We start from the raw sequence: 55,217 nt of genomic DNA, 5'->3' as shown, positions 1-55,217 counted from the left end.
CGGCGAGACGGTGGTGGTCATCGGCACCGGCGGCATCGGGCTCAACGTGCTCCAGGGCGCGCGGATCGCGGGCGCCACCACCATCGTGGCGATCGACGCGAACCCGGCGAAGGAGGCGGTGGCCCTTCAGTTCGGCGCCACGCACTTCATCGACGCCTCGGCGGTGGCGGACTCCTCGGCGGCCGTGAAGGAGATCCTGCCCACGGGCGCGGACCACGCCTTCGAGTGCGTGGGCAACGTGAAGCTGATCCGGCAGGCGATCGACCTGCTGGACCGGCACGGACAGGCGGTCCTGCTGGGCGTGCCCGGCTTCACGGAGGAGGCGGCCTTCCAGGTCTCGTCCATGTACCTGGACAAGACGATCATGGGCTGCCGGTACGGGTCCTCGCGCCCGCAGCGGGACATCGCGCTCTACGCGGAGCTCTACCGGCAGGGCAAGCTGCTGCTCGACGAGCTGGTCACGGAGGTCTACCCGGTCGAGGACTTCGCCAAGGCCGTGGACGACGCCCACCACGGGCGGGTGGCGCGGGGGGTCCTCACGTTCTGACCCCGCCGGTTCCGCTGGAACCGCTGGACCCGTGACCGGCACCCGCTCCCCGGAGCAGTGCCGGCCACGGCGCGTCCTCAGCTCCGCTTGACCACCCAGGTCAGGGCCAGCACCGGGGTCAGGCTCGCGAGGAAGGCGGGCAGCCGGTTGTAGCCGTGGACCTGGAATTCGAGGGCGACGGGCAGCAGCAGGATGAGTCCGCACAGCAGGATCGCGAGGGCCGGCAGGTGGGTGCCGGGCCGGAAGCGGCGCAGCTTCTCCATGTCCGACGGGTCCATGTACGACTTGGTGATGGCGGCCGCGACGCCGAAGAGGAGCAAGCCGAAGAACGCGGCGATGGGGTCGCCGAGCCAGGCACGGGTCATGAAGGGGTGTTCGGCCACGCCCTCCTCGGGGTGGGCCGGGGCGAAGTGGGCGTCGACCCGCATGCCCGGCTCGGGGAAGCGGCTGGTGGTGTACCCCTCCAGGGCGACTTCACGGGGCCCGCTGTCGAAGGGGACGCGGACGACGAGGTCCGTGTCGTACGAGCCGTGGCTGTCCTCGGTGGGGGGCGTGTGTACCGGTTCGCCGGCCAGCCGGACGATCTCGACTTTGTGTGCGGCGTACCCGATCCGCTCCAGCCGCTCGATCTCCTTGCCGTTCGCGCTGGAGCCGGTGCACAGCACCACGAGGGCCGCGGCGACGGCGAACTGGACGCCGATGGCGAAGACGTAGGACAGCCGCTCGTCCCCCGAGCGGTAGGGGGGAGGCGTCCACGGCTTGTCCAGTGGCCCGATACGGGCCCGGTACGAGGCTGCGACCCAGCAGCAGGCGAAGACGGCGGAGGCGGCGGCGAAGGCCAGCTCGGCCGTCAGCGGCGGGTACGGGGACACCGGGGTCAGCGCGCAGACGATCGCGCCGGCAGCGGTCCCCACCATCAGCCAGCCCGTGACGCCGGTCCACCGGCTCTGACCTGGCTCGTACGTGTGTCTCATGGCCCCCGCCTGTTCGAGATCCGCAGGATAGCGGCGGGGGCGTGCGCTGGGGTGTGGGGGCCGTCAGCCGGTGAAGCGGCCGAAGCGGCCCTTGTGGAAGAGGAGGGGCTCGCCCTCGCCGGCCGCGCCCATCGCCTCGACCCTGCCCACCACGATGAGGTGGTCCCCGCCGGTGTGCACGGCGTGGATCCGGCAGTCGATCCAGGCGGGCACCGCGTCGAGCTGCGGCGAGCCCGTGGCGGGGGCCGGGGTGTGGGCGACTCCGGCGAACTTGTCGGCGCCGCTGACCGCGAAGGCCCGGCACAGCTCGCCCTGTTCGGCGCCGAGGATGTTCACGCAGAACACCCCGGTGCGTGCGATGCGGGGCCAGGTGGTCGACGTACGGGCCACCATGAAGGTGACCAGCGGCGGGTCGAGGGAGAGCGAGGCGAAGGACTGGCAGGCGAAGCCGGCCGGGCCTTCCTCGTCCTCGCCGGGCGGGGAGGTGATGATCGTGACCCCGCTGGCGAAGTTCCCCAGTACGGCACGGAATTCCGCGGGGCTGACCGGCGCGCGCTCGTTTTCGCCGACGGCCCGCAGATCGGGGCGGGGTAGTGCTTCGACGGGCTCGGCCCCGGGCTCCGCGGCGGCGGAGGGGAGGGAGCCGACTGATCTGAGGTATCGGACGACGGTGGCCGCCATCCCTGCGTGTCCCATCACGTTTCCGATTGAAGCTGACGGTGCGTCAGATGGGAAGGGGGGTGTAAGGTCCGCCATGGATTGAACGTGTTCAAATTAGGTTGAGTGAGGTCGAGGGGGCTTGCCGTGCTGAGTGGTGGTGTGGGCACTGGTGCGGATGGCGGCGTGTGGGACGGCGGGGCCGAAACCCGTGCGCCCGGTGGTGGCGGTGGTGGTGGCGGTGGGGATGGCAGTGGAGAGGGTGGCGGAGAGGGCGGTGGCCAGGGCAACGCCCAGGGCGCCGGTCGCCGCGGAATCGCGCCGGGCGCCGCCACCGTCGCCGCGGGCCAGTTCATGGTCGTCGCGCTGCTCTGGCAGCTCACCTCCCTCCTGTCCTCCCCGGCGGCGCAGGACCCCTACGGCCGGGGGCACGGCGGCGGCCTCGGCGCGCTCTTCGCGCTGTGCTTCATGTGCTTCGTCCAGCCGCTGATCGCGTTCGCGGCGGGCTGGGTGCACAGCACGCTCGTCACCGTCCCGGTGGTGGAGCTCTCGAACGCCGCCGGACTGCGCACCCGGATCCCCGCGCCCTGGTGGGCCCTGCCGGCGCTCGCCGCGCTCAGCGCCGCGTACGCCACCCCGGTGGCCCTGCTGACCGGCGCCCCGTACGCCGCCACCTGCGGCTGGTTCGCGGCCGCCGGGGCGCTCCCCGTCGCCGTGGCCGTGTGCGCGCGGATGCGGCGGTGGACGCAGTCCTCGGTACGGCGGTGGGCGCTGGGGTCGGCCGCGGTCGCGGTGCTGGCCGCGCTGGTCGTCGCGTTCAACTCGCCCACGCAGGTGGTGCCGTACGAGCCGCCGGCCCTGGCGCGCGCCGACTACGTCGGCGTGTGGAGCGGCGACGGCGTCCGCCTGGAACTGGACGAGCAGGGCGCGGTGGTGGCGGAGAAACTGTTCGTGGACGACGGGTTCGAGGTGGTGGACCGCTGCTCGGGCCGCGGCACGTGGGAGCTCCGGGAGGCGGACCGCTCCTACCGGGCGGCCGTGGAACTGGCCGTCGCGGACTGCGGGACGGCCTCGCTGACGTGGGAGCTGGCGGGAACGGCCGCGGAGCCGGAGCTGTTCGTGCTGATCGGAGACCCGGACGCCGGAGACGTACGGGTACTGCGGAAGCGGGCGCGGTAGGCGGTCGGAGCGAGGTCCAGGGTGTGCTGGAAGACGCGGCGCATCGTCTCGGCGGAGCCGAACCCCGACTGCTCGGCCACCGCGTCCACCGGATCGTCGCCCGCTTCGAGGAGCGCCTGCGCCGCTTCGAGCCGTACGGACTCCACGTACCGGCCCGGCGTCATCCCGGTCTCCGCGCGGAAGAGCCGGGCGAGGTGGCGGCCGCTGACCCCGGCCTGCCGGGTGACCTCGTCGAGCGTGAGCCGGGGGTCGGCCCCGATGGCGTCCATGACCGTGCGCAGGACCGGGTGCTTGGCCTCGCGCGGGGTCAGGCGGGCGCTGTACTGGGACTGGCCGCCGGGCCTGGCCATGAAGACGACCAGCTCCCGCGCGACCTCCCGGGCGACGGCCGGCCCGTGGTCCTCCTCGACCAGGGACAGCGCGAGGTCGATGCCCGAGGTCACCCCGGCCGAGGTGACCACGTGCCCGTCCTGGACGAACACCGGATCCGCCTCCACCCGCACCCGCGGGTACGCCGCCGCGAGCTGCGCCGCGAGCCGCCAGTGCGTGACCGCCCGCCGCCCGTCGAGCACCCCGGTCTCCGCCAGCACGAAGGCCCCGGCGCACACCGAGGTGACCCGGCGCGAGCGGCGCACGAGCTCGGCGACCAGGCCCGTCAGGGCCGGATCGGCCACGGCCCGCCGCCAGTCGCTCCGGCCGGGGACGACGAGGGTCCCGGGGCGGGCCGGCAGGCCGTCGGGATCGCCGTCCGCGCCGATGCGTACGCCCGAGGAGGTGCGGACATCGGCCCCGTCCGGGGAGACGATCCGGACCTCGTAGCGGGCGCCGTGGACATTGGCGGTACTGAACACCTCGGCGGGACCCGTGACATCGAGCAGCTGCACGCCGTCGAAGGCGACGATGACGACGGGGTGCGCGGCTGCCCGGCACAGGGGGCGCGCGGCTGCTCGGCCCAGGGGACCCGCGGCTACTCGGCCCACGGGGAGTCCAGGATCAGGCGTACGAAGTCTCCGCGCTCGAAACCGGGCACGTGGTGCGCGAGGACGTCGGCCTTGACGTTGCCGAAGGCCGTGCCGGGCTTGGGTGCCACGCCGTCGGCGAAGGCGCGCAGGATGCGCTCCTTGAACCGGGGCCGCGGGTGCAGGGCGACGACCGCCGCGCGGTCCGCCTCGGCGAGGTCGTGGTAGCCGATGCCGAGCACGTCGTATTCCACGCCGGCCGTCACCAGGGCCACCTCGGGCTCCATGTGTTCCGGGATGCCCGGGGTGGTGTGCAGGGCGATCGCCGTCCACACCCGGCGCACCGCGTCCTCGGGGACCTGGTGGCTCCGCAGGAACCGGCGGGCCTCGTCGGCGCCGTCCACCTCGAAGCGGCGGCCGCTGGTGTGGAAGGGCTCGGTGAGGCCGAGGTCGTGGAACATCGCGGCCACGTAGAGCAGTTCCGGATCGGCCTCGATGCCGAGGCGGCGGCCCTGGAGGCTGCCGAAGAAGTACACGCGGCGGGAGTGGTCGTAGAGCAGCTCGCCCACGCTGTCCCGGACGAGCTCGGTCGCCTCCTTCGCCAGTCGTGAGTCCGGTACCCGGATCGGCGCGCGTGCGTGTGCGTCGCTCGTTGTCATGGTTTGGCCCCTTCTCTTGGCTCCCCTGCGGGTCCCACCAGTCTTTGGGGCCGTGCGTCCTCTCGCTATGGCCATCACGCCACACATCCCACAGATACGGACACGGCAGGGCCGTACGGGTGATTCCCCCGCCGTACGGAGCGCTCTGGAGGGCGGGTTTTGGATGGGCTCGGCATCGTGGCGGGGGGACCGGAGGCAGGGCCCCGACCCGGTAGCAGCGGCGCACGCACAGGAGGACCTTCATGCTCGGCACCGATTTCCGTAAGGGATCGCCCAACTGGCTCGACCTCGGGAGCCCCGACACCGACGGGGCCGTCTCGTTCTACACCGGAGTCTTCGGCTGGGAGTTCCTCGCCCTCGGCCCCGAGGCGGGCGGCTACGGCTTCTTCCAGGTCGACGGCAAGACCGTCGCCGCGCTGGGGCCGCTCACCGAGGAAGGCGCCACCTCGGCGTGGATGCTGCACTTCAACACCCCCGACATCCAGGAGACGGCGGCGGCCGTCAAGGCGGGCGGCGGAGTCGTGCGCATGGAGCCCGGGGACGTCATGGGTGAGGGCTGGCTGGCGCAGTTCACCGACCCGCAGGGCGCGGAGTTCGCGTGCTGGCAGCCGGGCAAGACCGCCGGGCTGGGGCTGACCTCCGAGGTGAACACCCTGGTCTGGGCGGAGCTGCACGTTCCCGACCCGGTCGCGGCCGTCGAGTTCTACGCCGGCCTCTTCGGGTGGCGCTCGGCGGAGATGGAAGCACCCGGGATGACCTACCGGGTACTGAGCATCGCCGACGGGGACCAGGAGGACGGCTCCTTCGGCGGGGTCGCACCGCAGGGTGATGGCGCGGGTGAAGTCGCGCGCTGGGTGCCGTACTTCAACGTCGCCGACGTGGACGCGACCGTGGCCGCGGTGCGGGGCGGCGGGGGCTCGGTGCTGATGCCCGCCGCCGATGTCCCGGAGGTCGGGCGGATGGCGTGGACGGCGGACCCGGCGGGAGCGGTGTTCGCTCTGCTCACGCCGGACCCGCAGATGTAGGTCCCCGTCCTCCAGGCTTAGCGGCCGCGGTACTTCGGGGTGCGGCGCTCCACGAAGCTGGCGACCCCCTCGTTCGCGTCGGCCGTGGTCATGTTGAGCTCCTGGGCGGTGGCCTCGGCGGCGAGCGCCGTCGCCCGGTCACCGTCCAGAGAAGCGTTGACCAGCTGCTTCGTCAGGGCCAGGGCGCGGGTGGGGCCCTGCGCGAGGCGCTCCGCCCACTCCCGGGCGGTCACCTCCAGCGCATCGGCGGGAACCACCTTGTTCACCAGGCCGAGCCGCTCGGCCTCGGCCGCCGGGACGGCGTCCCCGAAGAACATCAGCTCCTTCGCCTTCTGCGGGCCGACCAGGCGGGGGAGGAGGTACGCGCCACCGCCGTCCGGGACCAGGCCGCGGCGGACGAACACCTCGATGAAACGGGCCGGTTCGGCGGCGATGACCAGGTCGCAGGCGAGCGCGAGGTGTGCGCCGATGCCGGCCGCGGTGCCGTTGACGGCGGCGATGACCGGCTTCTCGCAGTCGAGCACGGCCGTGATCAGGCGCTGCGCGCCGAGCCGGATCATGCGGGCCACGTCCCCGGCGACCCGCTCCGCGGGGGCGGCGGGAGATCCGCGGAGGTCGGCGCCCGCGCAGAAGCCCTTGCCGGTGGCGGTGATGACGACGGCGCGTACGTCGGGGTCGGCGGAGGCTTCGGCGAGCAGGGCGATGACGCGCTCGCGCTGGTCCCAGGTGACGGCGTTCATGGCCTCCGGCCGGTTGAGGGTGATCCAGGAGACGCCGCTCTCGAAGCGGTGGAGGACTTCGTCCTCCGGGGTGCCGGTCATGGTGGAACTCCTGTTCGTGGGTGGGCCGGTGCGGCGCCGTTGCCGGGGACCGGTCCCCGGACCCCTGCGCCTCAAACGCCGGCGGGGCTGGATTTTGGCTGGCGTCGGCCTGTACGTGGCGGTGTGTGGGCCGGGGCTGCGGGGGTGGGCCGGTGCCGGGGTCGGGGTGGGGTGTCGGCCTGGACTGCATGATTTAGGCGCCCTGTGCTTTACGTTCGACAGGGCGCGGGGTGTACCTGCGCCACAAATCACGCTTTACGTCCAGGCCAACACCCCACCCCGCCCCCGTCCCCGTCCCGGGCCGCCTCTCCGGCCCCGCCGATGGGCCGCCTCTCCTGCCCAGCCGGCGGGTGGGTCTTTCAGTCGTCCGGCGGGGTCCCTTTCGCCGTCCGGCGTTGAGGGCCGGGTTTGGCTTTTCAGCCGTCCGGCGTTTGAGGACCGGGGTCTGGGGCGGAGCCCGGTGGCATCCCTCAGCCTCGCCGGCGTTTGAGGCGCGGGTCCGGGCTGGCCCGGCTGGGGGTCCCCCCGGACGGAGTCTGGGGGATGGTGGAAGGGTGGGTTGGGGACTTTGCCCCGCAGGGCTGCCCCACCCGCCCGCGGCGGGGCGGCGCCGAGCGAAGGGTGGTCAGCGGCAGATGGCGAGGGCGTCCAGGGCCACCGCGCCCTGGCCTCGGGGGAGGACCATCAGGGGGTTGATGTCGAGCTCGGAGAGTTCGTCGCCCAGTTCCATCGCCATCCGCTGGACCCGGAGGATGACCTCCACCAGCGCGTCGACGTCCGCGGGGGGCGCCCCGCGGACGCCCTCCAGCAGCGCGTGCCCGCGGAGTTCCCCGAGCATGGCCCGGGCCTGGTCCTCTCCGAAGGGCGGGACCCGGACGGCCACGTCGTGCAGGACCTCCACCAGGACTCCGCCCAGTCCGACGGTGACGGTCGGGCCGAAGAGGTCGTCCTGGGTGACCCCGACGACCATTTCGACGCCGCGTTCCACCATCTGGCAGACGAGGATCCCGTCCAGCGGGACGTTCTCGTAGCGGGCGATGTCCGTCAGTTCGCGGTAGGCGTCCCGGATCTGGCTCGCCGAGGTCAGGCCGATCTTGACCAGGCCCAGGTCCGTTTTGTGCGCCAGCTGGGGGCCCGAGGCCTTCATGACGACCGGGTAGCCGACCAGTCCGGCCGCCCGTACGGCCGCTGCGGCGCTGGTCACCAGTTGCTCGCGGGGTACCCGTATCCCGTAGGCGCGCAGGAGCTGCTTCGCCGCGTGTTCGCTGAGCTGCTGGCCCGGACGCATGAGGGCCTGGGCCTTGCGGAAGGAGGGCGAGGTGGTGCGCGGGGCGTCCTCGAAGGGGGAGCGGTAGGCGGCGGTGAAGCGGTGGTGGCCGAGGTACGCGCGGACGGCGGTGATGCAGTTGCCGAAGGTGCGGAAGGTCGCGACCCGGGAGGAGCCGAGGAGGGTGGTGCGGTAGGCCTCCTCCGTGCCGACCGGGGAGCCCCAGATCACGCAGATTAGTTTGTCTGTTTGTTCGGCCGCGTCCACCAGGTCCTGTGCCAGTTTGTCGCTCATGGGGGGGAAGGGTCCCGTGATCGGGCAGATCAGGACGCCTACGGAGGGGTCCGCGAGGATGGCGTCGATGATTTTGCGGCCTCGCCAGTCGCCTACCGGGTGGCCGCCGTTGTCCACGGGGTTGGAGACGCCCAGGTACCCCGGGATCCACTGGTGCAGCTCGTCCTGTTTGGCCTGGGAGAGGGTGGGGATGCTGAGGCCCGCCTCGGTGGCCAGGTCGGAGAAGTGGGCTCCGGTGCCGCCGGAGATGGAGTAGACGACCACTCCGTCGGCGAGGGGCTTTCGGGCGCGGGCCAGGAGGGCCGCGGTGTCCTGGAGTTCGTCGAGGCCGTCGACCCGGATGACGCCGAACTGCCGCATGGCGGCGTCCACGACGGTGTCCGCGCCGGTCAGCTTGCCGGTGTGCGAGGCGGCCATGCGGGCGCCGGTCTCGGTGCGGCCGACCTTGACGGCGACGACGGGGACGCCGTTGCGGGCGGCCCGGTCGGCGGCCAGGAGGAACTGACGGCCGTCCTTGAGGCCTTCCACGTAGCAGGCGATGGCCCCGACCTCGGGCTGCTCGGCGAAGTAGGAGATGAAGTCGGAGGTTTCGAGGTCGGCCTCGTTGCCGGTGGGCGCCCAGTGGGAGAGGCGGATGCCCAGCTCCTGGAGGGTGTAGACCGGCCGGCCCTGGTGGCCGGACTGGGTGATGAGCGCGATGGCCGGGCCGTCGAGGTCGTCGCGGAACTTCTCGAAGGCGTTGAGGTTCGTGTTGGGGCCGAGCAGGCGCAGGCCGGAGCGCCGTACGGCGGCGCCCAGGCGGGCCTGTGCGGCGGCGCCCTCGTCGCCGGTCTCGGCGAAGCCGGAGGCGAAGGCGACCGCGAACTTCACCTTGGCTTCCGCGAGTTGCTCGACGATGGGGAGCGGATCGGCTACGAGGAGGACCGCGAGGTCCACCTGTTCGGGCAGGTCGGCCACGGAGGCGTGGCACGGCAGCCCGAAGACCGTGGCCCGGGTGGGGTGCACGGGGTGCAGCCGGGCACCGACGCGTTCCGCCCAGGCGATGAGCTGGCGGGTGATGCCGGTGTTCGGTCTGCCGTCGGCGTCCGAGGCGCCGATGACCGCCACGGACTCGGGCCGGAAGAACCGGTCCAGGTCCGGGGCGTCGGCGTGCAGGGGCCGACCGCTGACGTCCAGCGCGACCGTGTCCTCGGCGGACGGAGCCGCTGTGGAGTGGACGGCCGTCCTGGGGGTCTCCCCGCAGGCCTCGACACGTGCGCGGAAGTCGGTGGTGAGGGTGCCGTGAGTAGATCCAAGCATCGTTCCGCCCGCTCCTGCTCGATGAACCTCGACGAATCTCAATAACTGACGCGTAGTCAGATTACTGAACTGACGTGCCGTCAGGAACAGGGATGCACAGGAAAGCTGGTGGAGGTGATGTGTGGACCGCTCGCGGACCGGTTCCCGGGCGCACCTCAGGGTCGTCCCGGGGTGGGTTTTGGTGTCACTTCCAGGGCCGTCCAGGGAACGGTCTCAGATCGCCGGGGGCCGGTCCAGACCATTATTCGGCCGAGGTCAGGGGGTCGTGATGGCCCTGCGGGGGCGGCCGCCCCCGCAGGGCCGGCCTCGCCGCTCCCGGAGCTCCTCACCACTCCCGGGGGGCGATGAGCTCCTCGACGTCCGCGTCCGCGAATCCGTACGCCGCGGCCACGAACGCGAAGTCCTCGGCTATCTCCTCGCGCGCCACGGTCTCGATTTCGCTCCCCGCCGCCTCGAACTCCGCCTCCAGCAGGTTGAACTCCTCGGTCGCCGCCCCCGTCAGCACGTACAGCGCGGCCAGGTCCGGGGGCTGTTCGGCCTCGATGCGCGCGCACAGCCGGAGCAGGATGGCCCGGCCCTTGTCGAGGACGTGATCCGGGTAGTACGCGTCCTCGTAGAGCGGCTTCAGGAAGGAGCGGGCTGTTGTTCGGTGGTTCGTGATCGACATGGTGATCCCCCGTGGTTGCGTCGCCGTCGGCTGGCCGGCGTACCGATGCTGCATCAGGCCACTGACAACGGGGGGAGGGGGAGGGGGCCGGCTTATGGGCGGAGCGTGCGGGCGATGCGCTTGGCGATCTTCTCGGCGTCCAGGGCCAGTTCTCTGAGCATTCCGCTAATGGGATTGGTGAACCCGAGGAAGTAGAGGCCCGGGGCGTCGGGCGGGGTGTTCGCGCCGTGCGTGCGGGGGCGGCCCCGGTCGTCCAGTACGTCGAGGTCGCCGACCAGTCCCTCCAGGGCGCGGCGGTAGCCGGTGGCCGCGATCACGGCGTCGGGGGTGATCCGTGAGCCGTCCGCGAGGACCACCTCGGCTCCGTCGAAGGATTCGACGGCGGCCACGGGCTCCACCCGGCCCGTGCGGACCGCGTCGATCAGGCCGACGTCCTGGAGCGGGATCGACCCCTGCTTGACCCTGCTGTACAGGCCGGTGGTGGGGCGCGGGAGTCCGTACGCGGACAGGTCCGGGACCGAGGCCTTGCCGACGATCGCACCGAGCCGGTCGACGAGCCGGACGGGCAGGTGCCGGACCAGGATCCCGGTCCGCTGCGAGGGCCAGCCGGCGGTGGAGCGGCGCAGGATGTGCGGGGCCGTGCGCACCGCGAGCCGGACCCGGGCGGCGCCGCCTTCGGCGAGGTCGACGGCTATCTCGGCGCCGGTGTTGCCGACGCCGACGACGAGGACGTCCTGGCCGGCGTACGGGGCGGGGTTGCGGTACTCGGCGGCGTGGGCGAGGGGGCCCGGGTAGGTGTCCCGGCCGGGCCAGTCGGGGATGAGGGGGGTGTGGTTGTACCCGGTCGCGACCACGACCGCCCGGGCCGCCATGATGCGGCCGCCGGTGGCGTGCAGGGTCCAGCCGGGGGCGTCGGGGAGGGAGCCCGTGGATTCCGCGGAGTCCGTGGGGGTTGTGGAGTCCGTGGGGTCCTGGGGGTTCTTGGAGGGCTCTATGCGGGTCACCTCGATGCCGGTGGCGATCTCCAGCTCGTGGAACTCGGCGTACTTCTCCAGGTAGCGCACCACGTTCTCGCGGGCCACCCAGCGCCCGAAGCGGCGCGGCATGGCCAGCCCCGGGAGGGCGGAGAGCCGGCGCGTGGTGTGCAGGTGGAGGCGGTCGTAGTGCCGCCGCCAGGAAGCGCCGACCGACTCCGACTTCTCCACGACCACCGCGCGGACCCCGCGGGCGCGCAGCGCGGCGGCGACGGCGAGGCCGCCGGGGCCGGCGCCGATCACGTAGACCGGGCGGGGCTGGGTGGACAGGTCGGGTGCTGTGGGGACTCCGGGCATGAGGTGTGAGCGTATCGCCGTACGGGGGCGGTGGGTCTCGGACGAGGAGGGAATCGGTTGCGGATCGATTACGGGGAGTGGCGGGCGGGGCCGGGGGCCGTGGGCGGGGACTTGTGGGATGGGATGGGATCCGGTGAACTGACGGTATGTCAGGTGAGTGCTGCCCCGGAGGAGTGGTGTCGTGAGTACTGGAGCCGGTACGGCTGCGCGGTTCGACCTGCCGGAGATCGACGACTTCACGCGGCCCTACTGGGACGCGGCGGCGGAGGGGCGGCTGTTGCTGCGCCGCTGTGGGGAGTGCGGGAAGGCGCACCACTATCCGCGGGAGTTCTGCCCGGCCTGCTGGGCGGGGGAGGACCGGGTGACGTGGGAGACGGCGAGCGGGCGGGCCACGCTCTACACCTGGTCGGTGATCCACCGGAACGATCTGCCGCCCTTCGGGGAGCGGGTGCCGTACGTGGCGGCGGTGGTGGATCTCGAGGAGGGGCCGCGGATGATGACCGAGGTCGTCGGCGCGGAGGGGGCGGAGCTGCGGGTGGGCATGGACCTGGTGGTGACCTTCCGGGAGGCGGCGGAGGGGATCTGGGTGGCGGTCTTCAGCCCGGGCGCGGGCTGATCGAGCGGGGCGGCCGGTGGGCGGCCGCGTGGTGTGGTGCGGTGCCGTGCCGGTGCCGTGCCCGTGTGTTGCCGCGTGTGGTGCCCGCGGGGCGGGGAGTGGCTGCGGCGCGGCTTGGCCCTGCGGGGTGGAGTCCCCTCCCCGCCCTTCGCCCGTTCCCCGGGCGCTGCCCGGACCCCGGTCCTCAAACGCCGGACGGGCTGGGAGGGGGTACCGGGCTGCGCCCGGACCCCCTGGGGCTGCGCCCCGGACCCCGGTCCTCAAGCGCCGGACGGCTGGTGGGTTCGCCGGGCGGATCGGGTTGGTCAGGGCCACAGGAGGTGGTGGGTCCAGGGGGTGGTGGGGGTGCGGGTGTACTGGAGGCGGGTGTGGAGGCGGGCTGCGTCTCCCTGGAAGAACTCGATCTGCGTGGGGGAGAGCACGTACCGGGTCCACGTCGGCGCCGGGGCGTCCGGCTCCGCGCCGGCCCGTTCCCAGGACTTCGCCGCCACGGCGGCCAGCTCCTCCCGGGAGGCCAGCACCTCGCTCTGCCGGCCCGTCAGTGCCGCCGCCAGCGCCCCGCGCGTGCGGGCCGCCAGGTCGGCGCGGCTCTCCGTCGCGTCGCAGGCGGTGACCCGTCCCCGGATGCGGATCTGGCGGGCCACCGCCGGCCAGTAGAAGCCCAGCGCCGCGGCCGGCTGCCCGGCCAGCTGCCGGCCCTTCGTGCTGGTGGAGTGCGAGGCGAAGTGCAGGCCGCGCTCGTCGGCGTCGTGCAGCATGAGCGTCCGTACGTCGGGCCGCCCGTCCGCGTCCACCGTCGCCAGGCTCATCGTGTGCGGCTCGGGCTGCCCCGCCTTGGCGGCGTGCGTGAACCACTCCCGGAACAGCTCGAGCGGGTCGGCCGGTGCGGTGGCCGTGTCGAAGGACGGCAGCGGGCCGTCCCAGACGCGCAGGGAGTGCAGGGTGGTGTGGAAGTCGGCGTTCACGTCGCTCGCGTTGCTGCTCATGTCTCGATCGAACACCACGCGGCCGTGGCGGCACCACGGGAAAACCGAACGGGGGCGCCCCGGCCGACCTGTTCGGTCGGGCGGAGCGCCCCCGTGGACGTCTGCGTGTTTCAGCAGGCCGTCAGGGCGTCACGACATCAGTCGAGGACGTCCGGGATGGGCTCGGTGGTGCTGCGCTGGAGCGTCGCGCCGGCGGCCGGGCCGACGGCCCAGTCGGTGAGCTTGATCGCGTCCGGGTAGCGGTCCGTGGCCTTCAGTAGGACGCCGACGATCGACTTGCCGTTGCGGGTCACGGCGAAGACGAGGCACTGGCCCGCGGCCGTGCCGGTACCCGTCTTGACGCCGATGGCGCCAGGGGTCTGGTAGCCGTTGCCGGGCTTGATCAGCAGGTTCGTGTTCGTCCACGTGGCGACGGCGGACGTTCCGCCGCTGCTGTACGAGGGGGTCTTCACGATCGCCTTGAAGGTGGTGTAGCGCATCGCGGTGCGGGTGAGCTTCGCGAGGTCGCGCGCGGTGATGTAGGTGGTGCCGCGCGAGATGCCGTCGAAGGTGTCGTAGTGGGTGTTGGTCATGCCAAGGTCGCTCGCCTTGGTGTTCATCTTCGAGATGAAGCTCTGGACGCGTGCCGCCCTGGTCGTGCCCTGTCCGAAGGTGTCGGCGAGCGCGTAGGCGGCGTCGCAGCCCGAGGGCAGCATCATCGCGTACAGCAGCTGGCGCACGGTGGGGGTGGCGCCGGCCTTCAGGTAGGCCGAGCTCGCGCCCTCCCGGGCGACGTAGTCCAGGTGCTCCTGGCGGATCGTCACCTTCCTGTCGAGGTCGAGGCTCGACCTGGTGAGGACGACCAGCGCCGTCATGATCTTCGTGGTGCTGGCCCCCTCACGCTTGGTGTCGCCCAACTTGCTGGTGAGCGTGGCGCCCGTGGAGGCGTCCATCAGGAAGGCGGAGGTGGCGGTGACCGGCGGGGCGGTGACCGCCTGGGCCGGGGCGGCGACCGTCAGCAGGGCGCCCGTGGCGACCGTGACGGCGAGAGCGGCGCGAGAACGCCGCAGCAGGTTCGATATCAAGTCAGTTCCCGTGATGGCTGGAGGTTCCCCGAGGGGGCCGTGGATGCCAGGGCAGTCCGTTGTGGAACCTGCCTGGCGCGCCGACCCCTCCGGGAGCTTACGCAGCCGCACCGACAGGGCGTCAGTCCCGTCCGAGAATGATGGTGCCCGACGAGCAGAACCAGCCGCCCGTGCCCGAGGCGATGGCTACTTGTGGGAGGGTTCCGCCCCGTTTGCGCACCTGACCCTCGGCCGCCTCGCCGCGGAGTTGGCGTACCGCCTCGACGAGCAGGAACAGGCCGCGCATGCCGGGGTGGCAGGCGGAGAGTCCGCCGCCGTCCGTGTTGACCGGGAATTCGCCGTCCCGCAGGAGGCGCCCTTTCTCCACGAATGCGCCGCCCTCGCCCTTTGCGCAGAAGCCGAGGTCCTCCAGAGTGACCAGGGTCATATAGGTGAAGGCGTCGTAGATTTCGGCCAGGTCCACATCCGCCGGGGTGAGCCCGGCGCGGGCGAAGGCCTGGCGGCCCGAGACGGCCGCGGGGGAGACGGTGAAGTCCTCCCATTCCGACATCGTGGTGTGCGAGACGGCGGTGCCGGAGCCGAGGATCCACACGGGCTCCTTGGCCGTGTCCGGTACGTAGTCCTCCGCGGCCAGCAGGACCGCGCAGCCGCCGTCCGAGCGGATGCAGCAGTTCAGCTTCGTGAAGGGGTCCGCGATCATCCCGGAGGACAGGACGTCGTCGACCGTGATGGGGTCGCGGAACATCGCGTCCGGGTTGGTGGCGGCGTTCGCCCGCGCCTGCACCGCCACCTCGGCGAGCTGCTCCAGCGTCGTGCCGTACTCGTGCATGTGGCGGCGCGCGGCCATCGCGTACTTGGAGACCAGCGTGTGCCCGTACGGGACCTCGAACTGCAGCGGTCCCCGCGCCCCGAAGGAGAGGTTCGAGGTCCGGCGGCGGGCCTTGATGTCCGCGCGCGCGGTGGATCCGTAGACGAGGAGGACCGCGTTGGCGTGCCCGGCCGCGATGGCGTCGGCGGCGTGGGCGGCCATGACCTCCCACGTGGAGCCGCCGACCGAGGTGGAGTCGACCCAGGTGGGGCGCAGGCCCAGGTACTCGGCGACCTCCACGGGTGCCAGGATGCCGAGGCCGGCCGAGGCGAAGCCGTCGATCACCGACCGGTCCAGGCCGGAGTCGGCCAGGGCCCGGCGGGCGGCCTGCGCGTGCAGGGCGTACGGGGTGGGGCCGTCCACCCGGCCGCAGTCCGAGAGGGCGACGCCGACGACGGCGACCCGGCGGGGCCGGGCCCCGGGGCCGGCGGGGGCGGGGGCGGAGAGGGGTCCAGGCATGCCCTGACGGTACAACTGACGAACCGTCAGATACTAGAGGGTCGCCGGGAGTCCGCCGGGAGCCCGCCGGGCGGCCCCGAGGCCGCCGCGCCCTACGCCCCCGGGTCCCAGGCGCTGAGCCGTTCGAAGATGCGCTGGTCGCCCTCGACCTTCAGGGAGTTGATCGGGATGCGGTCGTACAGGGCGAGGACCAGCTCGCCGGCCGTGCCCCGGAGGGAGACGGCGGCGGCGTCCGGTTCGTGGTCGGTCGCGGTCGTGGTGGTGGTCGGCAGGGTGCCGGGCGCGGGGAGGCGGACGGTGCGGGCGCCGTCGGCGGAGAGCGTGAGGCGCCAGGAGTGGCCCTCGGAGGCGTGGAAGTCGACAGTGGCGGGCTCGTGCGGCCAGGCACTCGTCGTTGCGACGCAGGTGGACAGGAACTCGTCGACACCGTCGAGCGCCACCTCGGCCGACAGCGGCTGCGGGGCACCCACGGTGATCTGGGCGTCGTAGGTGTGCACCGCCATCTGCTGGAGCTGGTGCCGGGCTACGGCGCCGGAGGTCGGCGGCGACTCCAGCGTCTCCCACCACGTCCAGCAACCGCGATCCGGGCCGGCCTGCCGCAGTGCGTCCACCAGTTGCTCCGTGGACTCCGCCAGCCAGGTCAGCAGGGCCTCGCGCTCCCGAGGTGCAGCGGGGGCGCCCGCCGCTGAGGACTTGGCCGGAGCAGGCCCTGCGGCGACGGTGGCGGCCCAGTCGCGGCGCCCCTCGCCGATGTGCTGCGCCAGATCGAACAGCGTCCACTCGGGGCAGGTCGGCACCTGTACGTCGAGGCTGGGCGCGGAGGCGACCGCGGCGCGGAAGGCGGTCGACCGTTCGTCGATCAGTCGCAGCAGAGCGGGGAACTCAAGTGTCGTTGTCACCCGGACTCTCTATCACCGCCTTCCAGTAAGGGGACAGCGATTTTTGCGGCCGCCGCGGCCCGGGGCGGGCTTGCAAGGAGCCTCAGGGGGCGGCCCGTTCGGGGTCGAAGCCCTGCGGGAGGTGTGGCCGGCCCCGTGGTCGTCGTAGGCCGCGCCGCGTGATGGGCCCGGCCCCCGCCGCTCCCGGGCGATCGGCTTCGGAACGGTCCGCCCCCTGTGCTTATGGCGCCGTCCGCCCTAACATGACGGCCCGTCAGATACGGGGAGGAGCCCGACGATGGATGCCGCCTTCACCGCGGAGCAGGACGAGATACGGCGTACCCTGCGCGAGATCCTGGGCAAACGCTGCGGCCCGGACGAGGTCAAGGCCGCCGTCCGCACCGACGCCGGATACGACCACGAGCTGTGGCAGCAGCTCGCCCGGCAGCTCGGGCTGCCGGGCATCGCCGTGGCCGAGGAGTACGGAGGCGTCGGCTGCGCCCCCGCCGACCTGGCCCTGGCCTGCGAGGAGACCGGACGGGTGCTGCTGCCCTCGCCGCTGCTGGCCACCGCCGTGCTCGCCGTGCCGCTGGTCACCGCCCTGGGGACCGGCGCCCAGCGCTCCGCCCTGCTCCCGCCGCTCGCGGCGGGCGGGCTCACCGCCGCGCTCGCCGTACCCGGCCCCGCCCTGGCCACCGCCCTCGCGCTGACCGGGGACAACGCCCCGGGCGACTGGGCCGGCGGCGGCCGGGCAGGCGGAGTGCAGGCCCGCGCCGTGGACGGCGGCTGGCGGCTGTACGGGGAGGTCGCCCAGGTGCTCGACGGGCACAGCGCCTCGCTGCTGCTGGTCGCCGCGCACACGGGAGGCTTCGCCCGCAGCCGCACCCTGCTGTTCCTCGTACGGGAGGACGCGCCAGGCCTCGTACGGGCGCGGCAGACCACCCTGGACGAGACCCGCCCGCAGGGGCGGATCCAACTCCGCGACGTAGAGGCAGAATTGCTCGGCGGCGACGACGCCGACGTGGCCGGAGCCCTCGCCGCCACCGGACGCGGCGCCGCCGCCGTCCTGGCCGCCGAGGCCGTGGGCGCGGCCGGGCAGGCGCTCGCCCGCACCGTGGAGTACGTCCAGCAGCGCGAGCAGTTCGGCCGGGCCATCGGCTCGTTCCAGGCGGTCAAGCACCGCCTCGCCGACCTCTACGTACAGGTCCAGGCGGCCCGCTCGGCCGCCTACTACGCGGCCTGGGACCCGGAACAGGGCGGACTCGCCCTGGCCCAGGCCCTGGAAGCGCTGCGGATCACCGCCGGCGAGGCCATCCAGCTGCACGGCGGCATCGGCTTCACCTGGGAGCACGACGCGCACCTCTACTTCAAGCGGGCGGCCGCCGACGAACTGCTCTTCGGCCCCGTCCACCGGCTGCGCGCCCACGCCGCGGACGCGGCAGGGCTGTTCGCCCCCCTCGCACCCGCGGCCGTACCCGCGTCCGCCCCCGCCCCACGGAACGAGAAGGTGGCCGTCTGATGGCGCCCGGAGTCAAGCTGATGCAGAAGGTCTCCTCGACCATGCTGTTCGCCAAGATCGCACCGCACTTCATCCCCGCCATGGACAAGGCGGTGCACAAGCTGACCCGCGGCAAGGTCATCCTCAGCGCCCAGATGCTCCCCGGCGTGATCCTCACCGCCAAGGGCGCCAAGACCGGCGAACCGCGCACCACCCCGCTCGCGTGCATGCCGGAGCAGGACGGGGCGAGCTGGGTGCTGATCGGCTCGAACTTCGGCCGCCCCGGACACCCGGCGTGGACCGGGAACCTTCTCAAGAACCCTGACGCGGACGTGAGTTGGAAGGGTCAGGACATCGCCGTACGCGCCCGCCTGCTGGCGGGTGAGGAGCGCGCGGCGGCGTGGCAGGCGGTGCTGAAGTTCTGGCCGCCGTACGCGGCGTACCAGGCGCGCATCGAGCGCGAGATCCGGTTGTTCCGCCTGGAGCGTCGCTGATCACGGCGGAAGTCCCGTAAGGGAGGCGCGGCGGACCCGGTGGGGTCCGCCGCTTACTTCGTCGGCTTCTTGCCCGTGATGCCCAGGTGGACCAGGAGCGCCAGGTTCGGCTTCAGTTCCGCCTGCTTGACGCCCCAGGTCTGGAAGCCCTTCTGGTGCGAGGCGACCGCCGCGAGCATGGCGACCAGTGAACCGGCCATCGCCGCCGGGCTCACGTCCTTGTCGACCTTGCCCTTGGCCTGGAGCTCCTTCACCGACTCCGTCAGGGAGTTGGTGACGGAGTTGAGGATCTTCATGCGGATCTTGTAGAACCGCTTGTCGCCCTCGGCCGCGCCGAGGTCGACGACCCGCAGGATCGCGTCGTTGCGCCGCCAGAACTCCAGGAAGCCGTCGACGAGTTCCTCCGCCGCCGCCCATCCCGCCTTGCCGACCCACGCGCGCCCCTCGACCAGCGAGGTCAGCTGCGCGCCCTCGTTGGCCATGCGCTCCGCGATCTCCAGGACGGCACCTTCGACGTCCGGGAAGTACTGGTAGAAGGTCGCGGGGGAGGTACCGGCCTTGCGGGCGACGTCGATCACTTTGACGTCGCGGTACGGCGAGGAGCTGAGCATCTCGCTGAGGCAGTCGAGCAGCTTCTGCCTCGTCGCCTGACCGCGCCGGCCGGCAACGCGGCCGTCGACGGTGCGTACTTGTCCTGTCATGCCGTCAGCTTACCGAGGGGTGATCGGCGCGCGATTCGGCCGCCTGCAAATGGGGTTACGGGACGCCTGGCCTGGGCGTAAGCGCGTCCCGACCCGTCACCGCGGCTGATTCCGGCAGGGCGGGCGCCCCGGGCGCGCCGTCCGGGTTCGGACCCTATCCCCCGAATAGTCTTATCAACAGGCTGTGGACAAGTTTTCGGGCACATCATGATCCGGAGGACATGGCTGGGCGAGCGAGGCAGAACGTGCGCGGAGGGTGCACACCCTTGCACACCCCCGCACAACGGAAGGAACCGGGCTCATGGCCACATTCGCGGAAGGCTCACCCTGCTGGGTCGACGCCTCCCTGCCGGACGTGGAAGCCGGCAAGCGCTTCTACGGTGAGCTCTTCGGGTGGACCTTCTCCGACAGTGCGGGAGCCGAGTACGGCCACTACACCCAGGCCTACAGCCGCGGCCGCAACGTCGCCGCCCTCGCCCCCAAGCCCGACGGCCGCATGCCGACCGTCTGGGGGATCTACCTCTACACCACCGACGCGTACGCCTGCGCCCAGCGCATCCGCGCCGCCGGCGGCCAGATGGTCATGGACCCGATGCCGGTCGGCCCCTACGGGACCGCCGCGATGGCCGCCGACCCCGGCGGGGCCGTCTTCGGCCTGTGGCAGCCCGGCACCCACCACGGCTTCGACGCCCAGAACGAGCCCTACACGTACTGCTGGAGCGAGGTCTACACCCGCGCCCGCGACGCCGTGGACGTCTTCTACGCCAAGGTCTTCGGCTACGTCCCCGAGGACCAGAACGACGCCGGCATCGAGTACCGCGTCTGGTCCCCGCCCGGCAAGGCGCCCGGCTCGGAGACCGCCGTCCTGGGGCGCAGCCTCATCACCGACGCCTTCCCCGAGATCATGCCCGCGCACTTCCTGGCGTACTTCGCCGTCCCGGACTGCGACCAGTCCGTCGCGATGGTGCAGCGCCTCGGCGGCCGGGTCACCGCCGACCCCTTCGACACCCCGTACGGGCGCATCGCGGTGGTCGCGGACAACCAGGGCGCGGTCTTCGGGCTGCTCTCGGAACCGCGGACTAGGACGGGCGGCTAGCCGGCCCCCGGCCCCGGCCCCCGCCCGGTTCCGTACGGGCTGAGGGCTACGGGTTCACGGCGAGGTCGTCCGGGCGGCTCTCGGCGTTGAGGTGCTTGCCGTCCGCGTCGCGGTAGCGGGCGATCCAGGTGCCGGTGCCGTCGGCGGTGAAATCGTGGACGAAGCCGCCGTTCGCGGCGGTCTTCGCATGGCCCTTGTAGACGTAGTCCTGGCTGCCGGTGGGCTGGAAGTAGAACAGCACCAGCTGTCCGCCGTAGGCCTTCGCCGGGGTCCCGTGCCGGAGGGTGCCCTTGACGGAGAAGGCCTGGCCCGTGCGCAGCGGCTCCGGCGCCGCGTTGAACTTCGTGAACTCCGTCGCCGTCCGGGTCAGCCGGACCGGCTCGGTGACGGAGCCCTGCATGCGCGGCGCGGCGGCGTACCGGAGCCGCCAGTAGCCGTCCGCCTCGCCCGGCAGCGCCAGGTCGAACCGGTCGGTGGCGAAGTCCACGGTGAACACGTTGCGCGTCGTCCAGCTCCTCTTGCCGTCGGCCGAGTACTGCACCTCGACAAGGGTGGGCGTCTGACTGAGGGGCTTGTGGGCGAGGCCCCCGGTGAACGTCACGCCCGCGGAGCCGATCGTGGCCTCGACGTCCGTGAAGTAGCCGGCCTCGACGACCTCGGCCTCCGTGTCGGCGATCGCGTACTGCAGCCACGGGGACCTGCCGCCCGCCCACGTGGTCTTCACCGGGCGGTCGTGGACCATCCTCAGCTGCCGCTCGAAGCGGCCGTCCGCCGTCGTCCTGGGCTCCCCGGTGAGGTCCGCGAGCATCGGCGTGCCCTCGGGGACGGGCCCCCGCGTCCCGTCCCCGGCGATCCTGACGGCCCGGCCCGTGATCGTGGCGATCGAGCCGGAGCGGGTCGTGATCTTCCGGGATCCGGGGTCGAGGAGGATCTCGGCCTTCTGGCGGACCGCGCGTGCGGTGTCGCTGCGCCCCCCGGCGCTCACGTCCGCGGTTTCCAGGACGTCGACGCGCACCTCGGTGTGGTTCTCCGTACCCCGGAAGGCGAACGGGGAGGACAGGTGGCCCTGCGCGTCCGTGGTCGCCTCCTGCGAGGTGCGCTCGCCGGAGAGGCGGACCTTGGTGTTGCCCAGCGGGGCGCTCGCCCCGGTCCGCGGGTCGAAGGTGGTCACGTCCGCCGACACGGTGGTCTTGAGGTTGTCGAGGGACACCCCGTCCACCACGTCGACCTTGGTGACCACCGCACGCAGCCGGTAGTCGAAGTCCCCGCAGACGACGGGCTCGGCTTCCGAGCCGACTTCGAGCGTGTAGATCCCCAGGGCGGCAGGCTTGAGCGGCTCCGAGACCAGCTGGAAGCCGAGGAGGACGCCGTCCGGGTCGGTCACCTTGCGGAACGTGCCGACCGAGGCGACGCGCAGTCCCGTCTTCCTGTCCCGCAGGTGGACGACGAGGCCGTCGGGCACGCCCGTCCCGTCCGACGCGCTGGAGACGACGAGGGACCCGTCCTGCCGGGCGGACATCTCCGGCGGACAGGGAGCGGACGCGGCCTGCGCCGGTACGGCCTGCGCCGGCCCCGTGACGGACGAGGCCTGCGCCGTTCCCCGTACGACGGCGGCCTGCGCCGCCCCCGGTATGGCCTGCGCGCCCTCCGCCACGGCCAGGCCCCCGAGCACGGTTGTGGCGACGACGATGGCTGAAGTCAAACGGTGACGCACGGATCCCCCCGGACAATGACGAGCTGAACGGGGGGCTAGACCCACGACACCCCCCATGGGTTGTACGGCGTCCTCGCAGTCGCGTACGCGGCCACCCGCCGTGCCGGGGCCGGACCAGGCGCGGGCCTGACAGAATCGGGGGTGCGCGACCCGGGCGGCCCCCGGGGGTGAGACGCTGCTCGGGGCAGGCCCGCGGCGGCTCGTGCGCATCCGGTGACGTGACGGCGATGACGGCGATGCCACCGGCGGACGGCTGAAAGAGCGGGGCCCGTGAGGGACCCCGTACGGGGATGGGTGTGGAGGCGAGTGGTGGAGCAGCTGACGCAGCACGACCCGAGACGGATCGGCCCCTTCGAGGTGCTGGGACGGCTCGGCGCCGGCGGCATGGGGCTGGTCTATCTCGCCCGGTCGGCGTCCGGACGCCGGGTGGCGATCAAGACGGTGCGCACCGAGCTCGCCGAGGACCAGCTCTTCCGCGTCCGCTTCACCCGTGAAGTGGAGGCGGCGCGGGCCGTGTCCGGCTTCTACACCGCGGCCGTCGTGGACGCCGACCCGCGCGCGGCCGTGCCGTGGCTGGCCACCGCGTACGTACCGGCGCCCTCCCTGGAGGAGATCGTCCACGAGTGCGGGCCCATGCCCGCCCAGGCCGTACGGTGGCTCGCCGCCGGCATCGCCGAGGCGCTGCAGTCCATCCACGGGGCGGGCCTGGTCCACCGCGACCTGAAGCCCTCCAACGTGCTCGTCGTCGAGGACGGCCCGCGCGTGATCGACTTCGGCATCGCCAGCGGGGTCTCCAACACCCGCCTGACCATGACGAACGTCGCCGTCGGCACCCCCGCGTACATGTCGCCGGAGCAGGCCAAGGACTCGCGCAGCGTCAAGGGCGCCAGCGACGTGTTCTCGCTCGGCTCCACGCTGGTCTTCGCCGCCACCGGGCACCCGCCGTACCACGGGGCGAACCCGGTGGAGACGGTCTTCATGCTGCTGCGCGAGGGCCCCAACCTGGAGGGGCTCCCCGACGAGCTCCGCCCGCTGATCGACTCCTGCATGCAGATGGACGCCACGCAGCGGCCGACCCCGGCCGACCTGCAGGCGCAGCTCGCCCCGCACCTCTTCGAGGGCGGCGACGAGAGCGGTACCGCCTCGGCGTGGCTGCCCGAGCGGGCCGTCGCGATGATCGAGGCCCGGCGGGCCGGCCACCGCAACGCCGCGGCCGCCGCACATGCCGCGGCGGCCGCCGTGCCCAGGCCCGCGCTTCCCCGGGCCGGCGTCTCCGCACCGATCGAGAGTGCCGGTCCCGCGTCCGGGCGCGCCTCCGGTCCCGCGTCCGGTCCCGCGTCCGGTCCTGCCACGCACCGCCGCCCGCGCGGCGGAGCCGACCCCTGGACCGACCCGCGGACCGGCCAGGCGGTCCCGCAGCGGCCCGAGCACCCTCCGATGGCGCCCTCGGGCGAGCCTGTGCGGCTCGGCGGTTCCCCGGTGCCGATCGGCCCGGGCCCGCAGGCCTCCGCCTCGGCGCCGGCTGCCCACGCCGCCTCCGCCGCGGACTCGGCGACCGGCTGGATCCGGCCGCCCGCCGGCATCCCGGTGGCGGGCTCCGCGCCCTCGGTCGTCGTACCGAGCCCAGGCCCGGCCCCCGACAGCGGCCGCTGGCGGCCCTGGCGGTTCCGGATGTCGAACGAGGTCTGGGGCACCCCGACCGTCGCCGGCGACCTGCTCTACGTCACCTCCTTCGAGGTGCACGCCCTGGACGTGGCCAGCGGCCGCCGCCAGTTCAAGACCCGCGACGTCGCCTGGTCCATGGCCGTCTCCGACGGGCGCATCCACGCCTCCGACGGCCCCTCCCTCTACGCCCTGGACGCCACCGACGGCTCCGAGCGGTGGCGGCTGTCCGCCGATGCCTGGGTGTACGCCGTGCGCGCCGACCGGGGCACCGTCGTCACCGCCACGCGCGGAGGCGGCGTACAGGCCTGGGAGTCGTCCAGCGGGCAGAAGCTGTGGGAACTGACCGGCGCGCAGAGCGACTTCGAGACCGCCGAGGCGGCCCCCGTGCTGCACGACGGCACGGTCTACGTGTGGCAGGACGCCCGGCTGCGCGCCCTGGACGCCCGCTCCGGCCGCGAGTCCTGGTCGTACCCGGTCGGCGACGCCGCTTCCTGCGGGAACGTGCCCGTACGGGTCACTCCCGCCCCCGACGGCAACGTCTACGTCGCCGCGGGCACCCGGGTGATCTCCGTCGACCGGGCTTCGGGCCGGGTGCGCTGGCACTTCGAGGCGCCCGCCGTGTTCCTCGCGCCCCCGGCCTACGCCCCCGGCGCGGCCGTCACGGGCGGCGGGGTCTACCTCGCGGACTACCTGGGCACCGTCTACGCCCTGGACGCGGCCAACGGCAAGGACCGCTGGCGCATCGCCACGGAGCCCCGGCAGGCCGCCGACCCGGTCCTCGTCGCCGCGGGCAACGTCCACCTGGCCGCGGGCAGCGCCGTGTACACGCTCGACGCGGTCACCGGCACCCCGAAGTGGCGGTTCGCGGCGGGCGGCGAGATCACCGGTTCCCCGGCGGTCGCGGACGGCCGGGTCCACTTCGGATCGGCCGACCACTGCCTCTACACCCTCGACGCGGCGGGTGGCCAGCTCCGCTGGAAACTGGCCACCGGCGGGGAGATCAGCGGAGCCCCGGTGGCCGAGGCGGGCGTGGTCTACGCGTGCAGCAAGGACCGCTGCGTCTACGCGCTGGACGCCGCCAAGGGCACGGGAACCCGTACGTCCGGCTGACGCGGCTCGGCCGCCGCCTGAGCTGCGGCTGAGCCATCCGGGGGCCCGGTCGCGGCCCCCTCGGGGTCGCGCACCGCACGAGGAGTGACAGGATGGACCCCATGAGCAACGTATTCTTCGACATCAAGATCGACGGCGCCGACGCCGGTCGCATCGTCTTCAACCTCTTCGACGAGGTCGTCCCGAAGACCGCCCAGAACTTCCGCGAGCTGTGCACCGGCCAGAACGGCTTCGGCTACGCCGGCTCCGGCTTCCACCGCGTCATCCCGCAGTTCATGCTGCAGGGCGGTGACTTCACCAACCACAACGGCACGGGCGGCAAGAGCATCTACGGCGAGAAGTTCGCCGACGAGAACTTCACCCTGAAGCACGACCGCCCGTACCTGCTGTCGATGGCGAACGCCGGCAAGAACACCAACGGCTCGCAGTTCTTCATCACCACCGTCGTCACCTCCTGGCTCGACGGCAAGCACGTCGTCTTCGGCGAGGTCGTCGAGGGCAAGGAGATCGTCGACAAGATCGAGAAGCTCGGCACCGCCTCGGGCTCCACGAAGAGCAAGATCGAGATCGCGGCGTCCGGCGTCGTCGAGGCCTGATCCCCACCTCGCCCGCAACGGCTGGCCGGCCCCGCCCCCTCAGGGGGACGGGGCCGCCGTCATGTCAGGGGGCCGGGGCCGCCGGATGGGCGGCGGACGGCCGGGGCTCTACGTGTGGTCCTGCGGCGGGGTCGGCCAGGGCGACGGGGCCGGGGGGTGGGCCGGGTCCTCGACGGGAGCCGGTGTCGGGTCCGGCTCAGGCTCCGGCTCCGGAGCGGGCCGGTCGCGGCGGCGGGGGCGGCCGCTCATCACGGCCGCCGCGAGGATGAGCAGGGCGCCCGCGCCGAAGGCGTTGGCGAGGCCGTCGCCGAGTCCCGTGCCGTCGCCGCCGACGGAGAGGCTGCCCGCGGCCTGGCCCTGGCGGACCATCCAGAGCACGGCGAAGCCGAGGACGACGACGCCGGAGAAGGCCATGAGCAGCCGGGAGCGCAGCACGATCGCGACCAGCGCCAGCAGGGCGGCGAAGAGGAACGGCAGTAGGAGGGAGCCCAGCAGGGCGGCCTTGGTGTCGGTGATCCCGGCGGCGGTGAAGAGTTCCTGGATGCGGTAGTCGCGTCCGTGACGGCCGTCGTACCAGGCGCGGAAGGGGCTCCAGACGGCGGCCGTCGCTCCGATCAGACCCAGGATCGAGCCGAGTACGTTGCGGATCATGCCCGGCCCTCCGGGGGAGTGGGTCTGGATCTCGATCCCGACGCTACGCCCGCCCCCGGAGCCCCGCACGCGGAGGTCTACGCCGCGCGGAGGTCTACGACACGGGGAGTCCTACGCCGCGCGGAACCCTACGAGGGGAGCGCCGGGGGGAACACCCGCACCACCGGTGCGCCGGCCAGCAGGGCCGCCGTGCGGGACAGGGCCCCCGTCAGGTGAGGGGAGGCCAGGTGGGCTTCCCAGGACGCGGCGTCCGCCCACTCCTCCAGGACGACCCAGGTCCCCGGAGCGGTCGGGTCCTCGTACGCGCGGTAGGAGACGTTGCCCGCTTCGGCCCGGGTCGGCGCGACCAGCGACAGGGCCTGTGCGCGCACCTCCGCCTCCAGACCGGGCCGGGCCTGGAGGCGGGCGATGGCCGTGATGACGCCGGCGGTGTCGGAGGCGGTGGTGGTGGCCGTGGTCTCGCTGGTCATGGTGTGTCCCCCCGGGGAGCGATCGTGGCTCTTGGCGGCCACCGTACCGGTGCGCCTTGCGCCTCCTGATAGCGTGCCGCGGGTTGTTCAACGGGGAGAGGTTCAGGTCATGGTGGTCACGGGGCGGCGCGTCAGGGTCACGGCGGTACTGGTGGGCGTGGTGCTCGCGCTGACGGGGTTCTCGTCGACGGGCAAGAGCGGCAAGAGCAAGAGCAAGAGCAGCGGGGGCGGGTGCTCCAGCTCCAAGAGCAAGTCGAAGTCGAAGACGAAGAGCTACGGCAGCACGGGCGGGAACGGGAGCGGGAGCGGCAGTGGCTCCTCGGCCACGGCCACGCCCACCGAGTCCCGGCCGCTCGCGCACGCCGTGGTCGTCACCTGCGCCGGCCCGTCCGCGGCGAAGGCCACCGTCAAGGTCACCTCCGACGCGACGGCCGCGCACACCTTCCGCGTCCCGCTGGTCTTCGAAGGCACGCGCGGCGGCCGGGTCGACACCGCCTCCGTGGACCTCACGCTCAAGGCGGGCGAGAGCCGGACGGTCGACATGCCGATGACGAGCGCGGCCAAGGCGGGCGAGGTCCTCAGTTGCATCGTGGGCCGCGTCCAGACCCTCTCGACCGCGTCGCCCACCCCGACGTCGACCTCCACCTCCGGGACCACGGGGTCCACCACCGGCGGCAAGACCACGAGCACGCCGAAGCCCAGGTCCACCAAGAAGACCCGCTGAGCGGCGGCGGGGGTCCGCGAAAGCGTCCCCCGCCCGCCCTCCCCCCTCAGCGGATCCGGGGCTCCGGTCCCGTCCCGCCGCGCCGGCCGGCGAACAGCTCCGCCTGCCGCTCGGGCGGCAGGTTCCCCAGTGCCACCAGGCCCGGAGCCTGCGCCAGCGCCTGCTGGAGGGTGGCCTGCTTCGCCGCCCACAGGGACCGTACGGTGCCCTGCACGGCCTCCGTCGGGAAGCCGGCCAGCGTCTCGGCCGCCCGCAGGGCCGCCGGGAGCAGCGCCTCGGGCTCCGCCAGCTCCGAGACCAGGCCGATCTCGTACGCCCGCCGCGCGGAGAGCCGTTCCGCCGTGCCCATCAGGGACATCCGGGCGGCCTCGCCGAAGGGCATGCGCTGCGCCATGTAGATCGCCTCGTAGGCGCTGACCATCCCGTAGCTGGTGTGCGGGTCGAAGTAGGTCGCGGAGGCGGAGGAGATGATGAACTCCGACTCGCCCAGCAGGTAGAACGCCCCGCCGCAGGCCATGCCGTTGACGGCGGCGACCACCGGCTTCCACAGGTCGTTGGCCTTCGGCCCGATGGCGACGAGCGGGTCGTCCACCGAGTACGGCGAGGAGGGCTGCGGCACCTCCACGCCCCGGTCGATGCCCGTGCAGAAGGCCGCCTGCCCGGCGCCCGTCAGCACGATCGCCCGCACCTCGTCCTCGTAGCGCAACTCCCGCCACACCCGCCCCAGTTCGGCGGCCGTCGCCAGGTCGATCGCGTTGTGCTTGCGCTCTCGGTCCAGGGTGACGACCGCGACCCCGGTGGTCTTGTCCCGCTCCACGCGCAGGCCAGGGGTCCCGTCGGCCGTCACGACTTCTCCAGTACCCAGCGCGGCACCGGCGTCCCGCCCGTCTCGGTGAACACCACCTGGACCCGTGCGCCGATGCGCAGCCGCGCCGGGTCCATGGAGTCCAGCGGGGCGTCGGCGGAGGTGACGAGGTTGCCGACGAGGCGGATCTGCGGGGCGTCGGCCAGCTCCACGAGGATCACGTTGTACGGGGCCTGCGCGGCGTACGCGGGCAGCAGCGGCGGGTGCGGCCGTACGTACGACCAGATCCGGCCCCGGCCGCTCATCAGGCGCCATTCGGAGTCGAAGGACCGGCAGTGCGGGCAGCAGGGGCGGGGCGGGAAGCGCAGTTTCCCGCAGGTGGGCGCCGCGCAGGCCTGGACGCGGAGTTCGCCCTGGGCCGCGTACTCCCAGAAGGGGGCGCCGTCCTCGTCGGGGACGGGGAGGAGGAGCTCGTCCGCGGGAGTCGCGGGCGTCGCGGGAGTCGCGGGTGTCGGTGGCGTCGCGGGCGTGGTGGTGGTCATCGTCTTGTTCAGCTCCTCGGGTCCTCAGGCGCGCAGCAGGATGGCGGACGTCGGGACACCCTCGCCCGCGGTCACCAGGCAGGTCGCGGCGTCGGGCACCTGGGCGGTGGAGATGCCGCGGAGCTGCTTGACGCCCTCGTTGATCAGGTTGAAGCCGTGCACGTAGGCCTCGCTGAGGCCGCCGCCGCCGGTGTTGATGGGGAGCCGGCCGCCGATCTCCAGGGCGCCGCCCTCGGTGAAGGAGGCGCCTTCGCCGCGCCCGCAGAAGCCGTAGCCCTCCAGGGAGAGCGGGATCAGGGGGGTGAAGGCGTCGTAGATCTGGGCGACGTCCACGTCCTGGGGCCCGAAGTCGGCCTGCTTCCACAGGTGTCGGGCGGCGGTCCAGGCGGGGCCGGACAGCGGGTCGTCGTTCCAGTAGTTGACCATGCCGTGGTGCTGGGAGGGCAGGCCCTGGGCGACGGAGTGGACGTAGACGGGCTTCTGCCGGCAGTCGCGGGCGCGCTCGGCGCTCACGATGACGCAGGCCAGTGCGCCGTCGGTCTCCAGGCAGTTGTCGAAGAGGCAGAGCGGGTCGCTGATCATCCGGGCGGTCATGTACATCTCGCGGGTCAGCGGGCGCTCGTACATCATCGCGGCCGGGTTCTCGTTGGCCCGGTTGCGGCAGGCCATCGCGACGTTGAAGAGGTGGTCGCGGGTGGCGCCGTACTCGTGCATGTAGCGGCGGGCCAGCATGCCGATCTCGTCGGCGGGGCGCAGCAGGCCGAAGGGGCGCGTCCACTGGCCGGGGGTGGGGAGCTGGACGGCCGTGTTCTTCCACGGCCGCGGCCCCGAGCCGCGCTTGCGCGAGCGCCAGGCCACGCCGACGCTCGCCTGGCCGGTGGCGACGGCGGCGGCCAGGTGGCCGACGGTGGCGCAGGAGCCGCCGCCGCCGTAGCCGATCTTGGAGAAGAAGGTGACGTCGCCGGCGCCGATGGCTTTGGCGACCTCGACCTCGTCGGTCTCCTCCATCGTGTAGGAGGAGAAGGCGTCGACCTCGGACGGGTCTATGCCCGCGTCGTCGAGCGCCGCGAGAATGGCCCGGCAGGCCAACTCCTTTTCGGACTGCGGCAGTTGTTTGGCAAAGGCGGTCTGCCCGATGCCGACTATCGCCGTAGCGTCCTTGAGCGTTGCCGCCATCGCCACCTCCGGGGTGCACCAGTACTGACAGCCGCGAAGGCTACAGCTAATCTGACGGATAGTCAGCTACTGGTGTTGCAAGGAGGGGCGGACGATGGCCGAGGACGCACACGGGCTCGCCGGCACGACGGGGGCGGGGGCGCCTCCGGCGCCGGGAGCGGGGCGGGGCGGGAGCCCGCGGGCCGGTGCCGCTGCTGCGGGCGCCGATTCCGGGGCCGGGTCTGCGGGCACCGCCGCCGATTCGGGCACCGGGTCCGGGCCCGGGCCCGGGGTCGGGGTCGTGCCCGGCGTTGCCGCCGGGGGGGAGCCGGGGGCCGCGCCTGCCCCCAGGGGCGGTGCCGACGCCGCCCCGGGCTCGGGCGCCGCCCTGGGCTTGGGCGCCACCCTGGGCTTGGGTTCGGCCCCGGGCTTGGGTTCCACCTCGGGCTCCGCTCTGGGGTCACGCTCCGGCCTGGGGTCGGGCTCTGCCCCGGTGTCCGCCTCCGCCCCGGGCTCGGAGCCCGTCTCCGGCTTGGGGTCGGGGTCCACCTTGGGCTCCGCCCCGGCGTCCGGCTCGGCATCCGGGGCCGGTACCGGACCCGCTCAGGGCGCCGGTGGCCCCGCCTCCGCGGCCGCAGCGGCGCCGGCGGGTCCGGCCGCGTCGGCCGCGGCGGGCTTCGCCGAGCCCGCCCACCCCGGGCCGGCGGCCTCGGCCGCCCCCGCCGACCCCGGGCCGGCGCTCGCGTGGGCCAGCATCGGCGGGCTCGTCCGCGATGCCGCCGTGCGCTTTGCCGGCCGTGAGGCCGTCGTCGACGGGCGGGTCCGGATCGACTACGCGCAGCTCGGCGAGCGCGTCGAGCGGGCCGCCGCCGCCTGCATGGCCGCCGGTGTGGAACCGGGGGACCGGGTCGCCGTCTGGGCGCCCAACACCCTCGAATGGATCGTCTCCGCGCTCGGCGCCGTCTCCGCCGGAGCCGTCCTCGTCCCCCTCAACACCCGTTTCAAGGGCTCCGAAGCCGCCTACGTCCTCCAGCGCAGCCGCGCCCGGCTCCTCTTCGTCACCGGCACCTTCCTCGGTACCTCCTACGTCGCCTCCCTGCGCCGTGCCACCGCCGAGGGCGAGGGCTCCGGGCCGCTGCCCGGCCTGCCGCACCTGGAGCAGGTCGTCGTCCTGTCCGAGGACGCCCCCAGCTGCTTCCGCACCTGGAAGGAGTTCCTGACCGGCGGCGATGGCGTATCCGCCGAGGCCGTCCGCGCCCGCACGGACGCGATCCCCGCCACCGCCCCCTCGGACATCATCTTCACCTCGGGCACCACCGGCAGCCCCAAGGGCGCCGTCATCTCCCACGCCCAGTCCCTGCGCTGCTACGAGGTCTGGAGCGAGCTCGCCGGACTGCGCGAGGGCGACCGCTACCTGATCGTGAACCCCTTCTTCCACACCTTCGGCTACAAGGCCGGGATCATCGCCTGCCTGATGCGCGGGGCCACGATGGTCCCCCAACCCGTCTTCAACGTGGACACCGTCCTCGCCAACATCGCCGCCGAGCGGATCTCCGTACTCCCCGGCCCGCCCACCCTGCACCAGTCCCTCCTCGACCACCCCCAGCGCGACCACCACGACCTCTCGGCCCTGCGCCTGGTCGTCACGGGCGCCGCCGTGGTCCCTCTCCAGCTCGTCGAACGGCTCCGCGGCGAGCTGCGCATCGGCACCGTCCTCACCGCGTACGGGCTCTCCGAGGCGAGCGGCATCGTGACGATGTGCCGTCGCGGCGACCCGGCGGAGATCATCGCTTCGACCTCGGGCCGGGCCATCCCCGGGACGGAGGTCAGGATCGTGGACGCGGACGGAGGGCCCCAGCCCACGGGCCGGCCCGGGGAGGTGTGGGTACGCGGCCACAACGTGATGCGCGGCTACTTCGAGGACCCGGCCGAAACCGCCGAGGCCATCACGCCCCAGGGCTGGCTCCGCACCGGGGACGTCGGCGTCCTCGACGCCGCCGGGAACCTGCGCATCACCGACCGGATCAAGGACATGTTCATCGTCGGCGGCTTCAACGCCTACCCCGCCGAGATCGAGCAACTCCTCGGCCTGCACCCCGACATCGCCGACATCGCCGTCGTCGGCATCCCGGATCCGCGCCTGGGTGAGGTCGGCAAGGCCTACGTGGTCCGCCGCCCCGGCGCGGTCCTCACGGCCGACGACCTGATCGCCTGGTCCCGCCGGGAAATGGCCAACTACAAGGTCCCGAGGGAAGTGGAGTTCGTCTCCGAACTCCCGCGCAACGCGAGCGGAAAGGTCCTCAAACGCGAACTCCGCACCCGCTGAAGACGACGGACCCGGACCCCCGGCTGCGGACGGAGCCGGGTCCGCTCCGGTCAGAGCCAGCCGCGCTGCGCCGCGCGCAGGCCCGCTTCGAAGCGGCTTCGCGCGCCGAGCCGTTCCATCAGGGCCGCCATGGACCGGCGGACCGTGCTCAGCGAGACCCCCAGCTGGTGGGCGGCCGCCTGGTCGGTCATGCCCCGGCTCAGAAGCCGCAGCAATTCCCCCTCGGGCGGGGTCAGGCCGGTGCCCTCGTCGCGCGGCCGGTCGCAGCCCAGGGGCAGCGACGCCTCCCAGACCTGCTCGAAGAGCGCGGTCAGCGCGGCGACCGCGCCCGGCAGGCGCAGTACGACGGCCCCCGCCCGGGTGTCGGCCGGGTCCAGGGGCACCAGGGCGTGGGCCCGGTCGACGAGGATCATGCGCAGCGGAAGTGAGGGTACGGTCCGTACGCCGCCGCCGTTGTCGCTCAGCCAGCGGGCGTAGTCGAGGGTCGGCGGGTTTCCGCGGACACTGTCGAGGCAGACCGTGCGGACACCGACGCCGCGCCCGAGTAATCGGGAGTCGTTCTCCCGGGCCGCCTCGATGGCGGGAGCGGACTGGGCGCCGCCCGGCATGAAGGTGCAGATCTCCGACACGGCCTGGTCCGCGATGAGTTCGAGGTGCGCCTGGACGGCGTCGATGCCGACCAGCCGTTCCCCGCCGCCCCCGCCCCCGCCGGTGGCCGGACTCGGGCCGCGGCGCAGGTCGGAGATCAACCGCGACACCGCCTCGTGGGTCTCGGCGATCTCCCGCTGACGCCGGTCCAGATCCTCCTGGTGGCGCCGCAGCATGAGCTGCATCCCGAGCTCCGGGCTGACCGCCCGCCAGGTCCCGGGTACCGCCCGCGACCTGCGCAGCAGCGATGCCTCGGCGAGCCGGTCCAGGGCCTCGCGCACATCCGTCTCCGTGCTTCCGAGGTGCGCGGCGATCTGGTCGACTCCCCAGCCTTCCGGGCGGGTGGCCATCAGCTGGTAGACGGCTTCGGTGGACGGATCGAGCCCGAGCGTGGCGAACAAGATGATCCTCCGTGCGGAGAGGGCAGCGTGGGCCGAGCGTGACAAGCGGGTGCGCCCCTGTCTTGTCGAAATCGGCACGTGGCCGCCGCCGCGCTCGTGACAACAAGCGTTCAGGACAACTTGCTCTCATCCGGTACGTCTTCCGTGAGGTTCCGCCCGCCGACGATGCTTCTGCTGCGAAACGACGAGACATCGACGAGACATCGAAGAGAAAGGGAGTGGCCCGCCATGTTCTTCGCCTTCTTCGGCCTGATCTGGGACTGACGCCCCCGTGTACCTAGCGATGGCGGCGGTGGAACTGACGGCGAGTCCGCAGGCCCCGCACCAGCGTCTCGACCAGCACGTACTGACCGATGTGCTGTGGGCCTGCGCCGAACCGGCGGACAGACCCGAGCACCTGACCGTCCTGGCCGGGGACGGACGGGCCGATCTGGTCCTCTACTCCCTCGCCGACTCCGAGCGAGCGGCCGGCGCCGCTGCCCTGCAAAGCGTTCTGCGCGCCCTCGCCATCTCCCCGATGCTGTCCGGCTGGACGGCCCGGGCAATCCCCCTCGACCTGACCGGCGGCTTCGGCCCGACCGACCCGCCCGGTACGGAAGGGAACACCAGGCCATGATGTGGACGAAGTTTTCGACCGAGCACTTGTCGGGCACCGATCGGTACGACTTCTGGGACGCGATGGTCTCGTCGTCGCTGTTCCGTACCACGGTGGCCTGCGACCACCGCGAGGACTTCGCGGCCGGCTCCGCGGCCCTGGAGCTGGGCGACGTACAGACCTTCGCGCAGTACTACCCGTCGATGAAGGTGTCGAGGTCCCCGCTGCTGGTCCGCCAGCACGATCCCGAAGTGCTGCACCTCTGGCTCACGGTGCGCGGCAGGATCGGGATGACCCAGTCGGGACGGGAGGTGGAGGTCGGCGAGGGCGACCTCCTGTTCTACGACTCCTCGAAGCCGTGGCAGGGCTGGACCGATGCCATGAACCGGCCCGACGTGTCCTCGCTGATCGTGCAAGTGCCGCGCACCGCACTGCCGTTGCACTCGAACACCCTGGACCGTCTCATCCATACGCGCATCCCGGGACGGACGGGCATCGGGGGACTGCTGCGCCGCTACCTGACGGGTCTGATGGACCACGCGCCCGAGTACGAGGCCTGCGACGCACCGCGCCTGGCCCACACCACCCTGGACCTGCTCAGCGCGATGCTCGCCGAAGCCGCCCGAGCCCGGGAAGGGCTGTCTCCCGAGACGCAGCACAACGTGATGCGCATACGGATCAACGAGTTCATCCGGCGGCGCCTGGGCGATCCCGGCCTCTGCCCGGCAACGATCGCGGCGGCCCACCAGATCTCCCTGCGCACCCTGCACCGGTTGTTCCAGCAGCAGGGCACGACCGTGGCGGCCCGGATCCGCCGCGAGCGCCTGGAGCGCTGCCGCGCGGATCTGGCCGATCCGCTGATGAGGTCCCGCAGCATCCACGCCATCGCCGCCGGCTGGGGTTTCACCCGTCCCGCCGACTTCACCCGCGCGTTCCGGGCGGCGTACGGGCTGCCCCCCAGCGACTACCGGCACCTCGCGGGCCGCGCTCCGGCGGACCTGCGCGCCCCACGGCCTGGCACGGATCGCCAACCGGTCGGCACGGGATGCCAACGACTTCCCGAACGCCTCCCCGCAGGCTGATGAGCGGGCGCACACAGCCCTTCACCAGGCCTCGACCAGGCCCGTTCAGGGGAGCAGCAGGATGCAGAAATTCCTTGCCAAGGCAGGAATCACGATGGGCGCACTCGCGCTGGCAGTCGGCAGTGTCACCGCCATGGCATCGACCGCGCAGGCGAAGGGCGCTTCGGTCATCGCGAGCTTCGAGGGCAAGAAGATCGACCTGTCCAAGGGCTGGGGCGCCGCCCAGGCGTGCAACGTGAAGCGTGACGGCATCGCCTGCTTCCGCACCACGGCGGAGAGCGACGCCCAGGCCGCACGCCAGGCCGGCACCGCGAGCACCTTCGGTGCCCAGGGCTACTGCTCCACCCCGCTGCGCCTGTACGAGCACGGCAACTACAACCCCAACGGGGGCAGGGTCCTGTCCTTCTACGACAGCGGCTACTGGCAGAACCTCGGCGACTGGGGCTTCAACGACCAGACCTCCTCCTACCGGACCGGCAGCTGCGCCACCACCTTCGCCGAGCACAACACCGGCGGCGGTGCCCATGCCTACGTCGGCGCGTGGGTGAGCGACCCGGCCATGGGCAGCGGCTGGTGGAACGACAAGGTCAGCTCCATCTGGCTGCACTGACCCGAGTCCGCCGCGTAGCCGAGAGGGGCGCCGCCGTGCCACCGGGCGGCGCCCCTCTTCGGCGCGGCCCGAGCGGGCAGTCTCCCGTCCCGGGCTGGTCCCCCGGCTGGTCCGATCGGTCGGATCTGCCGGTGGGTCGCGCCGGGACGCGCCGGGCGGCGCCGGAGCCGGGGTTATGGATGGTTCATCCGACCATCCATGAGCCCCAACCTCAGGAGCCACCCGATGCGCCCCATGCGCCCCATCACAGCGGCCTGCCTCGGCACGGCCACGCTGGTCACCCTCCTCGCCTGGACCCCCGTCGCGGCGGCCGCGACGGACACCGGTTCCGCTCAGGCCAGGGACAAGGCCCGGATCATCACAGTTACGGCCGAGGTGCAGCAGCTGACCCGCTTCCCCGTCACCGACGGCATCGTCTCGCAGGGCGATCAGGTCGTCGTCCGCTCGGACCTCTTCGACGAGGCGCACAACAAGGTCGGCGAGAGCCACGGCGCCTGCACCACCACCCGGGGCGGCGCCGATGAAGCGGAGCAGTGCGTCGTGACCTACACCCTCCCGGGCGGCCAGCTCACCACGCAGGGGATTTACTTCAACTACCTCGACCAGGGTCCCTTCGACAGCGCGATCACCGGCGGCACCGGGAAGTACGAGAAGGCTCGCGGCTCGGTCCACGCCGACACGATTCGCACGACCCCCAGGGTCGTGAGGCGCTTCACGATCCGCCTCGTCTGACGGACCCCGACGTCCCCCTGACCCCGGAATCCGGCCGCTCGATGCCACGGAGTTCACGCCTGACCAGCGGAATCCCACCGATCAAGTCCGGAAGGACAACGGCTACTTAGGACCTGCAAGGGCTGCAGCCCTTGCAGGTCCCGGGCGTCGGGCTGCGGAAGGCCAGCCCGCAGTCCGTACAGTTCACAAAGGGATCCGGCGGTACGAAGGCGGGCGCGCGGGGCAGCGGCACCAGCGGCGGTGGCAACTGGGCCGCGAGCCGGTGGGCGATCAGCCCGGCCGGATTGCGGAGCCCCTCCGGCAGCCGGGCGGACAACGCGGTGACCAGCGCCTGCACCCCCGCCCCGCGCTCAAGCCAGGCCTCGACCCCACCCGCGAGGTACCGGACGTCGCGCTCCCCGAGCAGCAGCCGCGGATCGGCCCGCCGCAACTCCGCCAGCACCTCACAGGCGACCCGCCGCCGCCCGGGGTCGCCCGGCTTCAGGGGCACGGGCACCCCACTCCCGGGCGCGGCACCCGCCCCGGCCGGACTCTCCGCCTCCGGCCGGGGCGCGGGCTCCGCCGGAGGCTCCGGCTCCACGGTCGCTCCTACGGCTGCCGCCCCTTCCGGCTCCGCCGACTCTGCCGACACGGCGGGCTCCGGGGCAGGCCCGGTCTCCGGCAGCGGCGGCACCGAGGGGCAGCCCCCAACAGGGGTGACGGGTCCGTGGCCGCGACGTGCCGCGACGACAGCGGCAGCCCGGGGATGGTTGAAGGACACCGTACGGGTGACGATCCGCCCACCCGGCAGGGTCTCCAGGGACCGGTCCAGGTACCCGAACGCCACCAGCTCCCGAAGCCCGTTGCCGATCGACTTCTCCCCGAGCGGAAGCTGCTTGACCAGCTCCTTGATGCCGATGGGCGTCCCGGCCGGAAGCGACTGGATGTAGATCCCCAGGATGCGTGCGACCGCCGACATCTCGGGATGCTGGATGAGGTCGTTGCTCACGACGGTGAACCGCCCGGTGAGCCGGACGTTGGCGTGCCGAACCCCGTATGTCGCGCGCGAGGGCGCGGTAAAGTGCACCGAAGCCATGGGGAAGGGTCTACTTCCTCGTTGGTCAGGCCCTCGATCGGGATTGCAGTCCCGGCGGGGGCCGTCTCATGTCTGAGTCTGAGTTGTCGGGGCGAGCATATGCCAGACAACCACCGCGAAATCCACCCCAGTTGGCTGATTCACCCGTGTGAGTGAGAGCCTGCCCGGCGGGAGGCTGGAGGGGTTTGGAAGAGGTTCTTTCTCCAGGTACTCAAGCCAAAAGAAGGCTCGCGCCCCACCGGGACGCGTCCGCACGCGTCCCGGTGGCTCCCGTCTCCAGCACCCAAGTTCGAGCCGTGCAGGAGGGCGTCAGGCTTGGGCTCGAGCAGGCACCTCGCGGGCGAGTAGGAGTGCCACGGCGCCCAGGAGGGAGCCGGTGATGCGGCGTTGCAGGGTGGCCCAGCTCGGGCGTTGCCCGAGGAAGGCGGCGATGGCGCCGGCGGCGATGACGATCAGGGCGTTGACGGTCAGGCTCACCGCGATCTGGACCGACCCGAGCGTCAGGCCCTGCACGGCCGGATGCCCGCGATGGGGGTCGATGAACTGCGGGATCAAGGTCAGGTACATGATCGCGGCCTTGGGGTTGAGCAGGTTCGTCACCAGCCCCATGCGGAAGAGCCGGACCGGGCTGTCACGGGGAATGTCACGGACCTCGAACATGCCTCGCCCGCCGGGGCGTAGGGCCTGCCAGGCGAGGTGGGCCAGATAGAGGACGCCGGCGGCTTTGAAGCCTATGAACAACCAGGGCACGGCGACGAACACGACCGCGAGGCCGAGGTTGCCCATCAGCATGTAGACGACGAAGCCGACGCCGGTGCCGGCCAGGGAGATGAGCCCCGCAGCACGCCCCTGGCTGATGCTGCGCGACACGAGGTAGATCATGTTGGGCCCAGGGGTCAGCACCATGACCAGCGCGGTGAGCGCCATCCCGATGGCGGACGCACCGGACACGGGTGAGGACAACGAGGTGAGGGACATGCCCCCACCCTGATGTAATGCCCTTATGCATCTCAACCCTTACGGAGAGTATGCCGTGCTCCTCGCCCGTTCCCTGGCCGACGACTGGCCCGACACCCGGGCCGGGATCGTCGAGCGGACCCGCGAGTTCGGCATGACGATGCCCTTCCCCGAGCGGCCGGACGACCACGCCCGCTGCCGGGCCGTGCTCGACGACTGGATCCGGGTCGTCGACGCCCGTGACTCGAACGAGCGGGCGGCGATCCTCAACGAGCAGATGGCCACCGCGACTGCGTATCCACGCCTGACCGACCACAACGGCGAGGGCTGGCACCTGCACTATCGCGACGTCGACGACGACCTGGCGCGAGTCCTGCACGCCGTGTTCAGCGTCGGCACCGCCCTGCACCTGACGACGCGCGGCATGCATCGCCTCGGCCGGTGCTCGGCTGACCCCTGCACGAACGTCGTCGTCGACACCTCGCGGAACGGCACCCAGCGGTACTGCTCACCACGCTGCGGCAGCCGGGACGCCGTCCGTCGGCACCGCGCTCGTCAGCGCGAGCGGTGACGACGTCATCGGCCTGGGGAAACGACGTCTTGCAGTGTCTGCGGCATGGGGTAGATGCGCTCCGTGGGAAACAGCCGATGAGCCTTGGTGGCGTGCCCGGTCTGTATCAGTGTCGAGGCTTTGCGGACCTGGGGGGTGAGGTCGGTGAGGCTGACGATCCAGTCGTCGGTGAACGTGCGGATCAGGTGGCGGCCGATGCCGACCTGGATGCTGTAGTGGTTCAGTGCCGCGCCGCGCGGTGAGCGCTCCGGGTCCCACTGGACATGTACGGCTGCCTGGGCCACCGCCGCCGGGTCGGCGGTCGTCAGCACGGCCTGGGACAGGACCTCCTCCCAGCCCTCCCGAGTGATCCGCACCGCGAGAACACGTTCCTGGCCCGGCTTGCGGGCCCAGTTGCTGCGGTGCATCAGCCACATGAACGACGGCTTGATCCACGTCATTCGGTGGAACGAGAACGGCGCCACGAAGCGGCCCGCCTGCAGTGCCGCGTCAGCGATGGCAGGCGAGTACGCCTGATAGACCACGATCGTGCGAGCGTCGTAGTCGGCACGAATCTGATACTGGGGCGTCATGCGCCGCACCCTGCCATCCGGTCCGCCGGCGCGGCGAGCCGATTTTGCCTTTTCCGCTGCCATCGGCGGAACAGGCCTAGAAGAGGCCGGCGTGCATGTGGTTCTCGAGGATCTCGCGAAGCCACGGGCTGCGGACGGCCGGCAAGCGGGCCAGCGTGTGCTGGAAGGTTCCCGAGTCGGCCCGGAACAGGTAAGGGGGGTGAGGCGCGGGCGGGTTGTCACGGAGTACGCCGTCGGGCATGACCCCCGACGCGGGGCGGCGTAGGTCCGGCTCGGGGAAGGCCATCCACCTCCATACCCCGAACGGCAGCGGCACCGGGTGGGCCGATGCGTCCGGGGCGGCCGGGCTCCAGAGCTCTCCCGTCTGCGGGTGCGTCGGCACGAGGATGATGTCGGCGCCCGTGTCGGGGGCGGGCAGTCCCGCTCCGGCCAGGACGGCGCGGCCGGCCGGCTGACCCGCGGGCAGCAGGGCGTCCAGGGCGCGTTGGAACACTTCCGCGATCAGGCCGTGCGGGACGGTCACCGGTCTGCCGTCCGAAGCTGCCAGCAGATGTGCCAGGGCTCGGCCGGCCGCCGCCTCCCACTGCGGGCTCCATGACCACCAGTGGTCCAGCCCGCGCGGTGAGCTCCATCCGGTGACCGGTTCGAACGGGGGCGTGCCTTTCCCCTCCTCCAGCAGTTCCGCCCAGGAGAGCACTGCGGCGGCGTTGCCGTCGTCGACGGGGAGGCGGTGCACGGCATCCGGCGCTAGCCAGACCGCCTGCCAGAGTGAGCAGTCGTCGATCCGGCTCGCCACGGGCAGACCGCACGCCTCGCAGGCCATGTTGGGGCCGTCACCCCGGCCGAGGCCGCAGCAGTAGCCGCCGCCTTCCTCCGGGACGAGCACGGTGCCGCGCGCGTCCCCGGGTGCGATGACGATGCTGCCGGGTGCGCCGTCGGACACGGCGTGGACCGGAGCGTGGATGCCGCGTGCCGCCGCCTCGCCCGGATCGACCTCCTGCCACCTCCGCCACGGCGGCCCCCAGGGTTCCGGTTCCACGGCGAACGTTCCCGACTCCATGAGAACCGGCAGCTGGATCCCGTTCCCGTACTTCTGATGGGCGTGGGCCGGCAGCGCGACTTGGGACAGCGGGACGGTCAGCCCGGCGCCACAGCCGGCACACACGAACACGAACAAATGTCCTCCGCGAGAGCAGCAGAGGAGGCATCGTCGCAGCTCCGCGCCGGCCCGGCCACCGTGTTTCTCGTCAGCCCGTGAAGGATTCCGGGCCGAGGCGGCCCCAGGCCACGAAGGCGGCCAGGAGGACGTAGGCCAGGTCGACTGCCATGTACCTGGGCTCGTGGCGGCGGTAGCGGACGAGGGTCGCCCCCAGCATGAGGAGGACCAGGCCGATCGCGGCCAGGGGGACCAGGATCGGGGCGATGTCCAGGACTGCCGGGAGGATCAGGCCCGTCGCGGCCAGCATCTCCACGGCTCCGATGGCCTTTACTCCTCCGGCGCTGAAGCCCTCGACCCACTTCGCGCCGGCGCCGCTGGCGGCGATCTTCTCCTTCGGAGTGAAAGCCTTGAAGGCGCCGCCGAGCAGGTAGGCGACCGCGAGCAGTCCGGTGACGATCCACAGCGCGATGTTCATGGAGTCCTCAGTCCTTGTGGGGAGGGGAGGGGCCGGTCGGGCGCCGGCTCCGGCCTGTCGGCCGGAGCCTTGTGGCGCACGGGGTCAGTGCTGGAGCTGGCCGGGCTGGTAGTCGCCGGCCGGGGTCTGGACCATGACGTTGCCGCGGTTGAAGGCGTTGATGAGGGCGATCTGGGTCACCAGGGCGGCGAGCTGCTCGTCGTCGAAGTACTTGGCGGCGTTCGCCCAGACCTCGTCGCTGACCCCGCCGGCCGCGTCGGCGATGCGGGTGGCCTCCTCGGTCAGGAGCAGGGCCGCGCGCTCGGCGTCGGTGTACACCGTGGCCTCGCGCCAGGCTGCGACCAGGTTGAGGCGTACCGCGGTCTCGCCGGCCGCCGCCGCGTCCTTGGTGTGCATGTCGATGCATCCGGCGCAGCCGTTGATCTGGCTGGCGCGGAGCATCACCAGTTCGCGGGTCGCGGCCGGCAGGGTCGACTCCCCGAGCGCCTTGCTCGCGGCGATGATGTGCTTCCACGCCTTGACGGCGACCGGGTCGGCGAAGAGGTTCAGGCGAGCTGTCATGGCGGATTCCTTTGCTGTGGGCGGTCGTTCGGTGCGTGTGGCCTTCGTGTTCTTCGTTGTGCTCCCTCTAAGACACGGCAGCCCCGCGCCCTGTGACAGATGGGGATTGTGACCTGGGTCACTAGGCCTGTTCATGATCAATGGATCGGGAGTCGTTGGATAGCCTGCGGAGCGGCGCGCAGTGAATCGGGGGAGGGTTCTCGTGCAGGGAGCAGCGGACTTGTCGGGTGTGGCGGACGCGGCCGGGTACCGGCCGCTGCTGTTCTCCATCGCCTACGGGATGACCGGGTCGGTGGGTGACGCGGAGGACATCGTCCAGGACGCGTTCCTCGGGCTCACCAAGGCCCATCAGGCCGGGACCGAGATAGCCGCCCCCAAGGCGTACCTGACCACGTCGGTGACGCGGCTCGGGATCAACCACCTGAGCTCGGCGCGCGTGCGACGGGAGACGTACGTGGGGGAATGGCTGCCCGAGCCCGTCGTCGTGGACGGCGAACGGCCGGGGCCGGCGGAGCACGCCGAGCTGGCCGACTCCCTGTCGATGGCGTTCCTCGTCCTGCTGGAGACCCTGTCCCCGGTGGAGCGCGCGGTGTTCATGCTCCGCGAGGTGTTCGGGTACGAGTACCCGCAGGTGGCCCGGAGCACCGGCAAGTCCGAGGCGAACTGTCGCCAGATCTTCGCCCGCGCCAGGAAGCGCATCGCCGCCGGCGCTCCGCCGGCCCCGGCTCCGGCCCGGCGGGCGGAGGGTGAGGAGCTCGCCCGTACGTTCTTCGAGGCCGCGGGGGGGGGCGGCGAGTTGGACGCCCTGCTCGACATGCTCGCGCCCGACGTCGTCTACCACGGGGACGGTGGCGGCAAGGCGAGGGCGGTCGCGAAGTCGGTGACCGATCCGCACCGCGTCGGACGGCTGCTCATCGGCGGACTCCGCCGGCTCCGCTCGCTCGGCGCCTCCCTGCGCCCGGCCCTGGTCAACGGCCGGCCGGGCGCCCTGATCGTCGACGCCGAGGGGCGGGTGGCCAGTGTGGTCGAGCTCGACATCGCCGACGGTGTGGTCCGGGCGGTCCACACCGTGTCCAACCCCGACAAGCTCGGCCACCTCGGCCCGGTCTCCGACATCGGCCGCCTGCCGGAGAAGGGGTAGGGGGAGGGGGGAGGAGTAGGAGTAGGAGTAGCGGCTCAGCCCGCCCGGCGCGCCAGTACCAGCCGCCAGCTCGGCGTCCCGTCCGGCCGGCGGCCGAAGTGGTCCAGGGGGAGGGTCTCCACCGTGAAGCCGGCCGCGCGCAGGTCGGTGCGTACGCCGCCCAGCGGGAAGGTGCGGTAGTACATGACGAACGGCGGGCGCCAGACGGCATTGCGCACCCGCATCGCCGCGTCGAAGCCGGACAGGGCCCACCACGCCGGGCGGCTCGGCGGGATCGGGGCGCCGATCGGGAAGGCGAACACGCCGCCGGGTCGCAGGGCCTCGTAGACCCCGGAGAAGACGGCGGGGCGCTCGGCCGGGAGGAAGTGGCCGAAGGCGCCGAAGCTGACCGCCAGGTCGTACGAGTCCCCGAGCGCGGCGGGCAGGGCCCGCGCGTCGGCCCGCAGGAGGTCCACCCGCTCCTCGGGGTGGGCGAGCCCGGCCTCGGCGAGCATGCCCGAGCTCAGGTCCACTCCGGTCACCCGCCCCCGGCACAGCCGCTGCAGCATGCCGAGGCCGGCGCCCGTGCCGCAGCACACGTCGAGTCCGGTGTCGAAGGGGCCCTCGTGGCGGGCGAGCGTCTCCTCGACCGCGTCGAGCATCCGGTCGGGGGTGCGGAAGGGCGTGTGGTCGAACTTCGGGGCCAGCAGGTCGTAGCCCCGCTCGATGGAGGACAGCGCCTGTACGGCCAGTTCGCGGAGGGTCGGGCCCTGGGAGGTGAACACACGATCAGCCTAGTGAGCGAGGGGGCGGGCGGACGGCATTTCGGGCCCTTCGACCCCGGGCAAAACGGGCATCCCGCGGCACACGCACATGCGGCGGCCGCGGTGGTCCCCCTCCTGGCCACCGCGGCCGCCGCATGTGCGTGCACCCCGTTGGTCCCCCCAGACCCCCGGCCCCCGTGGTACGTACTGCGGTACGGCCCGGGCCCCCGTTTCCCCCGTGTGCCCGGGCCGTACGCGTCTGTGAGGCCTACGCCCCCACCTACAGGCCGCCACCGGCCGCGTGGTTGTCCATCGTCACGATGTCCTCGTCCGCGGCGTGGTTGTCGAGCGGCTTGATCTCGACGCCTGCCGCATGGTTGTCCATCGGTTTGACGTCGACATCCGAAAGCTGGTTGTCGAGCGGTCTGGTGTCACCGTCGGTCGGCAGGGCGTTCTCGTTCGTCGTCATCGGATCTCCTGATGGGTGGGTAGGTCCCGTTCGGCGATTCCCCCGCGGACCGCCGAACGGGTCGTCCTCCGGCCGACCCGGGTGCCCCCCGACACTTCGAGTCGATGAACCCCATCCTGGCGGGTGGGGATAAACGAACGATGAACGCCTCGTTCAGCGGCGCCTCAGGCGGCGATCTCCGCCGCCAGCAAGGCCTGTACCTCGGCCAGTTCGGGCGACTTGAGCTGCGTGAACACCACTTCGGCGTCCCGCCAGCACACCCGCGCCCGGTCCCGTTGCCCCAGCTGCCGCAGCGCCCTGCCCAGTACGGTCAGGACCCTGGCGCGGTTCCATTCGCCGCCGATCCCCCGCAGGGCGATGGCCTGTTCCGCGTGCGAGGCGGCCAGCGTGGGCCGGCGCGCCGCCAGGTGGACCTTGGCGAGCCGGAAGTGCGTCACGCCCTCCCACAGGGGCTGCCGGTTCTCGTGGAACAGTGCCAGCGCGTCGTTGAGCTGGGAGTGCGCCTCGGAGAGCCGCTCCGCCTGCGTGAGGGCGATGCCCAGCGCGTAACGGCCGTTGGCCAGGCGCAGGGTGAGCCCCATCCGGTCGTAGATGGCGATGCCCTGCTGGGCGAGCTCGATGGCGCTGGCGAGCCGGCCCTGCTCCACGTGGATGCGGGACAGGTTGCACAGGGCGCTGGCCTCGCCGACGTGGTTGGCGTCGGCCCGGAAGTTGTCGATGGCCTCCAGGAGGTACCGCTCGCCGTCGTCGTAGCGGCCCTCGTAGATCGCGATGATGCCCCGGTCGTTGGGCGCCCAGCAGCTGGGCAGCAGGTCGCCCGCAGCGCGGGCGAGCACCATGGCGCGGCTGGCCTCGGCATCGGCCTCGGCGAAGCGGCCCGCGACCAGGTGGGCGTTGGTGAGCGTGGTGCGGGCGCGCCCCTCGGCGTACGGGTCCCGCGCGGCCTCCGCCGCGTCGCGCAGCGCGGTCGCGGCCGACTCGTACTGCTTGGAGTTGGCGCCGGACTCGGCGAGGTCCTTGGCCGCCCACAGCAGGTCCACGGCCCGGCGCAGCAGGTCCTGGCGCCCGCTCGTGCGCACGGATGCCTGCCGGACGCACGCGAGCAGCGGGTCGGCTTCGGCGTACAGCCAGTCCTGGGCGGAATGCGGCTCGGTGAAGACCAGACCGGGGTGGCGGGTGGCCGACAGGTGGGCCACGAGCCGGTCGCCGGGCCGCTCCAGGCCGTACACCCCGGCGGCGGTGGCCAGGTAGAAGTCCAGCACCCGGTCCAGGGCGGCGTCGCGCGCACCGGGCGGCTGCTCGTCGCGCTCGGCGCAGGCCCGCGCGTAGAGGCGTACGAGGTCGTGGAAGCGGTAGCGGCCGGGCGCGGCCGATTCGAGGAGGGAGCAGTCGACTAAGGCTTCGAGCAGGTCCTCGGTGTCGTGCTCCGGCAGGTCGAGTACGGCCGCTGCGGCCGCGAGGGAGATGTCCGGCCCGTCGGGCAGCCCCAGCAGGCGGAACGCCCGCTGCTGCGCGGGCTCCAACTGCCCGTAGCCCAGCTCGAAGGTGGCCTTCACGGCGAGGTCGCCGGCCTGGAGCTCGTCCAGGCGGCGGCGCTCGTCGGCGAGCTTCGCGGCGAGCACGGAGACGGTCCAGGTGCGGCGGGCGGCGAGCCGGGAGGCGGCGATGCGGATGGCCAGCGGCAGGAACCCGCAGGCGCCGACCACGTCGAGGGCGGCCTGCCGCTCGGCGCCGACCCGCTCGGCCCCCACGATCCGGGTGAAGAGCTGGAGCGCCTCGTCGGGGCTCATCACGTCGAGGTCGACGAGGTGCGCGCCGGCCAGGCCGGCCATCCGGACCCGGCTGGTGACGAGGGCGGCGCAGCCCTCGGTGCCCGGCAGCAGCGGGCGGACCTGGGCCGCGTCGCGGGCGTTGTCGAGGAGGACCAGGACGCGGCGGCCGTCGAGGGTGGAGCGGTAGAGCGCGGCCCGTTCGGCGGGGGAGTCGGGGATGGAGGTGTCGGGGGTCCCGAGGGCGCGCAGGAAGGAGCCGAGGACGGCCTCGGGCTCGGCGGGGCGGGCCTCGGTGCCCTGGAGGTCGACGTAGAGCTGTCCGTCGGGGAAGTGCGGGCGGGCGGCGTGCGCGACGTGTACGGCGAGGGTGGTCTTGCCGACGCCGCCGATGCCGGCGAGGGCGGAGACCGCCATCACCTGGCCCTCGGCGCCCGCGAGGATCCGGCCGAGGTCCCGGACGAAGCTGGACCGGCCGGTGAAGTCGGAGACGGTGGCGGGCAATTGGGCGGGCCTCACGTGGACGGGCGCGGCGGCCGGTGCCTGGTCTTCGGCGCGGGCCAGTTCGGAGTCGGCCCGCAGGATGCGCTGCTGGAGCCCGGCGAGTTCGGGGCGCGGGTCGACGCCGAGTTCGTCGGCGAGGAGCCGGCGGGTGTCGGCGTACACGGCGAGGGCCTCGGCCTGGCGGCCGCTGCGGTAGAGCGCGAGCATCAATAGTTCGCGCAGCCGCTCCCGCAGCGGGTGGGCGGCGGTGAGCGCGGTGAGCTCGGAGACGGCCTCGGCGTGGTGGCCGAGCTCCAGGTCGAGGTCGAGGCGGGTCTCCAGCAGCTGGAGGCGCCACTCGGCGAGCCGGGTGCGCTCGGTTTCGGCGTGCGGTCCGGGTACGCCGGCCAGCGGTTCGCCGTCCCAGACGTCCAGGGCGCGGGCCAGCAGCGTACGGGCGAGCGCGCGGTCGCCCTTGCCGGCGGGGGCGCTGGAAGTGCCGGGGGCGCCGGGGGTCCCCTTCCCGGCATCGGCGCGGGCGCGGGCGCCGGTGCCGCCCCTGTCGCCGGCGGTCTTCGCCGTCCCGGCGCGTGCGGCCTCGGCGTCGGCGGCGAGGGCCCGGGCGATGCCCAGGTCGAGGGCCTCGGGGTGGGGCAGGCGGATCGCGTAGCCGCCGGACTCGCTGACGAGGAGCCCGGGTTCGAGGATCTTGCGCAGGCGGGAGGCGTACGTACGGATGGTCGCGAGGGCCTGCTGCGGCGGGTCCTCGCCCCAGATGGCGTCGATGAGCTCGGGCGCGGTCGCGGTGCGGCCGTCGCGGAGCAGGAGCACGGCGAGCAGCGCCCGCTGCTGCGGGGTCCCGGAGCTCAGCGCCTCGCCGCCGCGCCAGGCCCGGATGGGCCCGAGCACGGCGAACCGGTTGCCTCCGGCGGTGGAGGGGGACTGGGTCCCGGTGGCGGCTTCGGTCCCGGGCTCCGCGGCGGGCGCTGCTTCGACTCCGGGTCCGGCGGCTGCGGCAATGGCGGTGTCACCGGACTCGGGGTGGTTCCGCTGGTGCGGGATGGCCGGTGTGCCGTCCATCTGGTCTCCCCCCTGCCTTCCATAGGTGTAAGGGCCAGTCTGCCCTGTGTTGCGCGTACACGTCAGTCCGTAACGGACCCAGTCCTTACGGATCCGGGACCCAGTCCTTCCGGATCCGGGACCTGGTCCGTGCGGATCGGGGCCCCGGTCCTTACGGATCCGGGATCCCGCCCTGCCCAACTAGCTGACGGTTCGTCAGATTGACGCTACCGTGAGGACATGGAGACCTTCCCGAAGATCATCTCGGTGGACGACCACACGGTTGAGCCCCCCAACGTCTGGCGGGACCGGCTCCCGTCCAAGTACCACGACGTCGGCCCCCGCGTCGTCCGCGCCCCCCTGAAGGAAATGACCTTCCTCGGAGGCAAGTTCGCCCCCGTGATGGGGGCCAAGGGCGACGACGGACCGATAGGCGACTGGTGGGTGTACGAGGACCTGCACCGACCCCTCACCCGCCTCGACACGGCCGTCGGCTACGACCGCGACGAGATCAAGCTCGAAGTCATCACGTACGAGCAGATGCGCCCGGGGTCCTTCTCGGTTCCCGACCGGCTCGCCGACATGGACGTCAACCACGTCCAGTCCGCCCTCTGTTTCCCCACCTTCCCGCGCTTCTGCGGCCAGACCTTCACCGAGGCCAAGGACCGCGAGCTCGGCCTGCTCGGCGTGCGCGCGTACAACGACTGGATGGTGGAGGAGTGGTGCGGCCCCGACGCCGCCGGCCGCCTCATCCCGCTCACTCTCATCCCGCTCTGGGACGCCCGCCTGGCCGCCGCCGAGGTCCGCCGCAACGCGGCCCGCGGGGTCCGCGCGGTCGCCTTCTCGGAGATCCCGCCCCACCTCGGGCTCCCCTCCGTCCACACGGACGAGTGGGACCCCTTCCTGGAGGCGTGCAACGAGACCGGCACGGTCATCGCCATGCACATCGGCTCCTCCTCGCGCATGCCGTCCACCTCGGCGGACGCCCCGCCGGCCGTCGGCTCGACCATCACCTTCGCCAACTGCTGCTTCTCGATGGTGGACTGGCTGATGAGCGGCAAGTTCGAGCGCTTCCCGAACCTCAAGATCATGTACGCGGAGGGCCAGATCGGCTGGATCCCGTACATCCTCGAGCGCGCGAACGTGGTCTGGGAGGAGAACCGCGGCTGGGGCGGGGTCGCCGACAAGGTGCTGCGCCCGCCGTCGGAGCTCTTCGCGGAGCACGTCTTCGGCTGCTTCTTCGACGACGCCTTCGGCCTGAAGAACCTCGACTCCATCGGCGTCGCCAACGTCCTCTACGAGACGGACTACCCCCACTCCGACTCCACCTGGCCCAAGTCCCGCGAGGTCGGCGAGTCCCAGATGGGCCACCTGGCCCCGGACGTGGTGGACCGCATCGTCCGCGGCAACGCGATCGACCTCCTGGGCCTGACCCCGGAAGGGCTCTGGGCGGGGGCGTAGCGGGTCGGCCGCCATCGGCGGGCAGCCCCGACCGGAGTCGCTCCGGGCGGGGCTGTCCACTGCGAGCCGTGAGCCGTGCCTGCAGAAACGATATCTCTTGACGTCGATCTTGATATCGTTTAAGTGGACAGGGGTCGATCGACCCTTCGCTGAGGAGGTTCGCGATGGCCAGAACCGTGATTGACGTCGACGACGCCCTGCTGGCGGAGGCCGCCGAGCTCTTCGGTACGAAGACAAAGGTGGCGACGGTGAACGCGGCCCTTCAGGACGTGGTCAACCGGCGCAAGCGGGAGGCGTTCTTCACCCGTCTTGCCGAGGGCCGGCTGCCTGACCTGACCGGTCCTGTCGACCAGCCGGAGGCGTCTGCGACGCAGGCGGAGCCTGCTGTCCCGGCTGTGCAGGACAGGGCGGCATGAGTACGAGGTTCCTCATCGACAAGTCCGCACTCGCGCGCTACCCCAAGCCGGCTGTACGCAGCGTGCTGGACCCTCTGCACAACGCGGGCTTGCTCGCCCTGTGCGGCGCCATCGAGCTGGAAGTGCTGCACAGTGCCCGGGGGCGAGCCGAAGCCCAGGAGATCAGCGAGGAGCTGCGCGGGTTCGACTGGCTCGCCACATACGACGAAGCGTGGAGCCGCGCCGTCGAGGTTCAGGCGCTGCTCATCGAGGCGGGGACCTGGAAGGCGGTGTCCGTCCCCGACCTGATCATCGCGGCGACGGCCGAGCTGCACGGAGCCACCGTCCTCCACTACGACGGCGACTACGACATGATCGCCGAGGTCACCGGCCAGCCGATGCGGTGGGTCGTCCCGCGGGGAACGGCCGACTGAGGGCGACGGCCCCTTCAGGCGTCTCAGGGGCGTGCGACGGTGATCGCCGGGCGGACGTGTGCCAGGAGAAGCTCCAGGAAGCGGTCCGGGCGGCTGAACGAGGCGAAGTGGCTGCAGCCCTCGATGAGGGCGAACCGCTTCACCGGCGCCTCGACCTCGTCGAAGAAGGCCTTGGCGGCCGCCGTCGGAGTGAGTACGTCGTGCTCGCCCTGGAAGACGAAGAACGGGATCTCGAAGCGCGTGCCGTCGGCCCGGTCGTCGAGCCCCGCCGTCCCCTCCGTGATCCGCTCCGAGAAGGACTGCCCGCGGAAGAAGTCCCGCAGATCGCGCAGCGAGTGCAGCGGCGACAGCCACATCGAACCCAGGACCACCTTCTTGAGCGTGGTCAGCGTCAGCGGGTCGCTCTGCGCAGTGAGCTTGGCGTACGCCGCCTGCTGCTGCGGGGTCCACGCGTGCGGGTCCGCCCCGATCGCCTCGGCCTGCGCGAGCCACTTCGTCTTCCCGGCGGTGCGCAGCCGCTCCAGTAGGGCGTCGTGGGCGGAGGTGTCGCGGCCGCCGGTGTGGATGTTCTGGTCGGTGCCCACGTACGCGGAGTAGAGCTCGGGGTGGTTGCGGGCCAGCCGCAGCCCGAAGGCGCTGCCGTAGGAGTTGGCCAGGAGCACCACCCGCTCGGCGCCCAGCAGGTTACGGGCGTGCCGGGTGACCTCCAGGGCGTCCTCGTAGAGCCGCTCGAAGGTGGCCTCGCCCTGGCCCTGGGGGCCGCCGTGGCCGAAGGTCTTGCCGGCGCCGCGCATGTCCCAGCGGACGATCGTGAAGTGCCGCTCCCAACTGCGGGTGCGGGCCGTGTAGATGGAGTTGGCGGCGCCGGGGCCGCCGTGGATCTCGACGAGGACCGGGTTGGCCCGGTCCTCGCCTCGGACCGAGATCCACTGGTCGATGCCGCCGATGCGGACGAAGCCCTGCTCGTCGATGCCCTGCGGGGACTCGATCCGCAGGGTCCTGGCGGCCTGTGCGCGGCGCAGGGCGCGGTGGGTGAGGAGGGTGGCCGCGGGGGTGGCGAGGGTGATGGCGGCGGTGACGGCGGTGGCGGCGGCAAGGGTGGCGATCATTTTGCGTCCTCCATAAACTGTTTCCAGCGGATACAGAAGAGTGTGGAGGGTGGCCGGGGCGGTGTCAACAGCTGGGGCAGGGGGTCCCCCTTGCGGGGGTCGCCGCGGGCAAGGCATGCTTCGCCGGAGCAAATTGGGGAGGGTTGTCTGTGATGGACAAGCGGGCCGTGGTGACCGCGGTGTTGTGTGCGGTGGCGGCGCTTGGTGCGTCCGCTGCCATGACGAAGGTGGTCCCGGCCGATGACGGCAAGGCCTCCGCACGCCTGAACGCGGCACCTCCGGATACGTCCTCCACGGCCCGCCCGTCGCAGTCGCAATCACCGAGACAGGTCCGGCCGTCCGATGGGCCGACCCCCGGACCGACCGCGTCACCCCCCGCGCCGGGCGGGCCCGCGGCCTTCGCCGGGGCGCTGTTCGAGGGCGATGTGACCGGCGATCACTTCTGTACCGCGACCGTCGTGCACAGTCCCGGGCGGAACCTGATCGTCACCGCCGGCCACTGCCTGCGCGCCGGCCGGGTCGGCGAAGGCGCCGCCTCCTTCGCACCCGCGTACGCGGACGGGCGGGCCCCGTACGGCACCTGGAAGCTCGCGGAGGTCTTCGAGGACCCGCGCTGGTCCGAGGGGACGAACGACGACTACGACCTCGCCTTCGCCCGCCTCGCCCCCGACGCCTCGGGCCGCAACATCGAGGACGTCACCGGCGCCGCCGTCCTGGACACCACGGGACGCACGGACGAGCAGGTCACGGTGACGGGCTACCCGTCGGACCGCAAGGTCCCGCGCACCTGCCTGTCCCGCGCGGTGCGGCTGAGCGCGACGGAACAGCGCTTCGACTGCGCGGACTTCCCCGGCGGCACGAGCGGCAGCTCGTGGATCGCCGCCGACGGAAAGATCATCGGCGTTCTGACCGGCGGGGACACGGACGACGTCTCGACGAGCACGATCCTGTCCGACTATGCGGCGCAGCTGTACGCCCGGGCGACGGCCGGGGCCACGGGTGGGGCGACGGGCGGGGCGACGGCTGGGGCGACGGCTGGGGTCACGGGCGCGGGGACCGGCCGGTGAGCCAGTATTACGACCTCGGCGACGAAACGCTCTGGAACCCATCGAACGGCGCCGCCCGTCTCTTCCACGCCCAAGTGGCCCTCTTCGAGGCGGGACTCGGCGTCCCGTCGGGCATCGGCCCGATGGAGAACGACGAGTGCCAGATCGACCCGGCCGCCCTCGGCTCCTTCGCCGAAGCCCTCGTCGTCCGCTACGGACTCACCGGCCACGCCGTGATCCGCGCCCTCTCCGAGGGCTTCGTGGCCACCGTGCTGGTGCTGGCGGAACGGGCGAGGGCGCAGCTGAACTGGCCGCGGCCCGCCGGTTCGCTGGAGGGGGCCCGGGACGTCCAGGTGCCGCTCCCGGGCTCCTACGAGTCCTCGGCGGAGTCCGCGCTGCGCACGGCCGCCCGGGAGCTGTCCCGGCGGATGCCGCGCTGAGATCAGGCGAGGAGCCCCAAGTGCACGGGCTCGGCGGGGACTTCGCCGAGCAACTCGGCGAGGCGCGGCGGCCACAGGGGTTCACCGAGGGTGGCGAGGTTCCGCGGGGACAGCCACCGCCAGTGGGCCTCGGGGTACTCCGGTACCGGATCGCGGTGCGGGCCGGTGGTCACGTAGATGTGCTCGTGCTGGCGTACGGGGATGCCCTGGTGGGTGAAGTCGTGCTCCCAGGTGCAGAGCAGCCGCTCCGGCTCCAGGTCCGTCCAGCCCGTCTCCTCCCGCAACTCCCGCCGCACGCACTCCTCGGGCGTCTCCCCGGGATCGATGCCACCGCCGGGCGGCAGCCAGTGGATGCCGACTTCCACGTTGTTCTCGCGGAACAGGAACACGGATCCGGCGGGGTTGAGGACGACGATTCTTGCGGCCTGCCGTGGAGTTCGCATCAGACCAGCGTACGACGGGGGGTGCGCGGGGCGGGAGGGGTTTGTCGGGGGCGAGGGCCGGGCGAGGGCGGCGGGGACCGGGGCGGTGGGCTGGGCCCGGGGGATCAGAGGTGGCGGGACGCCGGAGGCCCGTCCCAGGTGGGGGAACGTTTCTGGGTGAAGGCCTGGGCGCCTTCCGTGGCGGCGGTTGTGGCGAACACGGGTGTGCTGAGCGGGTCTTGGACGGAGTAGGCGGCGTGGTCGTCCAGGCCGCGGGTGTTCTGGACGATCTGCTTCGTGATGTGGACGGCGTGGGGGGAGTGGGCCTGGATGCGGGCGCTCAGGGCGAGGGCCGCTTCCAGGGCCCGGCCTTCGGGGGTGAGGCGGTTGACCAGCCCGTAGCGGGCGGCGTCGGTGGCGGACAGGGGAGCCGCCGTCAGGAGCATCTCCATGGCCACGTGGTACGGGAGCCGGCCGGGCAGGCGGATGGCTCCGCCTTCGGCGGCGATGAGCCCGCGGGCCACCTCGGGCAGGGCGAAGAACGCGGTGTCGGCCGCGGTGATCAGGTCGCAGGCGAGGGCCAGTTCGAAGCCCCCGGCGACGGCCGCACCCTCGACGGCGGCGATGAGCGGCTTGCGCAGCCGGGCCCGCGTCAGCCCCGCCAGGCCCCGCCCGGCGACGACGGGGACGCCTTCGGTGGGGAAGGCCTTGAGGTCCATGCCCGAGCAGAAGTGGCCCCCCGCACCGGCGAGGATGCCGACGGCAAGCGACGCATCGTCCTCCAGCCGGGTCAGGGCCGCGTCCAGGGCCTCGGCGAGGGGCCGGTCGACGGCGTTGCGGACGTGGGGCCTGTTGAGGGTGATGAGCAGGACGCCCGGGGCGGGTTCGGCCAGTACGACGGGGTCGGGTGTGCCGGGTGTGCCGGGTGCGTGGGGCATGTGGGGCATGCGGATGTGCTCCTGGGTGGGTGGGTGGGTGGGTGGTGGGGTGGTGGTGGGGCGTGTGGTCAGTTCCGTACGACGGGGAGTGCGGCCAGGCCGCGCATGACCCGGGCCGGCCGCCAGGGGAGTTCGTCGGTGGGCTTGGCCAGCGCGACGCTGCCCAGGCGCTGGAGGAGCAGGGGGAACGCGACGGCACCCTCGAGGCGGGCCAGTGCGGCACCGATGCAGAAGTGCGGCCCGTAGCCGAAGGCGAGGTGGTCATTGGGCGTCCGCCCCAGATCGAGCCGGTCCGGCTCGGGGAAGCGGAGGCCGTCCCGGTTCGCCGAGCCGATCAGGAGGCTGACGATGTCCCCCTCGGCGATCACCTGCCCGTGGAGGGCGATCGGTTCTGCTGCGCAGCGGAAGGTCGCGTCGCGCACCGGGGAGTCGTAGCGCAGGAGCTCTTCGACGGCCGTGGTGACGAGCCCCGGCGAGATGAGCCGGGCCGCCTCGGCGGGGTTGCGGAGCAGGGCGAGCGTGCCGTTTCCGATGAGGTTCATGGTGGTGTCGTGTCCGACCAGCAGCAGGAGGTACGCGGTGGACCGCAGCTCCTCCTCGCTCATCGCGCCGCTTTCGTCGCTGGCCCGCACGAGGGCGCCCAGCAGGTCCACTCCGCTCTGCTCGCCCTCCGTACGTTTCGTGGCGACGAGCTGATCGAGCAGCGCGTGCAGGGCTTCGTCCACCCGGGCCGGATCCACGCCCGGAGCGGGCGCGATCGTGGCCATCAGGGTGTCCCGGGTCTTTGCGTTGTCCAGTTCCTCGGGGACCCCGAGGATCGCGCAGATCATCCGGAACGTCAGGGGCGCGGCGAAGTCCCCGATCACGTCCACGTGCGCGTGGCCCTCGACCCGGTCCAGCAGCAGGTGCGCGGTGTCCGTGATGAAAGGTTCCAGCTGGGCGATGCGGCGGGGCACGAAGGCCGTGTTCACCAGGGTCCGCAGCCGGGTGTGATCCGGCGGATCGGCATGGACCAGGTGCCGGTTCAACCCGACCGGCCCCGCAACATAGCCGGGCACTCGCCCCGGGTCCTTGCTCAGCCGCTCGTCGGTGAGCAGGGCCAAGACGTCCTCGTAGCGGGAGACCTGCCACACGGCGGGCCGCCCGTCCCGGCGCTCCGCACGGAGGGGTGCATGCCGGCGCAGCCAGGCGAAGTAGGGGTACGGGTCCCGAACCCGCGCGGCCAGCAGGTCGGGGGGCGGGGCGGGCAGGGCAGGAGCGGACACAGAAACTCCGGAATCGGCAACCAACAAGGTCACCGCTTCAACGGACATGGATGAGAGGAGGGTGCGGAACGTACTGGGGTTCGAGGGGAGTTGGGGGAGGTCAGGGGTTGGGGGGCGGGGGATGGGCTTGGGCTGCGGGCCGGTCCTTGGCTGCGTGGGGTTTCGGGGGGCGTCCCGGCAGTCCAGTGTCCTTTCGGTGCGGGCCGGTCCCTCAAGGGCGCTCCCTGCGGTCGCGTCGCTTCGCGATGGCCTTCGGCCACCCTTGACCGACCGACCCACCCCGAAACGCCACAAGACTTCCGGGATCCCCCCGGGGAACGGCCGGGGGGAGGAGAGGGGAGGAGCGGCCTCGTCTGAGATGCGCAGCCCCCTCCGGCCGAGGGTCATCAGGACACGGCCCCGGCAGGACCGTGACCTCGGTCGGTACGGACGCGCGGGGCGATCAGAGCATCCAGGGCCGGGCGCCTGAACACCCTTCCCGAGACCGTCGACCGCCGACATGAGCGAG

54 protein-coding genes (1 of these 54 running past the window's edge) are annotated in these 55,217 nt (G+C 72.4%); 21 read left to right on the top strand and 33 right to left on the bottom strand.

What is annotated here, in order from left to right; translation table 11 throughout:
* On the top strand, positions 1-547 hold the 3' portion of the coding sequence (locus tag AC3IYI_RS18170) for a Zn-dependent alcohol dehydrogenase (RefSeq protein ID WP_489411176.1). 521 nt of this gene lie to the left of the window's left edge; the window shows 547 of its 1,068 coding nt (coding positions 522-1,068); its start codon lies beyond the left edge, outside the window; the stop codon is at positions 545-547.
* Positions 548-624: 77 nt separating this feature from the next.
* Here the strand turns inward: AC3IYI_RS18170 and AC3IYI_RS18165 are convergent, their stop codons facing one another.
* From AC3IYI_RS18165 to AC3IYI_RS18150, 4 genes are all read right to left on the bottom strand, one after another.
* Positions 625-1,521: a hypothetical protein gene (locus AC3IYI_RS18165; RefSeq protein WP_489411175.1), complete on the bottom strand. Its 897-nt coding sequence runs from the start codon at positions 1,519-1,521 to the stop codon at positions 625-627.
* Between the two features lie 63 nt (positions 1,522-1,584).
* Complete coding sequence (locus AC3IYI_RS18160) at positions 1,585-2,202, bottom strand: flavin reductase family protein (protein WP_489411573.1); 618 nt, start codon at positions 2,200-2,202, stop codon at positions 1,585-1,587.
* A gap of 1,001 nt (positions 2,203-3,203) precedes the next feature.
* On the bottom strand, positions 3,204-4,337 hold the full coding sequence (locus tag AC3IYI_RS18155) for a GlxA family transcriptional regulator (protein WP_489411174.1): 1,134 nt from the start codon (positions 4,335-4,337) through the stop codon (positions 3,204-3,206).
* A complete protein-coding gene (locus AC3IYI_RS18150; RefSeq protein ID WP_489411173.1) occupies positions 4,325-4,975 on the bottom strand; it encodes an HD domain-containing protein in 651 nt (216 codons plus the stop codon). The genes AC3IYI_RS18155 and AC3IYI_RS18150 overlap by 13 nt, the downstream gene beginning before the upstream one ends.
* Positions 4,976-5,217: 242 nt before the next feature.
* Between AC3IYI_RS18150 and AC3IYI_RS18145 the strand changes: the two genes are divergently transcribed.
* Positions 5,218-6,000: a VOC family protein gene (locus tag AC3IYI_RS18145; RefSeq protein ID WP_489411172.1), complete on the top strand. Its 783-nt coding sequence runs from the start codon at positions 5,218-5,220 to the stop codon at positions 5,998-6,000.
* Between the two features lie 17 nt (positions 6,001-6,017).
* Here the strand turns inward: AC3IYI_RS18145 and AC3IYI_RS18140 are convergent, their stop codons facing one another.
* From AC3IYI_RS18140 to AC3IYI_RS18125, 4 genes are all read right to left on the bottom strand, one after another.
* Entirely contained in the window at positions 6,018-6,821 is an 804-nt protein-coding gene (locus AC3IYI_RS18140; protein ID WP_489411171.1) for an enoyl-CoA hydratase/isomerase family protein, read from the bottom strand.
* A 625-nt stretch (positions 6,822-7,446) separates the two neighbouring features.
* Positions 7,447-9,681 (bottom strand): acetate--CoA ligase family protein, encoded by a 2,235-nt coding sequence (locus AC3IYI_RS18135; RefSeq protein ID WP_489411170.1) that lies wholly within the window; start codon positions 9,679-9,681, stop codon positions 7,447-7,449.
* Positions 9,682-10,006: 325 nt separating this feature from the next.
* On the bottom strand, positions 10,007-10,348 hold the full coding sequence (locus AC3IYI_RS18130; RefSeq protein WP_489411169.1) for a DUF5713 family protein: 342 nt from the start codon (positions 10,346-10,348) through the stop codon (positions 10,007-10,009).
* 92 nt (positions 10,349-10,440) lie between these two features.
* Positions 10,441-11,679, bottom strand: a complete 1,239-nt coding sequence (locus AC3IYI_RS18125; protein ID WP_489411168.1) for a flavin-containing monooxygenase — start codon at positions 11,677-11,679, stop codon at positions 10,441-10,443.
* A gap of 181 nt (positions 11,680-11,860) precedes the next feature.
* Here AC3IYI_RS18125 and AC3IYI_RS18120 point away from each other — a divergent pair, with 181 nt between their 5' ends.
* On the top strand, positions 11,861-12,295 hold the full coding sequence (locus AC3IYI_RS18120) for a Zn-ribbon domain-containing OB-fold protein (protein ID WP_489411167.1): 435 nt from the start codon (positions 11,861-11,863) through the stop codon (positions 12,293-12,295).
* 305 nt (positions 12,296-12,600) lie between these two features.
* On the opposite strand, the gene AC3IYI_RS18115 is transcribed toward AC3IYI_RS18120, so the two are convergent.
* From AC3IYI_RS18115 to AC3IYI_RS18100, 4 genes are all read right to left on the bottom strand, one after another.
* On the bottom strand, positions 12,601-13,281 hold the full coding sequence (locus AC3IYI_RS18115; RefSeq protein ID WP_489411166.1) for a pyridoxine/pyridoxamine 5'-phosphate oxidase: 681 nt from the start codon (positions 13,279-13,281) through the stop codon (positions 12,601-12,603).
* A gap of 137 nt (positions 13,282-13,418) precedes the next feature.
* Positions 13,419-14,345, bottom strand: a complete 927-nt coding sequence (locus tag AC3IYI_RS18110; RefSeq protein ID WP_489411165.1) for a D-alanyl-D-alanine carboxypeptidase family protein — start codon at positions 14,343-14,345, stop codon at positions 13,419-13,421.
* Positions 14,346-14,466: 121 nt separating this feature from the next.
* Positions 14,467-15,672 (bottom strand): thiolase C-terminal domain-containing protein, encoded by a 1,206-nt coding sequence (locus AC3IYI_RS18105; RefSeq protein ID WP_489411164.1) that lies wholly within the window; start codon positions 15,670-15,672, stop codon positions 14,467-14,469.
* A gap of 92 nt (positions 15,673-15,764) precedes the next feature.
* Positions 15,765-16,571, bottom strand: coding sequence for a maleylpyruvate isomerase N-terminal domain-containing protein (locus tag AC3IYI_RS18100; protein ID WP_489411163.1), 807 nt, complete (start codon positions 16,569-16,571; stop codon positions 15,765-15,767).
* Positions 16,572-16,848: 277 nt separating this feature from the next.
* Here AC3IYI_RS18100 and AC3IYI_RS18095 point away from each other — a divergent pair, with 277 nt between their 5' ends.
* On the top strand, positions 16,849-18,069 hold the full coding sequence (locus tag AC3IYI_RS18095; RefSeq protein ID WP_489411162.1) for an acyl-CoA dehydrogenase family protein: 1,221 nt from the start codon (positions 16,849-16,851) through the stop codon (positions 18,067-18,069).
* Positions 18,069-18,542, top strand: a complete 474-nt coding sequence (locus tag AC3IYI_RS18090; protein WP_243339307.1) for a nitroreductase family deazaflavin-dependent oxidoreductase — start codon at positions 18,069-18,071, stop codon at positions 18,540-18,542. The genes AC3IYI_RS18095 and AC3IYI_RS18090 overlap by 1 nt, the downstream gene beginning before the upstream one ends.
* A 53-nt stretch (positions 18,543-18,595) precedes the next feature.
* Here the strand turns inward: AC3IYI_RS18090 and AC3IYI_RS18085 are convergent, their stop codons facing one another.
* A complete protein-coding gene (locus tag AC3IYI_RS18085) occupies positions 18,596-19,243 on the bottom strand; it encodes a TetR family transcriptional regulator (RefSeq protein ID WP_489411161.1) in 648 nt (215 codons plus the stop codon).
* A 301-nt stretch (positions 19,244-19,544) separates the two neighbouring features.
* Here AC3IYI_RS18085 and AC3IYI_RS18080 point away from each other — a divergent pair, with 301 nt between their 5' ends.
* Positions 19,545-20,339, top strand: a complete 795-nt coding sequence (locus AC3IYI_RS18080) for a VOC family protein (RefSeq protein WP_489411160.1) — start codon at positions 19,545-19,547, stop codon at positions 20,337-20,339.
* A 46-nt stretch (positions 20,340-20,385) separates the two neighbouring features.
* Here the strand turns inward: AC3IYI_RS18080 and AC3IYI_RS18075 are convergent, their stop codons facing one another.
* Entirely contained in the window at positions 20,386-22,041 is a 1,656-nt protein-coding gene (locus tag AC3IYI_RS18075; protein WP_489411159.1) for a hypothetical protein, read from the bottom strand.
* 321 nt (positions 22,042-22,362) lie between these two features.
* Between AC3IYI_RS18075 and afsK the strand changes: the two genes are divergently transcribed.
* Together afsK and AC3IYI_RS18065 are read left to right on the top strand one after the other, a co-directional pair.
* Positions 22,363-24,828, top strand: coding sequence for a protein serine/threonine kinase AfsK (afsK, locus tag AC3IYI_RS18070; protein ID WP_489411158.1), 2,466 nt, complete (start codon positions 22,363-22,365; stop codon positions 24,826-24,828).
* Between the two features lie 101 nt (positions 24,829-24,929).
* Entirely contained in the window at positions 24,930-25,424 is a 495-nt protein-coding gene (locus AC3IYI_RS18065; protein ID WP_489411157.1) for a peptidylprolyl isomerase, read from the top strand.
* 108 nt (positions 25,425-25,532) lie between these two features.
* Here the strand turns inward: AC3IYI_RS18065 and AC3IYI_RS18060 are convergent, their stop codons facing one another.
* The gene (locus AC3IYI_RS18060; RefSeq protein ID WP_489411156.1) at positions 25,533-26,075 is read right to left on the bottom strand and encodes a hypothetical protein; all 543 of its coding nucleotides are present in this window, start codon (positions 26,073-26,075) and stop codon (positions 25,533-25,535) included.
* A 128-nt stretch (positions 26,076-26,203) separates the two neighbouring features.
* Positions 26,204-26,545 carry a putative quinol monooxygenase gene (locus AC3IYI_RS18055; RefSeq protein WP_489411155.1) on the bottom strand — a complete coding sequence of 114 codons (342 nt, stop codon included), beginning with the start codon at positions 26,543-26,545 and terminating at the stop codon, positions 26,204-26,206.
* Between the two features lie 109 nt (positions 26,546-26,654).
* On the opposite strand from AC3IYI_RS18055, the gene AC3IYI_RS18050 reads away from it, so the two are divergent.
* Positions 26,655-27,269 carry a hypothetical protein gene (locus AC3IYI_RS18050; protein WP_489411154.1) on the top strand — a complete coding sequence of 205 codons (615 nt, stop codon included), beginning with the start codon at positions 26,655-26,657 and terminating at the stop codon, positions 27,267-27,269.
* Between the two features lie 46 nt (positions 27,270-27,315).
* On the opposite strand, the gene AC3IYI_RS18045 is transcribed toward AC3IYI_RS18050, so the two are convergent.
* From AC3IYI_RS18045 to AC3IYI_RS18035, 3 genes are read right to left on the bottom strand one after another with little or no spacing between them, the layout of a single operon-like run.
* Entirely contained in the window at positions 27,316-28,116 is an 801-nt protein-coding gene (locus tag AC3IYI_RS18045) for an enoyl-CoA hydratase/isomerase family protein (RefSeq protein WP_489411153.1), read from the bottom strand.
* Positions 28,113-28,616, bottom strand: coding sequence for a Zn-ribbon domain-containing OB-fold protein (locus AC3IYI_RS18040; RefSeq protein WP_489411152.1), 504 nt, complete (start codon positions 28,614-28,616; stop codon positions 28,113-28,115). The genes AC3IYI_RS18045 and AC3IYI_RS18040 overlap by 4 nt, the downstream gene beginning before the upstream one ends.
* A gap of 24 nt (positions 28,617-28,640) precedes the next feature.
* Positions 28,641-29,792, bottom strand: coding sequence for a lipid-transfer protein (locus tag AC3IYI_RS18035; RefSeq protein ID WP_243339290.1), 1,152 nt, complete (start codon positions 29,790-29,792; stop codon positions 28,641-28,643).
* 733 nt (positions 29,793-30,525) lie between these two features.
* Here AC3IYI_RS18035 and AC3IYI_RS18030 point away from each other — a divergent pair.
* On the top strand, positions 30,526-32,097 hold the full coding sequence (locus AC3IYI_RS18030; protein WP_489411572.1) for a FadD3 family acyl-CoA ligase: 1,572 nt from the start codon (positions 30,526-30,528) through the stop codon (positions 32,095-32,097).
* A 50-nt stretch (positions 32,098-32,147) separates the two neighbouring features.
* On the opposite strand, the gene AC3IYI_RS18025 is transcribed toward AC3IYI_RS18030, so the two are convergent.
* Positions 32,148-33,146, bottom strand: coding sequence for a helix-turn-helix transcriptional regulator (locus AC3IYI_RS18025; protein WP_489411151.1), 999 nt, complete (start codon positions 33,144-33,146; stop codon positions 32,148-32,150).
* A gap of 271 nt (positions 33,147-33,417) precedes the next feature.
* On the opposite strand from AC3IYI_RS18025, the gene AC3IYI_RS18020 reads away from it, so the two are divergent.
* The 4 genes from AC3IYI_RS18020 to AC3IYI_RS18005 all read left to right on the top strand — a co-directional run bounded on the left by AC3IYI_RS18020 (position 33,418) and on the right by AC3IYI_RS18005 (position 36,165).
* Entirely contained in the window at positions 33,418-33,762 is a 345-nt protein-coding gene (locus AC3IYI_RS18020) for a hypothetical protein (protein ID WP_489411150.1), read from the top strand.
* Positions 33,759-34,823: an AraC-like ligand-binding domain-containing protein gene (locus tag AC3IYI_RS18015; RefSeq protein WP_489411149.1), complete on the top strand. Its 1,065-nt coding sequence runs from the start codon at positions 33,759-33,761 to the stop codon at positions 34,821-34,823. Before AC3IYI_RS18020 ends, AC3IYI_RS18015 begins: the two co-directional genes overlap by 4 nt.
* A gap of 61 nt (positions 34,824-34,884) precedes the next feature.
* Entirely contained in the window at positions 34,885-35,433 is a 549-nt protein-coding gene (locus tag AC3IYI_RS18010; RefSeq protein ID WP_489411148.1) for a hypothetical protein, read from the top strand.
* Positions 35,434-35,667: 234 nt separating this feature from the next.
* On the top strand, positions 35,668-36,165 hold the full coding sequence (locus AC3IYI_RS18005; protein WP_489411147.1) for an allene oxide cyclase barrel-like domain-containing protein: 498 nt from the start codon (positions 35,668-35,670) through the stop codon (positions 36,163-36,165).
* Between the two features lie 106 nt (positions 36,166-36,271).
* Here the strand turns inward: AC3IYI_RS18005 and AC3IYI_RS18000 are convergent, their stop codons facing one another.
* Complete coding sequence (locus AC3IYI_RS18000) at positions 36,272-37,240, bottom strand: helix-turn-helix domain-containing protein (RefSeq protein WP_489411146.1); 969 nt, start codon at positions 37,238-37,240, stop codon at positions 36,272-36,274.
* 309 nt (positions 37,241-37,549) lie between these two features.
* Positions 37,550-38,218: a LysE family translocator gene (locus AC3IYI_RS17995; protein ID WP_489411145.1), complete on the bottom strand. Its 669-nt coding sequence runs from the start codon at positions 38,216-38,218 to the stop codon at positions 37,550-37,552.
* 25 nt (positions 38,219-38,243) lie between these two features.
* Here AC3IYI_RS17995 and AC3IYI_RS17990 point away from each other — a divergent pair, with 25 nt between their 5' ends.
* Entirely contained in the window at positions 38,244-38,768 is a 525-nt protein-coding gene (locus AC3IYI_RS17990) for a CGNR zinc finger domain-containing protein (protein ID WP_489411144.1), read from the top strand.
* 5 nt (positions 38,769-38,773) lie between these two features.
* On the opposite strand, the gene AC3IYI_RS17985 is transcribed toward AC3IYI_RS17990, so the two are convergent.
* From AC3IYI_RS17985 to AC3IYI_RS17970, 4 genes are all read right to left on the bottom strand, one after another.
* Positions 38,774-39,340, bottom strand: a complete 567-nt coding sequence (locus AC3IYI_RS17985; RefSeq protein WP_489411143.1) for a DUF4291 domain-containing protein — start codon at positions 39,338-39,340, stop codon at positions 38,774-38,776.
* Between the two features lie 76 nt (positions 39,341-39,416).
* Positions 39,417-40,517 (bottom strand): hypothetical protein, encoded by a 1,101-nt coding sequence (locus AC3IYI_RS17980; protein ID WP_489411142.1) that lies wholly within the window; start codon positions 40,515-40,517, stop codon positions 39,417-39,419.
* A 70-nt stretch (positions 40,518-40,587) separates the two neighbouring features.
* Positions 40,588-40,974 carry a DoxX family protein gene (locus AC3IYI_RS17975; RefSeq protein ID WP_489411141.1) on the bottom strand — a complete coding sequence of 129 codons (387 nt, stop codon included), beginning with the start codon at positions 40,972-40,974 and terminating at the stop codon, positions 40,588-40,590.
* Positions 40,975-41,058: 84 nt separating this feature from the next.
* The gene (locus tag AC3IYI_RS17970; protein WP_489411140.1) at positions 41,059-41,535 is read right to left on the bottom strand and encodes a carboxymuconolactone decarboxylase family protein; all 477 of its coding nucleotides are present in this window, start codon (positions 41,533-41,535) and stop codon (positions 41,059-41,061) included.
* A gap of 280 nt (positions 41,536-41,815) precedes the next feature.
* On the opposite strand from AC3IYI_RS17970, the gene sigJ reads away from it, so the two are divergent.
* Entirely contained in the window at positions 41,816-42,676 is an 861-nt protein-coding gene (gene sigJ / locus AC3IYI_RS17965) for an RNA polymerase sigma factor SigJ (RefSeq protein ID WP_489411571.1), read from the top strand.
* 35 nt (positions 42,677-42,711) lie between these two features.
* Here the strand turns inward: sigJ and AC3IYI_RS17960 are convergent, their stop codons facing one another.
* From AC3IYI_RS17960 to afsR, 3 genes are all read right to left on the bottom strand, one after another.
* Entirely contained in the window at positions 42,712-43,440 is a 729-nt protein-coding gene (locus tag AC3IYI_RS17960) for a class I SAM-dependent methyltransferase (RefSeq protein WP_489411139.1), read from the bottom strand.
* Between the two features lie 259 nt (positions 43,441-43,699).
* Positions 43,700-43,888, bottom strand: a complete 189-nt coding sequence (locus AC3IYI_RS17955) for a hypothetical protein (RefSeq protein ID WP_489411138.1) — start codon at positions 43,886-43,888, stop codon at positions 43,700-43,702.
* A 164-nt stretch (positions 43,889-44,052) separates the two neighbouring features.
* On the bottom strand, positions 44,053-47,220 hold the full coding sequence (gene afsR, locus AC3IYI_RS17950) for an SARP-family global regulator AfsR (RefSeq protein WP_489411137.1): 3,168 nt from the start codon (positions 47,218-47,220) through the stop codon (positions 44,053-44,055).
* A gap of 219 nt (positions 47,221-47,439) precedes the next feature.
* On the opposite strand from afsR, the gene AC3IYI_RS17945 reads away from it, so the two are divergent.
* The 3 genes from AC3IYI_RS17945 to AC3IYI_RS17935 all read left to right on the top strand — a co-directional run bounded on the left by AC3IYI_RS17945 (position 47,440) and on the right by AC3IYI_RS17935 (position 49,489).
* Positions 47,440-48,660: an amidohydrolase family protein gene (locus tag AC3IYI_RS17945; RefSeq protein ID WP_489411136.1), complete on the top strand. Its 1,221-nt coding sequence runs from the start codon at positions 47,440-47,442 to the stop codon at positions 48,658-48,660.
* A 164-nt stretch (positions 48,661-48,824) separates the two neighbouring features.
* The gene (locus tag AC3IYI_RS17940) at positions 48,825-49,076 is read left to right on the top strand and encodes a type II toxin-antitoxin system VapB family antitoxin (protein WP_489411135.1); all 252 of its coding nucleotides are present in this window, start codon (positions 48,825-48,827) and stop codon (positions 49,074-49,076) included.
* Positions 49,073-49,489 carry a PIN domain nuclease gene (locus AC3IYI_RS17935; protein ID WP_389692050.1) on the top strand — a complete coding sequence of 139 codons (417 nt, stop codon included), beginning with the start codon at positions 49,073-49,075 and terminating at the stop codon, positions 49,487-49,489. Before AC3IYI_RS17940 ends, AC3IYI_RS17935 begins: the two co-directional genes overlap by 4 nt.
* 23 nt (positions 49,490-49,512) lie before the next feature.
* On the opposite strand, the gene AC3IYI_RS17930 is transcribed toward AC3IYI_RS17935, so the two are convergent.
* Positions 49,513-50,598 carry an alpha/beta fold hydrolase gene (locus AC3IYI_RS17930; protein WP_489411134.1) on the bottom strand — a complete coding sequence of 362 codons (1,086 nt, stop codon included), beginning with the start codon at positions 50,596-50,598 and terminating at the stop codon, positions 49,513-49,515.
* A gap of 458 nt (positions 50,599-51,056) precedes the next feature.
* Here AC3IYI_RS17930 and AC3IYI_RS17925 point away from each other — a divergent pair, with 458 nt between their 5' ends.
* Positions 51,057-51,665: a trypsin-like serine peptidase gene (locus AC3IYI_RS17925; RefSeq protein WP_489411133.1), complete on the top strand. Its 609-nt coding sequence runs from the start codon at positions 51,057-51,059 to the stop codon at positions 51,663-51,665.
* Entirely contained in the window at positions 51,662-52,084 is a 423-nt protein-coding gene (locus AC3IYI_RS17920) for a DUF6086 family protein (protein ID WP_489411132.1), read from the top strand. Before AC3IYI_RS17925 ends, AC3IYI_RS17920 begins: the two co-directional genes overlap by 4 nt.
* A 2-nt stretch (positions 52,085-52,086) precedes the next feature.
* Here the strand turns inward: AC3IYI_RS17920 and AC3IYI_RS17915 are convergent, their stop codons facing one another.
* From AC3IYI_RS17915 to AC3IYI_RS17905, 3 genes are all read right to left on the bottom strand, one after another.
* Positions 52,087-52,527 carry an NUDIX hydrolase gene (locus tag AC3IYI_RS17915; protein ID WP_489411131.1) on the bottom strand — a complete coding sequence of 147 codons (441 nt, stop codon included), beginning with the start codon at positions 52,525-52,527 and terminating at the stop codon, positions 52,087-52,089.
* A gap of 104 nt (positions 52,528-52,631) precedes the next feature.
* Positions 52,632-53,453 (bottom strand): crotonase/enoyl-CoA hydratase family protein, encoded by an 822-nt coding sequence (locus AC3IYI_RS17910; protein ID WP_489411130.1) that lies wholly within the window; start codon positions 53,451-53,453, stop codon positions 52,632-52,634.
* A gap of 59 nt (positions 53,454-53,512) precedes the next feature.
* The gene (locus AC3IYI_RS17905) at positions 53,513-54,709 is read right to left on the bottom strand and encodes a cytochrome P450 family protein (RefSeq protein ID WP_489411129.1); all 1,197 of its coding nucleotides are present in this window, start codon (positions 54,707-54,709) and stop codon (positions 53,513-53,515) included.
* Between the last annotated feature and the right edge of the window lie 508 nt (positions 54,710-55,217).

This window comes from Streptomyces sp. GL_148 (genome assembly GCF_057834205.1).
Note: the sequence above shows the minus strand (reverse complement) of the source record. Positions and strands in the feature narration are given on the sequence as shown.

Bases quoted from the DNA above. Each gene is read 5' to 3' on its own strand.
- AC3IYI_RS18165 (WP_489411175.1), bottom strand. From the start codon at position 1,521: ATGAGACACACGTACGAGCCAGGTCAGAGCCGGTGGACCGGCGTCACG.
- AC3IYI_RS18160 (WP_489411573.1), bottom strand. From the start codon at position 2,202: ATGGCGGCCACCGTCGTCCGATACCTCAGATCAGTCGGCTCCCTCCCC.
- AC3IYI_RS18150 (WP_489411173.1), bottom strand. From the start codon at position 4,975: ATGACAACGAGCGACGCACACGCACGCGCGCCGATCCGGGTACCGGAC.
- AC3IYI_RS18145 (WP_489411172.1), top strand. From the start codon at position 5,218: ATGCTCGGCACCGATTTCCGTAAGGGATCGCCCAACTGGCTCGACCTC.
- AC3IYI_RS18140 (WP_489411171.1), bottom strand. From the start codon at position 6,821: ATGACCGGCACCCCGGAGGACGAAGTCCTCCACCGCTTCGAGAGCGGC.
- AC3IYI_RS18135 (WP_489411170.1), bottom strand. From the start codon at position 9,681: ATGCTTGGATCTACTCACGGCACCCTCACCACCGACTTCCGCGCACGT.
- AC3IYI_RS18130 (WP_489411169.1), bottom strand. From the start codon at position 10,348: ATGTCGATCACGAACCACCGAACAACAGCCCGCTCCTTCCTGAAGCCG.
- AC3IYI_RS18125 (WP_489411168.1), bottom strand. From the start codon at position 11,679: ATGCCCGGAGTCCCCACAGCACCCGACCTGTCCACCCAGCCCCGCCCG.
- AC3IYI_RS18115 (WP_489411166.1), bottom strand. From the start codon at position 13,281: ATGAGCAGCAACGCGAGCGACGTGAACGCCGACTTCCACACCACCCTG.
- AC3IYI_RS18105 (WP_489411164.1), bottom strand. From the start codon at position 15,672: ATGCCTGGACCCCTCTCCGCCCCCGCCCCCGCCGGCCCCGGGGCCCGG.
- AC3IYI_RS18095 (WP_489411162.1), top strand. From the start codon at position 16,849: ATGGATGCCGCCTTCACCGCGGAGCAGGACGAGATACGGCGTACCCTG.
- AC3IYI_RS18090 (WP_243339307.1), top strand. From the start codon at position 18,069: ATGGCGCCCGGAGTCAAGCTGATGCAGAAGGTCTCCTCGACCATGCTG.
- AC3IYI_RS18085 (WP_489411161.1), bottom strand. From the start codon at position 19,243: ATGACAGGACAAGTACGCACCGTCGACGGCCGCGTTGCCGGCCGGCGC.
- AC3IYI_RS18080 (WP_489411160.1), top strand. From the start codon at position 19,545: ATGGCCACATTCGCGGAAGGCTCACCCTGCTGGGTCGACGCCTCCCTG.
- AC3IYI_RS18065 (WP_489411157.1), top strand. From the start codon at position 24,930: ATGAGCAACGTATTCTTCGACATCAAGATCGACGGCGCCGACGCCGGT.
- AC3IYI_RS18060 (WP_489411156.1), bottom strand. From the start codon at position 26,075: ATGATCCGCAACGTACTCGGCTCGATCCTGGGTCTGATCGGAGCGACG.
- AC3IYI_RS18055 (WP_489411155.1), bottom strand. From the start codon at position 26,545: ATGACCAGCGAGACCACGGCCACCACCACCGCCTCCGACACCGCCGGC.
- AC3IYI_RS18050 (WP_489411154.1), top strand. From the start codon at position 26,655: ATGGTGGTCACGGGGCGGCGCGTCAGGGTCACGGCGGTACTGGTGGGC.
- AC3IYI_RS18040 (WP_489411152.1), bottom strand. From the start codon at position 28,616: ATGACCACCACCACGCCCGCGACGCCACCGACACCCGCGACTCCCGCG.
- AC3IYI_RS18035 (WP_243339290.1), bottom strand. From the start codon at position 29,792: ATGGCGGCAACGCTCAAGGACGCTACGGCGATAGTCGGCATCGGGCAG.
- AC3IYI_RS18015 (WP_489411149.1), top strand. From the start codon at position 33,759: ATGATGTGGACGAAGTTTTCGACCGAGCACTTGTCGGGCACCGATCGG.
- AC3IYI_RS18010 (WP_489411148.1), top strand. From the start codon at position 34,885: ATGCAGAAATTCCTTGCCAAGGCAGGAATCACGATGGGCGCACTCGCG.
- AC3IYI_RS18005 (WP_489411147.1), top strand. From the start codon at position 35,668: ATGCGCCCCATCACAGCGGCCTGCCTCGGCACGGCCACGCTGGTCACC.
- AC3IYI_RS18000 (WP_489411146.1), bottom strand. From the start codon at position 37,240: ATGGCTTCGGTGCACTTTACCGCGCCCTCGCGCGCGACATACGGGGTT.
- AC3IYI_RS17995 (WP_489411145.1), bottom strand. From the start codon at position 38,218: ATGTCCCTCACCTCGTTGTCCTCACCCGTGTCCGGTGCGTCCGCCATC.
- AC3IYI_RS17990 (WP_489411144.1), top strand. From the start codon at position 38,244: ATGCATCTCAACCCTTACGGAGAGTATGCCGTGCTCCTCGCCCGTTCC.
- AC3IYI_RS17985 (WP_489411143.1), bottom strand. From the start codon at position 39,340: ATGACGCCCCAGTATCAGATTCGTGCCGACTACGACGCTCGCACGATC.
- AC3IYI_RS17975 (WP_489411141.1), bottom strand. From the start codon at position 40,974: ATGAACATCGCGCTGTGGATCGTCACCGGACTGCTCGCGGTCGCCTAC.
- AC3IYI_RS17970 (WP_489411140.1), bottom strand. From the start codon at position 41,535: ATGACAGCTCGCCTGAACCTCTTCGCCGACCCGGTCGCCGTCAAGGCG.
- sigJ (WP_489411571.1), top strand. From the start codon at position 41,816: ATGACCGGGTCGGTGGGTGACGCGGAGGACATCGTCCAGGACGCGTTC.
- AC3IYI_RS17955 (WP_489411138.1), bottom strand. From the start codon at position 43,888: ATGACGACGAACGAGAACGCCCTGCCGACCGACGGTGACACCAGACCG.
- afsR (WP_489411137.1), bottom strand. From the start codon at position 47,220: ATGGACGGCACACCGGCCATCCCGCACCAGCGGAACCACCCCGAGTCC.
- AC3IYI_RS17945 (WP_489411136.1), top strand. From the start codon at position 47,440: ATGGAGACCTTCCCGAAGATCATCTCGGTGGACGACCACACGGTTGAG.
- AC3IYI_RS17940 (WP_489411135.1), top strand. From the start codon at position 48,825: ATGGCCAGAACCGTGATTGACGTCGACGACGCCCTGCTGGCGGAGGCC.
- AC3IYI_RS17935 (WP_389692050.1), top strand. From the start codon at position 49,073: ATGAGTACGAGGTTCCTCATCGACAAGTCCGCACTCGCGCGCTACCCC.
- AC3IYI_RS17930 (WP_489411134.1), bottom strand. From the start codon at position 50,598: ATGATCGCCACCCTTGCCGCCGCCACCGCCGTCACCGCCGCCATCACC.
- AC3IYI_RS17915 (WP_489411131.1), bottom strand. From the start codon at position 52,527: ATGCGAACTCCACGGCAGGCCGCAAGAATCGTCGTCCTCAACCCCGCC.
- AC3IYI_RS17910 (WP_489411130.1), bottom strand. From the start codon at position 53,453: ATGCCCCACATGCCCCACGCACCCGGCACACCCGGCACACCCGACCCC.